Below are 56,704 nucleotides of genomic sequence, written 5' to 3'. Positions count from 1 at the left end.
CGGCCGGTGTGCCCTGCGCCAGCGGCGTGCCCTGATTCACCACGTAGATACGGTCGGAAATGCCCATCACCAGTTTCATGTCGTGCTCAATCAGCAGGACCGAGACATTGTGCTGGTTGCGCAGTTCGGCAATCAGTTGGTTCAGCTCTTCGGTTTCGCGCGGATTCAGACCGGCAGCGGGTTCGTCGAGCATCAGGATTTCCGGGCGCGTCACCATGCAGCGGACGATTTCCAGACGGCGTTGCTGTCCATACGCCAGATTACCGGCCTGACGGTTCGCCAGTTCGAGTAAACCCACGCGTTCAAGCCAGTCGGCGGCGCGATCCAGCGCTTCGGCTTCTGCACGACGGAATCCCGGCGTTTTGAACAGACCGGCCAGAACGCCACTTTTCAGATGCTGATGTTGCGCGACCAGCAGGTTTTCAATCACCGTCATTTCGCGGAACAGACGGACGTGCTGGAACGTACGTACCACGCCCATGCGGGCAATTTTCTGCCCCGGCAGGCCTTCAAGATGCTGATCGCGCAGTTTGATGGTGCCGCCGCTCGGTTTGTAGAAACCGGTCAGGCAGTTGAATACCGTGGTTTTACCGGCACCGTTCGGGCCGATAAGGGAAACAATTTCGCCCTGATTGAGGTTCAGCGCCACATTGTTGACCGCCAGCAGGCCGCCAAAACGCATCATCAAACCTTCAACGGCTAACAGAGGTTGCGTGCTCATGCCTGTTCCCCTGATCGGCGATTTCTTTCTTCGACAGTTTCATTTTCAGCTGCGGACGTTTCATCGGCAACAAGCCCTGCGGACGCCAGATCATCATCAGGACCATTAAGGCACCGAGAAGTAACATGCTGTATTCGTTCAGATCACGCATCAGTTCGCGGGAAACCACCAGCAAGATGGCCGCCAGAATAACCGCAAACTGCGAGCCCATTCCGCCGAGCACCACGATAGCCAGCACGAAAGCGGATTCCGCAAAGGTGAAGGATTCCGGGCTGACGAAGCCCTGACGCGCAGCGAACAGCGTACCGGCAAAACCGGCAAACGCGGCGCTGATGGTGAACGCGGTCAGTTTGATGCGGGTCGGGTTCAGCCCCAGCGAACGGCAGGCGATTTCATCTTCACGCAGCGCTTCCCACGCGCGGCCCAGCGGCATACGCAGCAGGCGGTTGATGATGAAGAGCGTCACCAGCACCAGCAACAGCGCCACCATGTACAGGAAAATAATCCTGTCGCTCGGGTCGTAGGTCACATGGAAGAAGTTGCTGAAGGTATCCCAGCCGCCGTCGCGCGGCGTGCGGCTGAATTCCAGCCCGAACAATGTCGGTTTGGGGATCTGGCTGATGCCGTTCGGCCCGCCGGTCAGTTCGGTGTTGTTGAGCAACAGGATACGGACGATTTCTCCAAAGCCGAGCGTCACAATCGCCAGATAGTCGCCCCGCAACCGCAGAACCGGGAACCCGAGCAGGAAACCAAACGCCGCCGAAACCAGCCCGGCGATCGGTAAGGCTTCCCAGAAACCGATGCCGTAATAGTGGTTGAGCAATGCATAGGTGTAAGCGCCGATGGCGTAAAAACCGCCGTAACCCAGCACTAACAGGCCGGACAAGCCGACCACCACGTTCAGGCCGAGGCCGAGCATGATGTAGATGAGCGTCAGCGTGGCGATATCCACCGTGCCGCGCGAGACGATAAACGGCCACGCGATGGCGGCAATAATCAGCACCAGTGCCAGCAGCTTTTGTTTCGGCGTCGAGCCATCAAAACTGGGCAATACCCAGCCCGGCCCGGAAACTTTTTTCAGGCCGCTGCTTACAAGCGGACGGAACAGCTGAAACACGAAAACAATCGCGCAGCCAACCGCAATCCACATCCAGCGAACTTCGCCTGCGCCGTTCACCACCAGTTTGGTGCCGTCCAGGCTCAGTTGCAGCCCCATAATGAAAGCGGCCAGCACCAGCAGAACGAAAGCGGAAACCAGCGCATTTAACAGATTCAGGCGCTTCATACTTTTTCCACCTCCGGACGGCCCAGAATACCGGTCGGCAGTACCAGCAACACCACAATCAGCAGCGCGAAGGACACCACATCTTTGTATTCCGTGCTCAGATACGCCGACGTCAGCGCTTCGGCCACGCCCAGAATAAGGCCGCCGATCATCGCACCCGGAATGCTGCCGATGCCGCCCAGAACCGCGGCGGTGAAGGCTTTCATCCCGGCCATAAAGCCGATGTACGGGTTAATCACGCCATAAAATTGCCCCAGCAGAACGCCCGCCACCGCCGCCATTAATGCGCCAATCACGAAAGTCAGGGAGATCACGCGGTCAGTGCTGATCCCCAGCAGGCTGGCCATTTTGAGATCTTCGGCGCAGGCACGGCACGCGCGCCCCATGCGGGAATAACGGATGAACAGCGTGAGCGCCAGCATCGCGATAAAGGTCACGATCCAGATAATCAGCTGCATAGTGCTGATGGTCGCCGCAAAGCCGTTTGCTTCGCCGAGTTTCCACTGGCCGGTGACCAGACTTGGTAACGCCAGATCGCGTGAGCCTTGCGTAAGGCTGACGTAGTTTTGAAGGAAAATAGACATCCCGATGGCGGAAATCAGTGCAATAAGACGCTTGGAGTTACGCACCGGCTTATACGCCACGCGTTCAATACTCCAGCCGTAGGCACTGGAAATCACAATCGCCGCGATAAATCCGGCACCGATCAGCAACCAGCTGGCATCGATACCCATCATCATCAGGGCGGCAATCACGATAAAGGAAACATAACTGCCGATCATATACACCTCGCCGTGGGCGAAGTTGATCATGCCGATAATGCCGTAAACCATGGTGTAACCAATGGCGATCAGCGCATAAGTGCTGCCCAACGTCACGCCGTTGAACATCTGCTGAATGAAATAGAGAAACTGCTCTGACATACCCTATCCTTATTAATCAAGGGTTTGATGACTTGTGCTACTCCTCCCCCTGCGAAGGGGAGGCCGGGAGGGGGTTGTGCAAACGATTGAGTTGCCATTAATACCCCCCCCAACCCTCCCCTTCGCAGGGGAGGGAGCGGAGGACCACTTTGTTGCGGTTTTATTTGATAGGGGTAGACGTACCGTCTTTATGCCACTCGAAAATACCGAATTCGAATCCTTTCAGGTCGCCCTTCTCATCCCAGCTCAGCGGGCCCATTACGGTGTCCACAGAAGCTGATTTCAGGTTTTTAGCAATGTCTGCCGGTTCCATGCTACCGCTGCGTTCCATACCGGTGGTCAGCGCCTGCAATGCGGCGTAAGTCGTCCAGACGAACGGACCGGTTGGATCCAGTTTCTTCGCTTTCAGGGAATCTACGATTGGCTGGTTAGCCGGAACCTGGTCATAACGTTTTGGCAAGGTCACGAACATGCCTTCGGACGCATCACCGGCAATGTTAGAGAGTGAGGAGTTGCCCACGCCTTCCGGCCCCATGAATTTCGCATTCAGACCCGCCTGTTTGGACTGACGCAGGATCTGGCCCATTTCCGGGTAATAACCACCGAAATAGACGAAGTCCACGTTGTCTTTCTTCAGTCGTGCAACCAGCGTTGAGAAGTCTTTGTCGCCTGCGGTGATACCTTCAAACAGTACGACGTTGCCGCCGCCTTTTTTCAGCGCGCCCTGTACGGAACGGGCCAGGCCTTCGCCGTATTGTTGTTTGTCATGCACAACGGCAATACGTTTTGGTTTGATGGTGTTGAGGATGTAATTTGCGGCGGTCGGGCCCTGATCGGAATCCAGGCCGGTGGTACGCATCACCATTTTGTAACCGCGGGTGGTCAGGTCTGCGTTGGTCGCCGCGGGCGTGATCATCAGAACGCCTTCGTCTTCGTAGATGTCAGAAGCCGGCTGTGTTGAGGATGAACACAGGTGGCCGATCACGTAACGGATACCGTCGTTGATCACTTTGTTGGCGACGGCAACCGCTTGTTTCGGGTCACACGCATCGTCATATTCAACGCCAACCAGTTTGTCGCCCTTCACGCCGCCTTTGGCGTTGATGTCTGCGATCGCTTGTTTTGCCCCTGTAAACTCCATATCACCGTACTGGGCGACCGGACCTGACATAGCACCCACGATGGCGACTTTGATATCTTTTGCAAATGCAGCCTGACTCATTGCCAATGCAATACACCCTGCCAGCCAGATCTTACCCTTAGTTGCTTTCATCGATTACCCCGTTGATGTGTGTTGTGGTTTGCTCTTTGCCTGCCTGTTCAAAACATCATCACTTAAGAAATTTAGTATAAGTAATAATGAGTTACCGGCTTATTTCGCCTTATTTTCTAATAAGACTTTATAATTCATATCATTAAACAGGAATTTTCTTCTGCAAATCAAATAGCACAGTCAGAAATATGAGGTGTAAACAGAATTTTATCTGGGCATAAAGTCGGTACATTTTCAAACAATCAGTGGTTAACGCTGGCATTATTGATTAAAGCCAACATTTATCGCTTATACAGGGATCGCCAAAAAAGTTTTCGACTTGATACTGTACAAAAAAAGTTACGCCCGATTTTCAGACGGATCCGCTACACTAAACGCCTCTATTTTCTGACCGTCCACATCATGAAATTAACCATCCAAAAACTCACTTCTCTCAGCACACAGGATCTCATCGATCTGGCAAAAGTCTGGCCTGAGCAAACGGAAAGTGACTGGCAAGGTAGCCTGAGTGAACACCACGCGCTGTTCGCCGCTGTATTTAACGAGCGCATTCTTGGCGCGGTGAAAGTCCGGCTGTCCGGTGACCACGGTGGGCTCAGCGATCTGCGGGTTCGCGAAGTGACGCGCCGTCGCGGCGTCGGGCTGTATCTGATGGAAGATTTGCAGGCGCAACTGCCGCAGGTCAAAAGCTGGGGAATGCCGTCCGATGGCGAAGCCGTGACCGCTGCCTTTATGCAGGCTTGCGGTTTTTCCCTGACCGGGGATCTCTGGCAGAAGCCGTAATCCACGCTGAATTTCAGGCATAAAAAAAGCGACCCGAAGGTCGCTTTTTTGTTTCAGAAAACTGTGGTATCAGGCTTCAATCGCCAGGCGCAGTTTCTTCATCGCGTTCTTTTCAAGCTGACGAACACGTTCTGCTGAAACACCGTATTTATCGGCCAGTTCCTGCAGAGTCGATTTGTTGTCGTCATCTAACCAGCGGGCACGGATGATATCCTGGCTGCGTTCGTCCAGACCTTCCATTGCATAGGAAAGCTTGTCGGTTGCATCCTGATCCCAGTTATCTTCTTCGATGGTTTCTGCAAAGTCAGAGCTTTTATCTTGCAGATACAACATCGGTGCCATCGCCGCGCCGTCGCGTGGTTCGTCGTCCGGTGTCGGGTCGAACGTCATGTCCTGTGCGGCCATGCGTGATTCCATTTCCAGCACATCTTTGCTGGTCACACCCAGTTCACGGGCTACGTGCTCGACTTCGTCGTGGCTGAACCAGCCCAGACGCTGTTTGTTTTTACGCAGGTTAAAGAACAGCTTACGCTGTGCTTTCGTCGTCGCGACTTTCACGATGCGCCAGTTACGCAGCACGTATTCGTGAATTTCCGCTTTAATCCAATGCACTGCAAAGGACACCAGACGTACACCGACTTCCGGATTGAAACGGCGAACCGCTTTCATCAGGCCGATGTTACCTTCCTGGATAAGGTCTGCCTGTGGCAAACCGTAGCCTGAATAGTTACGGGCAATATGAGCAACAAAGCGCAGGTGAGACAGGATCAGCTCTTTCGCTGCGTCCAGGTCACCGTCGTAATGCAGCCGCTCAGCCAGTGCCCGTTCTTCCTCTGCGGTAAGCATAGGATAAGTATTGGCTGCCCGAACATAGGCTTCCAGGCTACCTTGGGGAACTAATGCTAAAGTGCGCATTTCGTTAGTCATTCAAAAGCCTCTCATGTATGACGTTGTGCAGGTTTTATACCACGTTGCTGCGGGATGATACCGCTACGCTGTGTGCCATCTGGCGACCACAGAAGCAACGCCGAGCCCTTAATATTCGCTGCTCTTCGACCCCGAATTTTACAAAAAGTTCGCGGCCGGATTCAAGAGTCTGACGACTGTATGTGACAGACTGACTATTGGATAGTGAATTTGTGCCATTGCGGAGAAAGCAGGGAAATGATGTGGCGGAAAGGCCGAAAACAGCTTCCCCCTGAGACACAATGACTGAGCAGCAGGGGGATATTATAGCAAACTATCGCTACTGTGGTGTAAATCGCCGTAAATGTTGCACGGTCGCCAGCCACGCAGCAATCCAGCCAATCATCGCTGAAACGATCAGCAGCAACAGCGCTTCATCCCAGCCCAGACCGTGCAGGTCAAAGGTGGTGCCGAAGACTTGCGCGACTTGTGTCACCACGCTCTCAAGGCGCAGCACCAGCACTTCCGACAGAATCAGCGACATCAATGCCCCGGTGAAACCCAGCATCGCGCCACCGTTGAGGAACGGCCGCAAAATGAAGCCATCGGTCGCACCAATCAGCTTCATGACGTTGATGGTATCGCGACGGCTGAAGATGCTCAGTCGCACACTGTTACCAATTACCAGGAAGACGGCGATCACCATCAGCACGCCAATCATCGCGGCAATTTGCCCCACCAGGCCGGTCAGCGCCGCAAGACGAGCAAACCAGCTGTCGTCCATGCGCACTTCATCCACACCATGAACCGCCGCCACGCGATCGCGCAGGGTGTTCAGCGTGGCGGAGTCCTGGAAATTCATTTTCGGCGTGATGATAGCCACGGCAGGCAGCGGATTCTGTTCGAGCATATCCATTGCACCGCCAAAGCCTGACCAGTTGCGGAATTCGCCCATCGCTTCCTGACGGGAGAGATAATTGACTTTATCCACGCCCGCTTCGGTTTTGAGGGTTTTCACCACATTCTCAGCCGCGTCGTCATCCAGCGCCTTGTCGAGATACACCGTCAGCTGTGGCGTCGGATACCACTGCTCAGCCGCCGTACTGACGTTTTTCCACACCAGATAACACACGCTTGGCAGCGTCAGGGAAATTGCGATCACCATGACCGTCAGCAAAGTTGCCAGCGGCTGGCGAAGCATGTCTGCCAGCGCGTTCATCCACGCGTAACGCCACTGTTCGCGCCAGCCACCCTGCAACGCTTTGCTTTTGGCCGCGCGGGCGCTTTTTGCGGTTTTCGCCGGATTTGGACTGTTTGCCATCAGTATACGCCTCCCGACATGCGTCCCTGACTCAGCGTCAGCGTGCGGTAATTACGGCGGGCAATCAGGCCCACGTCATGCGTTGCCATCAGAACGGTGACGCCAACCCGGTTGAATTCTTCGAATAAACGCAAAATGCCTTCCGACAATTCGCCGTCGAGGTTACCGGTCGGTTCATCCGCCAGCAGCACCGCAGGCTTGTTCACGACGGCGCGGGCAATGCCCACGCGCTGTTGTTCACCACCGGATAACTGGATCGGCAGGTTTTTGGCTTTATCCAGCAACCCGACTTTATCCAGCGCCGCCGAAACACGACGGCGAATATCTTCCGTACTGGCACCGGCGATAATCAGCGGCATCGCCACGTTGTCATACACCGTGCGATCCATCAGCAGATGGTGATCCTGAAAAATCATGCCAATCTGACGGCGCAAAAACGGCACTTCGCTGGATTTCAGGCGGCTGATGTCGTGACCGCCAAACAAAATCTGCCCGGCGCTCGGGCGCTCAATGCCGCAAATCAGCTTCAGCAGGGTACTTTTACCCGCGCCAGAGTGTCCGGTCAGAAATGCCATTTCCGCTTGCTGGATGTGAAAATTGACGCCCTGGAGCGCCTGTCGTCCGCCCAGATAAGCTTTACTGACCTGTTCAAAGCGAATCATCCGTATTAATCCTCTCGGGCAAAAAGTGCCTCAATAAAATCGTCTGCCTTAAACGGCCTTAAATCTTCGATACCTTCGCCGACACCGATATAACGGATCGGGATACTGAACTGATCGGCGATGGCAAATATCACGCCGCCCTTGGCGGTGCCGTCCAGTTTAGTCAACGTAATGCCGGTTAGCCCGACCGCTTCGTTAAACAATTTGGCCTGACTGACCGCATTCTGGCCGGTACTGGCATCGAGCGTCAGCATAACCTCATGCGGTGCGTCTTCGTCGAGTTTCTTCATCACACGGACGATTTTCTTCAGCTCTTCCATCAGGTGCGCTTTGTTCTGCAAACGGCCGGCGGTATCGGCGATCAACACGTCGATGTTGCGGGCCTTCGCCGCCTGAATGGCATCGAAAATCACGGAAGCTGAATCCGCACCGGTATGCTGTGCAATCACCGGGATCTTGTTGCGCTGACCCCAGACTTGTAACTGTTCAACGGCTGCCGCACGGAACGTATCGCCCGCCGCCAGCATCACAGATTTGCCCTGCGCTTCAAACTGACGCGCCATTTTACCGATGGTGGTCGTTTTACCGACGCCATTCACACCCACCATCAGAATGACATACGGGGTTTTTCCGCTGACATCCAGTGGCTGATCCACTTTCGACAGTATTTCGGACATTTCTTCCTTCAGCTTGCCGTAGAGCGCATCGGCGTCTTTCAGTTGCTTGCGGGAAGCATGTTCGGTCAGCGAAGTGATGATTTTACGCGTGGTTTCAACGCCAACGTCGGCGATCAGCAGCTGTTCTTCCAGCTCTTCAAACAGTTCGTCGTCGATTTTTTTACCGCGGAACAACCCGACAAAACCGGAGCCGAGATTCTGTTTGGTTTTAACCAGACTGCGTTTCAGGCGGGCAAAGAAACCTTCTTTGGTAGGACGTTCCTGCTCAGTTTCACCGGCAGGCAGCACAACGATAGGATCGAGCGCAACGGGCAGCGGCTCGTCTTCAACCGGTTCTTCTTCGACAGTTTCTTCTTCAGCAACGTCATCTTCTACCACAACCAGGTTGTCGTCGATGGCGTCGACAGAGTCTTCGCGGGCGTCTTCTGCAATCTCCGCCGCCGACTCAACGAATTCATCTTCAACAATTTGTTCTTCCACGACCACCGGTGCTTCAGCGACGGGTTCTTCAATGACCGGTTCGACGATTATTGCTTCTGCAATAACAGGCTCTTCAGCCACTGGCTGCGCAGCCACCTGTCCGGTGATGTGAACAATTTCTTCGGCCAGTTCAGCCGCTGCCTGTTCGCGAGGTTCTTCAGCAACCGGCGGCTCTACGCGTGCTTCTTCTTTCTGCTGCTCTTCTTCCTGACGGCCGCGACCAAACCAGGAGAAGAAACCGCGTTTTTTATCTTTTGCCATTTTACAACTTCACTCCTCGCCGCTAATGATTGGCGAACGGATTATTAATAGGGTTATGGTCGGGCAGTCTATCACTTTCCCCTTCCGGCAACACGCCCGCGTATTGAATTCCGCTGGTTTTTCAATCGCCCATGTTAAACATTTGCCCATTGCCCGCACACCGGTAGAATAGTCCTCCAAACGATATGCAACGAAGCCCGACGGCTTTGGATTACACAAGCGAACTATGGCAAAGAAACCCAACACTCCAGCCGCAGGCCAGATCCGAATTATTGGCGGTCTCTGGCGCGGACGCAAACTTCCGGTTCCACACAGTCCGGGACTGCGCCCGACCACCGATCGCGTGCGCGAAACGCTGTTTAACTGGCTCGCGCCGGTTTTGCAGGGCGCACATTGTCTGGACTGTTTTGCAGGCAGCGGCGCACTCGGGCTGGAAGCGTTATCGCGCTATGCCGCCAGCGCTACCCTGCTGGAGTTTGAGCGCCCGGTTGCGCAACAGTTAGAGAAAAACCTGGCGCTGCTAAACGCCAAAGGGGCGCAAGTCTTTAACGTCAATACATTGAACTGGCTGGCAAAAGCCGGGAATGCCTTTGACGTGGTTTTCCTCGATCCGCCTTTCCGTAAAGGTATTCTGCAGGACACGCTGAATCTGCTGGAGCAAAATAACTGGCTGGCCGGTGAAGCGTGGATTTATGTCGAAACAGAAGCCGAACACGATACGCTGGACGTGCCCGCCAGCTGGCGTTTGCACCGTGAGAAAGTCGCCGGACAAGTTGCTTATCGCCTTTATCATCGCGATGTGACGCCTGAAACCGGCTCACCAGAACAGGAGCAGTAAGATGTTGATCAATATTGGTCGGTTGTTGATGTTGTGTATTTGGGCGTTTCTGGCATTCAACCTGATTCACCCTTTCCCGAAACCGATCAAATACTTTTTAGACGTGGCGATTGTGTTCATGTTCTTCATGCACGGCTTGCAGGTGATGTTGCTGAAAGCCACGCAGGGCAAGGAAAAGGACACCATTGGCGCCTGGCTGCAAACCCGTATTTTCCTGTTCGGCGTGTTTGAATTGTTAGCCTGGCAGAAAAAACAGCCTCCGCTACCGACCAAAAAGTAATGTCCTGATGTTCATAACGCAGATAAGGATAAACAATGAGTTGGCCATTTCTCGCAGTATTTTTCTCAGGCTGGTTGTTCGTTGACGCCAGCTATCGCGGCCCGCGCTGGCAGCGCTGGGTATTCAAACCCGTCACCTTATTATTGCTGCTTTTACTCGCCTGGCAGGCACCGACGCTTAATGTGTACAGTTATCTGATCCTGCTCGGTCTGGCCGCGACGCTGGTCGCCGACGGTCTCCTGCTGTTGCCGGAAGAGCGGTTTATGTATGCCATCGGGGCGTTTTTCCTTTCGCATCTGCTGTACACGCTCAGCTTTGCCAGCCAGATGACGATTACGTTCTTCTGGCCTTTGCCGCTGGCGCTGCTGATTATCGGCGCGGTATTGCTTGCGGTGATCTGGACACGGCTGGCGGAGCTCCGCTGGGCAGTGACCACTTACATCGCGATGACGCTGCTGATGGTCTGGCTGGCGGGTGAACAGTATTTCGCACGCAGCACCGACATGGCGTTCTCGCTGTTTTGCGGCGCGGCGCTGCTGTTGCTGGGGAATATTTTCTGGCTCACCAGCCGCTATCGCTTCACCTTTCGCGCCTCCGACGCACTGGTCGCCGCGTGTTATTTCGGCGGGCACTTCCTGATTGTCCGTTCGCTGTATTTGTAATCCTCCCTTACGGCAGGTCTGTTTCAGATCTGCCGTTGAGAAAACTCTTGACCTTAGAGTTAAGTCCAACGTTTACACTGTCTGCAATTCCACTCGGTTTTAAACCGGAGACAGTATGAAACCACTTCAAGAAAAAAACGGATGCAGCTGCGGCTGTCAGGCCAAACGCGGCGCGACGCTGCGTATCAATAAAATCAGCGCACCGGTTCAGTCCGGCACACACCCTTCCAGTTGCTGTGATAACCGTGCGACGCTGGCAGTTTCAGCCAGCGCGACCACGGACAGTTGCACCACCGACAGTTGTTGCGCACCAAAATCAGGTGAGCACTCACACACTTCCGGCGACGACAATACAGAAGGCTCGCCGGGGGAAGATGCCCCCGAAGCCGCGCATTCCGCTGACGTGCAGTACAGCTGGAAAGTGGCCGGAATGGACTGCCCCGCCTGTGCCCGTAAAATTGAAAATGCCGTCTCCGGCCTCGACGGCGTCAGCCGCGCCAGAGTTTTATTTGCGACAGAAAAACTGGTCATTGATGCGGGTTATGACATTTCTCAAAATGTTCAGCAGGCCGTCATCGCCGCCGGTTTTACCCTGCAATCTCTCGATAAAAAAACCGCTGCGTCCGAACCTGAAGCGTCCCGTCTGAAAGAAATCCTGCCCCTGATCGCCCTGTCGGTGCTGATGCTGCTGAGCTGGGCGCTCAATCACGTCAGTCCGCAGGCGGGTGAAATCGCGTTTATCGCCACCACGCTGGTCGGGCTGTGGCCGGTGCTGCGTCAGGCCATCCGCCAGACGCGTTCGGGTTCGCCTTTTGCCATTGAAACGCTGATGAGCATTGCGGCGCTCGGTGCGCTGTTCATTGGCGCGACCGCCGAAGCCGCGATGGTGTTGCTGCTGTTTATGGTGGGCGAGCGTCTGGAGTCCTTTGCCGCCAGCCGCGCACGCAGTGGCGTGAAATCGCTGATGGCGCTGATCCCGGATACCGCCGTTCGCGTGGTGAATGACAAAACAGAAACGGTTCCCGTTAGCAGCCTGCGACCAGGCGATATCATTGAAATTGCGGCGGGCGCGCGCCTGCCCGCAGACGCCATTTTGCAAGGCCATGCCAGTTTCGATGAAAGCGCATTAACCGGCGAATCCGTGCCCGTGGAACATCAGCCCGGCGAAAAAGTCCCGGCAGGCAGCCTGTGCGTTGACCGTCTGACGCGTCTCGAAGTGGCCTCAGCACCCGGCAACAGCGCGATTGACCGCATCCTGCAACTGATCGAAGAAGCCGATGAGCGTCGCGCGCCGATCGAGCGTTTCCTTGATACCTTCAGCCGTTATTACACGCCGGTCATCATGCTGCTGTCGCTGCTGGTTATTATCATTCCGCCGCTGGCAATGGGGCTGTCGTGGGAGATCTGGATTTACCGTGGCCTGACGCTGCTGCTGATTGGTTGCCCGTGCGCACTGGTGATTTCGACGCCGGCGGCGATTACCTCCGGTCTGGCAGCGGCAACGCGTCAGGGCGCATTAATCAAAGGTGGTGCAGCGCTGGAACAGTTAGCGCTGATCGAAACCGTCGCGCTGGATAAAACCGGCACGCTGACCGAAGGCAAACCGGAAGTCACGGACGTTTTCGCGCTCAATGATACCAGCGAAAAAGAACTGTTAAGTCTGGCCTCAGCCGTCGAAGACGGGTCGCATCACCCGCTGGCGCAGGCGATTCTGGCTCGCGCAAAAGAAAGCAACCCGCTGCCGATGACGGCGCAGAACCGCCGCGCGCTGGCCGGTTCCGGCGTGGAAGGCGTGGTGTCGGGCAGCAAGGTTCAGGTTCTCGCGCCATTGCGTGTGGCGGAACCGCTACTGACACAAGAGACTCGCGCGCAAATCACGGGCTGGGAATCCACCGGCAAAACAGTTGTTGTGGTTTTAAAAGATGAAACAGCGATCGGGCTCATCGCGATGCAGGATCGTCTGCGCGACGATGCGGTGGATGCGTTGCAGAAACTCAAAGCGCTGGGCGTGTCTGCAGTGATGCTGACCGGTGACAACCCGCGTGCGGCGAAAACCATCGCGGATCGTCTGGGGATTGAGTTCCGCGCGGGTTTGTTGCCTGCGGATAAAGTCTCGGCGGTCACCGCGCTGAATGCGGTTAAACCGGTCGCGATGGTCGGCGACGGCATTAACGATGCACCGGCGATGAAAGCCGCCACAATCGGGATTGCAATGGGAAGTGGCACCGACGTGGCGCTGGAAACCGCCGACGCGGCGCTGACGCACAACCGCCTGAGCGGGCTGGCGCAGATGATCAGTTTGTCACGCGCAACGCGGGCGAATATTCGTCAGAACATCACGATTGCTCTGGGGCTGAAGGCGATATTTCTGGTGACCACCATTATGGGGCTGACCGGTTTGTGGCTGGCGGTGCTGGCCGATTCCGGCGCAACGGCGTTAGTGACCGCCAATGCCTTGCGGCTGTTGCGCAAGAAATCACACTGACCGTCAGGGCTGAGCAATCAGCCCTGTTTTTCCACCAGACCTTTGCACAGCAAATAGCGGTACGGCAGGTTTTCCGTATCAGACGCTAAAAGCCGGTGTTCCATAAAACGGCAGAAACCGGGAATATCGCGGGTCGTTGCCGGATCATCGGCGATGATCAGCAGCGTTTCGCCGTCTTTCATGGTACGCACTGCTTTGCGAACCATCATGACAGGTTCCGGACAACGCAAACCCAGCGCATCAAGCTGATGGTCGGGATTGATAAAGGGGTCGGTCATTTCGTGTCTCAACATCTTCATACGTGAATGCGCGACAGTTTAACCCGCTGGTTTTCTGGTGCAACCAACAAGGCGCATTGCGCTAAAATTAACCATCGAATCTGTTGCGCAAACGGTGCGCAAACAGGTACTATGCGCGCCGCACGTGATAACTCAGTCAGTGCATAAGTAAAAATACGTTTGGGTTCCCTCACCCCAATTTCTTTATAAAAAAAGGTCACATCTATGTACTCTTTTACTGCTCAACAGCGGTTTTCCGCGTTGATATGGCTTTCGCTATTCCACATCGCCATCATTACGTCCAGCAACTATCTGGTTCAGCTGCCTGTCTCCATTTTTGGTTTCCATACCACCTGGGGCGCGTTCACTTTCCCGTTTATTTTCCTGGCCACCGATCTCACGGTTCGAATCTTTGGCGCACCGCTGGCGCGCCGGATTATCCTTTCCGTCATGATCCCGGCGCTGGCCATCTCTTACGTGATTTCCGCGCTGTTCTTTGAAGCACAGTGGCAGGGCGTTGAAGCGCTCAGTAGCCTGAATATCATGGTCGCCCGCATCGCGACCGCCAGTTTTATGGCTTACGTGCTGGGACAAATCCTCGACGTTCACGTCTTCAACCGCCTGCGCCAAAATCGCCGCTGGTGGATTGCGCCGGTCGCCTCGATGTTCCTGGGCAATATCAGCGATACGCTGTCCTTCTTCTTTATCGCTTTCTACAAAAGCACCGATGCCTTTATGGCGGCGAATTGGGTAGAAATCGCGCTGGTAGATTACACTTTCAAGGTGCTGATCTGTCTGGTGTTCTTCCTGCCGATGTACGGCATGCTGCTCAACATGTTGCTCAAACGACTGTCGGCTCAGGGAAATCGCAGTGCTTCTTCGGTCAGCGCGCACTAAGAGTGACGACAGCATCTCAGATGACACAAATCGCGCCATAATCTGACTTGCATTTGTGGCCTGAATAGTTTGCCATAACGGCTGTTAAGTCAACATGTAAGCCTGATAGACAGGCCACTTAAGGAAGCCCGATGCGTAATATCGCGAAAATGATGGGAATGGCAGTACTGATCGCCGGTCTGGCTGCGTGTGATGGTAAATCAACGGACGCGCCAGCCGCAGGTAAAGGCGCACCGTCCGCTGCCGCAGCGGCGACCACGCCAGTCAGCCTGCTGGAGGGCAAAGTTACCTTCTCCCTGCCGCAGGGAATGAGCGACCAGAGCGGTAAGCTGGGCACTCAGGCAAACAATATGCACGTCTACGCAGACAGCACCGGCCAGAAAGCGGTGATTGTGATTCTGGGTGATAACACCGCTGAATCGCTGGACGTTCTGGCGGCTCGTTTACAGGATCAGCAAAAAGCGCGCGATACCAATCTGCAAGTCGTCACCAATAAATCCATTCAGGTGAACGGCCAGACATTGCAGCAGTACGACAGCGTGATCACCTCTGCCGGTCAGAAAGCGTATTCTTCTATCGTGCTGGGCAAAGTCGACAACCACCTGCTGACGCTGCAAATCACGCTGCCAGCCGATAATCAGCAACAGGCGCAGACCGATGCCGAAGCGATTATTAATACGCTGAAAATTCAGTAAACGCTGAGTTCCGCACAAATAAAACGGGCAAGGTTTTCACCCTGCCCGTTTTTTTATGCGTATTTTCTGGCCGGCGGTCAGATATCTTCAGATAAATACATTTTGCGCAGGTAATGCGGCACGGCGTCATCGGCGTTGGAACCGATGATTTCCGCATCGGGCATAGCGGCTTTCAGACGCGGCAGAGAGCCGGTCATCAGGCAGCCTTTTCCGGCCATGCTCAGCATTTCCAAATCATTCAGACCGTCGCCAAACGCTATGCAATCTTTCAGCGTATACCCCATCAGCTTGGACACGTATTCCAGTGCATGACCTTTCGATACACCGCCCGCCATCACTTCCAGACACACCGGCAGTGAGAAACTGACGTTCACACGGTCGCCCCAACGCGCGTTGATGGCTTCTTCGAGTGGCAGCAGTTTTTCGTGATCTTCGCAGGTGAAATAGACTTTGCAGATGCCGTCAGTTTCCAGCAAACCCGGTTCATACAGTTTGTATTTGAAAACGGATTCACGGAAAAAATCATCCTGATCGGCTCGGTCACGGTTCATGTACCAGTCGTCGTTACGGTACACGTTGGTCAGAATATCCGGATTGTTGTGCATGATGCCAAACAGGTCTCTGGCAATATCTTCATCCAGGTTGTGAGCGAAAATCAGCTCGCCGTCGGTGTTATGCACACGCGCACCGTTCGAGGTGATCATGTATGCACTGATTTCCAGATTGTCGCGCATCTGTGCGACATCGATATGGTGACGTCCGGTCGCGAACACGAAATTCACATCACGCTGGGTCAGCAATTTCAGCGTCTCTTTCGCGAACGGGCTCAGGGTATGGTCAGGTGATAGCAGTGTGCCATCTAAATCGGAAGCAACAACAGGATACATAGCGTTAGGTTCTAACCTCTGATGGAGTTGTGCGCGGCGAACCGCGAGTTAATGCTGTCGCGCAAAAAAGCGCATGATGGCGTCCAGCGCCTGTGCCCGCAGGTCGTCCCGCTCGAACAGGATCTCATGGCGCGCGCCTTCGATGACCCGCGGTTTTTCCCCTTCGCAAGGGTGCCCCGCAGCGGCCATGGCCTGACAAAATGCGAGGTGCGACCGGTTGTCTACCACACGGTCTTCGCTCGCCTGCAATAAAAGAACAGGAGTCGTGATTTTTTTGGCTTCCTGGAGGATATGCATACCCGCTTCAATGCCTTCACGCATCCAGTGATAGGTTGGCCCGCCGACCTGGAGCTCCGGGTAATCCGCGTAAAAACGCAGATTGCGGCGATATCGCTCACGGCTGTGCGTCAACTGATTCACCACAAACGGCAGCGGACGCCAGTGGCCGGTGCCCAGCGCATAACCGTCACGGCGAACCGGGCGATTTTCCGCCCAGTTGAGGATCCGGCGGGAAAGCCAGCCCGGCATCATCAAATAAATACCGGTCATTGGCGCTAATAACGCCGCCGCATCAAAGCGCTCAGGGTACTTCGCCATAAACAACGCCAGAATGGCGCCGCCCATGGAATGGGCCAGCGCAAACTTTTTCACGTACTGACGGGGCGCCACTTCAAGCTGATAAAATGTTTCGAAATCGTCGACATAGTCGTCGAAATGCTGAACATGCCCGCAGTGCGGGTCTTCAAGCATCCGTCCCGAACGCCCCTGACCACGGTGATCGATGATCATGACATCGTAACCGCAGTGAAATAAGTCGTAAGCCACTTCGGGGTATTTTACGTAACTTTCAATACGTCCCGGTGACACCACGATGACTTTATCGTGGGAGGGCGAGCAGAAGCGGACGTAGCGGATCGGGACATCATCCACGCCGTTAAACTCACCTTCTTCACGTTGCCGCCAGAAATCGAGCAGAGGCCCGGTCGCAAAGGCGGAGAACTCTTTCTCACGTGTTAACCACTTCGCAATATCTACAGGCATTCAATAATCCAAAGTCGCATGGCAGGGGGAAGAAAGTGTTATTTGTGAGATATAGCGCAATTATAGACAATGGCGTATTGTGCCATAAAACAACACAACACGTATTCAGGGAGTCTCACAATGACCTTGGACTGGTGGTTAACCTACCTGCTCACCACCTCTATTTTAAGTTTATCTCCGGGCTCCGGGGCCATTAACACCATGAGTACCGGCATCAGCCACGGTTACCGGGGGCGGTGGCGTCGATTGCCGGTTTACAGCTGGGTCTGACTATCCACATCGTGCTGGTCGGTATCGGGTTGGGCGCACTGATTTCGCAATCGCTGATGGCTTTTGAAATTCTGAAATGGCTGGGCGCCGCGTACTTAATCTGGCTGGGCATCTGTCAGTGGCGTTCTGCCGGAGCCATTGACCTGAATGCGCTGGCCAGCAGCATGCCCCGCCGCCGTTTGTTCAAACGCGCCATTCTGGTGAATCTGACCAATCCCAAAAGCATTGTGTTTCTGGCCGCGCTATTCCCGCAGTTTATCATTCCGCATCAGCCGCAGGCTGCACAATACGTGGTATTGGGCGTCACCACCGTGGTCGTCGATATCATTGTGATGATCGGTTACGCCACGCTGGCCACGAGAATCGCCGGTTGGGTAAAAGCACCGAAACAAATGCAACTGCTGAACCGCATTTTTGGTTCGCTGTTTATGCTGGTTGGCGTATTGCTGGCGAGTGCGCGAAAAGTGTAAGTCGGAGAGCGGGAGGCGTTCTGTTATCCCGCTAATAATCCCCTCATTCATTTAACTTATTATGAACTGGCAGTTCATCACGTTGAATTAAATAAAGTTATAACCTCAAAAACCTCATTTCTGTATTTATACCTAAAAATCCTTGTTGCTACACATTCCTGATACGCGTTAAACAAATTCCTTAATAAAAACCACCAAGATATTAAGGATAAAGATCATGCACATAATATTTACCTGACACTGACAGGGAAAAAACAAGGCTTAATCTCAGCGGGATGTTCAACATTTGACTCTATAGGAAATGCATATCAAAGCAGTCACCGGGATCAGATATTAGTTTATGAACTGAGTCATACCATTACCCGCGATCAGAACGTAGTCCATCACCCGGTGACGTTCAAAAAACCTATCGATAAGTCGTCCCCGTTATTAGGATTCGGCATTTCTAATAACGAAGAGTTTGACGCTGTTTTCGAAAAATACAGAACCGACACCTCTGGCGCTCAGGTTCTTTTTTATCGGGTCAAGTTAATTAAAGCGACCCTTTCAGAGTTAAGCGTTGTTTGCCCGCACTCGTTGGATCACAATGATGCTCAACCTATCGAAACCGTGTCCTTAAATTACCAAAGCATTACCTGGGAACACGTCAAAGCGGGTACCAGTGCTTACAGTTTCTGGGAAGAGAGGATCTACTGATGGATGATATATTCAGAAAGAGATCCGAGAGGGAAAGTGATTATTATGTAGTGATGGGAAATCTGGCTGGCAGAGCAGCTATTGAGGCGGGTTCGACAGCAGCGAGATTTATTAAATATAACAGCGTTAAGATGAAATTTGCAAATGAGTTAGAAATATTCGTCGAGAATCAGTTAAAAATCATCAATGGCAATTACCATGTTGATAAGAAAAAACTGGCCTTGGATTATTTAAAAAAGGAAAAAGATAACCTAAACCATCAGGAGTTTTTACTTAAATATAAAAAAGTAATTATTGGTATATCATTTGCCATTGAATTCGTGAAAGACTCGGTCAAAGCGCCCGCCTATTATATCGTTAAGGCAGTAGGGATCTATGCAGGGGTAGCCCAAATTCAGGCGGGTAGCGCATTAGTAGGAGGGAGTTATCTCACTGGTCCTGGAGCAATTGTAGGGAATATCGCAGGCGTAGCATTAATAGTACATGGCTTTGGAGCGATTGAGGAGAATCTAATATCAATAAAACGAGGTAACCCAAATTACAAAGGTCATGTAAGAAGAGGCTATGAACAAGCCGCGATTACGGCTGGCCTCACCAGTGAACAAGGAGATATTCTCTATGGAGGCGTAGATCTTGTTCTTTCAGGGTATGGGTTATTCAGAAATATCCTTAAGCCTGATTCATACCGCCTGTTTAGATGGGTCAATACTGATACGGTCATAGGGTTTAAAGATATGAATGGTCCTGTATTGACGATGGAAATGCTCATTGATGGGCTAACAATAAGCGCAGCATACGATACATTTGAGAGTCAAAAAAACTAGAAGATTATTTTTTTCCTTAAACGATACGCCTTAAGTGAAATTTTAACGGGAGAAAAACCTTCAATAATCACGCAAACAATAGTATGAGCAATTCCTAAAGCAATTATCTCATCTGGGTCTATAGTCATACAGTTCAATGCAACTATTGACCCAGTGATACAAAGCAATATGAAATGCATTTTTATGACTTTAGGAAATGAATAAGATAGCTCTATAAGAATATCCAGTAAGGATGTGCCTTCCTTTACCGACTGCGCATGGATTCTTTTTATTTCTCTATCTTTGAATCCATTCTCTCTCATCAACTCAAATAAATCATTATTATCCATGAAAGCCTCATACCACATCTGTTTTTAATATATATCAATTAAACAGAGTATAGTAGACAACAATATATCAATTAAGGAAAGCGGAACATATTAAGAAAAGACGGAAGCTATTACGCTTCCGTTTTATTAGAAAGGATAAAACTCAGCGATTTACGATCAGCGCAATGCCGAAACCTGCGAAAACAACTCCCGCCACGCCGTCGATCCATTTCGCTAAACGCTGGTAGCCACGGCGCATTTTTGGCAGCGCAAAAACCACCGCCACTAATGAGAACCACGCCAGGGTTTCCACCACGATCAGCAGGAAGATGCCCAGACGCTCGCCGCTGCTGACGCTGTCACCGACAAACATGGAGAACACGCTGCCGAAATAGACGACCGCTTTCGGGTTGGAAAGATTGGTCAGCAGACCGCGCATAAAAGTGCGGCCACGGGCGGGCAGAACCACCGGCGCTTCATCGCTATTCTGCTTTTTAGCCCGTGCGGATTTTAGCAATTGCCAGCCCATCCAGCACAAATACAGGCCACCGCCGACGGTGATAATCTGATGCAGCCACGCCATTTTTTGCAGAATTAAGTGTAAGCCCATCAGCGCTACCGCCGCCCAGACCGCAACACCCAGCGTAATACCAATGACACCCATCATCGCTTCTTTGCGCGAACGGCTGGCCGCCGTTTGTGAGACAAAAAAGAAGTCCGGACCAGGACTGGCCAGTGCGATCATATGCACCATCGCAACCATCAGAAATAGCGTCAGCATGATTAACTCTCTGTGTTGTGTGTAGGGAACTGAAATCTGTTACGCGTCGCCGTTATCGATATGATCGCGGATCATCGTCATAAATGGCCGGCCGAATTTCTCCAGCTTACGCTGACCGACGCCGGTGATGTCCAGCAAATCACTCGGACTTATCGGCAGATGCTCGGCCATTTCCAGCAGCGTGGTGTCATTGAAGACCACGTACGGCGGGACGTTATTTTCATCCGCCAGTGACTTACGCAGTTTGCGCAATTTGGCAAACAGCTTGTGATCGTAATTTCCGCCATAGGTTTTCTGGCGCGACGTGCTTTTAATTTTCAACGTCTGAATACGCGGCACTGCCAATTGTAACGGAATTTCCCCACGCAGAACCGGACGGGCGGACTCGGTCAGCTGTAACGCCGAATGCATGGCGATATTTTGCATAATCAGCCCGAGGTGGATCAGCTGGCGTACCACGCTGGTCCAGTGTTCATTGCTGTGTTCTTTGCCGATGCCGTAAACCGTCAGTTTTTCGTGGCCGTATTCACGGATACGCTGGTTGTTCGAGCCGCGCAGCACTTCGACCACGTAACCCAAACCAAAGCGTTGCCCGACGCGCGCCACCACCGACAGCGCTTTTTGCGCGTCCAGCAGGCCGTCGTAGCGTTTTGGCGGATCGAGGCAGACGTCGCAGTTACCGCAGGCGTTCTGTTTGCCCTCACCAAAATAGTTAAGCAGCACCAGACGGCGGCAGGTTTGCGCCTCGGCAAAGGCGTTCATCGCGTTCAGCTTATGGCGTTCCACATCCTGTTGCGCACCGGCTGGCTTTTCTTCCAGACAGCGACGCAGCCACGCCATATCGGCCGGATCGTACAACAGCACCGCTTCGGCGGGCAGACCATCACGCCCGGCGCGACCCGTTTCCTGATAATAAGACTCAATGGTGCGCGGAATATCAAAGTGAACCACGAAGCGTACGTTGGGCTTATTGATGCCCATGCCGAATGCCACGGTGGCGACGACGATTTGCAAATCATCGCGCTGAAAACCTTCCTGCACACGGGCGCGGGTGTCGTTATCCAGACCGGCATGATACGCGCCAACACTCAGCCCGCGGCTTTGCAGACGCGCGGCAGTGTCTTCCACTTTGGCGCGGCTGTTACAGTAAATAATGCCGCTTTTACCACGCTGATCCTGCACAAAACGGATCAGCTGATCGAGCGGTTTAAACTTTTCCACCAGTGTGTAACGGATGTTCGGGCGATCGAAACTGCTGACCTGAATCAGCGGATCGTTCAGCTCAAGCAGGCGGACAATATCATTACGCGTGGCTTCATCGGCGGTCGCGGTCAGCGCGATCACCGGTAATTGCGGGTAGCGCAGCTTAAGCTGGCCGAGCGCGCGATATTCCGGACGGAAATCGTGGCCCCATTGGGAAATACAGTGGGCTTCATCGACGGCCAGCATCGCCGGATTCCACTGTTGCAACTGTTCGAGGAAATCGCCGAGCATCAGGCGTTCCGGCGCGATATACAGCATTTTGATGCGACCTGTTCGGCAACCGGCCATCACTTCCTGCTGTTGTTCGCGGGTTTGCGTCGAGTTAAGGCATCCCGCTTCAACGCCCGCCGCCATCAGCTGATCAACCTGATCTTTCATCAGCGAGATGAGCGGAGAAACGACCAGCGTCAGGCCGTCCATCACCAGCGCAGGAATTTGGTAGCACAGCGATTTACCGCCGCCGGTCGGCATCACGACCAGACAATCCCGGCCAGAAATGGCGGTATTGATGATAGTTTGCTGACCTGGTCTGAATTGCTGATAGCCGAAGGTATCGCGTAATACCTGATGAGCCAGCTCTTCTTTGTTTATCACTGCCGCCGTAGACACTCAATTCCCCAACTGTTCAAACCACCCGGCTAAGCCCTAAAGCCGCCGGGGCTGTACTGCACCGACATAATATACCCTAAATAATTCAGGTTGCCGCCAACCGACCGCAACCTGAAGTATGACGGATATTACATCATGTCGTTAAGCATGATACCGACACCGACGCGAGTTTGCTTGTGGTTGTAGTCGATTAACGATTCGCCGTAGCCACTGAACACCTGTGTGTAGAAGCGAACATGTTTGCTGATTGGATAGCTCCAGCCGGTTGTCGCGCCGCCGTAGCCGGTGTTCCAGTTGTAGCGGCTTTCGACGCTGAACACACTGTCACCGAGGGCATAACCGACTTTCAGACGGTAATAACCCATGTACTTGCTGATGTCCGGGTTATCGTCATCTTTGTCGCTTTCAGGAATGCGATACCAGGGTTTGATATCGACCTGCCAGTTGCCGTTTTGCGCCATAAAGCGGGCATAGACACGGTTCCAGCTGCGCGATGTCGGGTCAGAACGCCCGTTAGAATCGTGATTCACACCGTATTCGGCTTCGCGTAAAGTCCAGCCGAGGAAATCGTAATCCGTCGCCCAGGCCAGGAACAGTTGCGGTTCATAGTTGGTTTCGCGGAACGGTGATGATTCGGCACGGTTGGATAACTGCCAGAAAGATTTCTGCGTATAAGACGCGCCGAGCACCGAGTTGTCACCGGCAATCCCGCGCCACAGCGGGAACGCCAGACTGAGCTGGAACTCAACTTCGTCGTGTTTGGCATTCTTCGCCCAGTCATAAGACTTTATGGCTTCTTTGTTGATATTGCTGGTATCGGTATACAGCAAATAGTTTGATTCGTAAGGATAAAGCGTGAACGGATTGTCGTGATCCTGCAACATACTGGCGATGATACTGCCACGAACGGCAGGCTGATCATGTACTTCCTGAATGGTGGCTTCTGCCGCATAACCCAACGCTGGTAACGCCAGTGTGGCGGCACCGACAGCCCAAATTTTACGCATTTTCCTTACCCTCGCCCTATAAAGTTTAAAATTCGTTATTGTTTATTGGCCCATAGCCTGGCCGGTTTCCTGCTGACTTAAGTCCGGAAATCCAAAGCGGAACATTTTACACACAAATACATTTCTACATGATCACTGAATACATTTATCAGTCGTACTCTGGAAATCGCGTTCCACCGCACCTAAAATCAACATTCCGTTAACTTTTTCGGCGAACATACGCGTCTTACATATTCGTCAGGAACCACTCCATGCCTGCTTCATCCCTCAGCCACGAGGCTGCCCTGCAACTGATCGGCAATATCTTTGTTTATGACATGCCGTTTAACCGCGAACTTGGGCTCGAACTTAAACGTCTCGACTGTGATTACGCTGAGCTGAAATTCTCCAGTCAAACCAAACTGGTCGGTAACGCCGCGCAAAAAATCTTACACGGTGGTGTGATCGCCGCCGTTCTGGATGTCGCCGCCGGGCTGGTGTGTGTAACCAGTTCTTTGATCCGCCGCGATAAACCCGATCATCCTTTGCTGGAAGCGGAGATGCGCCAGCGTTTATCAAAAATGGGCACCATTGATTTGCGCGTGGATTATCTTCGTCCGGGACGTGGCGAGTTTTTCATCGCCTCCAGCAGCCTGATCCGCGCAGGGAACAAAGTCTCGGTAGCACGTGTTGATTTGCACAGCGATACCGGTGTTCATATTGCGACAACCACCGCAACCTATATGGTCGGCTGATACGTCGAAAAATAAATCCGGCGGCCTAAATCAGTTACACTCGCAATCCTTCTCTTTCTTATTTTTTCAGGTACCCACATGGACGCACACCGTACCCGGCAGGGCGTTATTTTTGCCTTTATCGCCTATTTAATCTGGGGGATCGCTCCGGCGTACTTCAAGCTGATCAAAGAAGTGCCCGCCGGTGAAATTCTTACCCATCGGATAATCTGGTCGTTCTTCTTTATGTTAGTGCTTCTGTCCGTCAGCCGCAGCTGGGGCGATGTCCGGCGGGTGCTCGCACAACCCAGGAAAGTCGGCATATTACTCATCACCGCGCTGTTTATCGGTGGGAATTGGCTGATTTTTATCTGGGCAATCAATAATAATCATATTCTCGAAGCCAGCCTTGGGTACTTTATCAGCCCGCTGGTGAATGTGGTGCTCGGCATGCTGTTTTTACGCGAAAGGTTCAGGAGTTTGCAGTGGCTGGCCGTGGTTCTGGCGTTCGCCGGTGTGCTGATTCAGGTCTGGATGTTTGGCTCGGTGCCGGTTATCGGGCTCGGGCTGGCGCTGACTTTCGCGTTTTATGGCCTGCTGCGTAAGAAAGTCGGCGTAGACTCCCAAACCGGTATGCTCATCGAAACCCTGTGGCTGCTGCCGTTTGCGGGCATTTATCTGTTCTTTATTGCCCACAGCCCGACCAGCAATCTGGCGGCAAATCCGTGGTCGCTGGATTTACTGCTGATGGCCGCCGGGATTATTACGACGATCCCGCTGCTGTTCTTCACCGCCGCCGCCGCGCGCCTGAAGCTTTCAACGTTGGGCTTTTTCCAGTATCTCGGCCCGACGCTGATGTTCCTGCTGGCGGTGGTGTTCTACGGTGAAACGGTTCGTCCTTCGCAACTGATTACGTTCGGCTTTATCTGGGTCGGGCTGCTGTGCTTTATCGGCGACGCGCTTTACACGCAGGGCCGCCTGCGTCGCTCCGTCTCGATAAATACGTAACAGAGGCAAAAGCCCCTTTCCGGCGATGTCGAAGAGGGGCTTTTTTAGGGTTTCAATAAAGACACTTACAGCCAGTTTTTGCGTTTGAAATACAAATAAGGCGCCAGCCCGGCGAGGATCATTAATGCAATCGCCCCCGGATAACCGAATGACCACTTAAGCTCCGGCATGAATTCGAAGTTCATCCCGTAGCTTGATGCCACCAGCGTTGGCGGCAGGAAGACGACTGAAACCACCGAGAAAATCTTGATGATCCGGTTCTGTTCGATGTTGATAAAGCCCATCGCCGCCTGCATCAGGAAGTTCACTTTCTGGAACAGGGATTCGTTGTGCGGCAACAGGGATTCGATATCGCGCAACACTTCACGCGCCTGTTCCAGCTGGCCCGCAGGCAGACGCGCTTTACGTACCAGGAAATTCAATGCGCGCTGGGTATCCATCAGACACAACCGGACTTTCCAGCCGATATCCTCCAGTTCTGCCAGCGTGGAAAGTGCGGCGTCGTATTCGTCGCCCTGCTGCCCTTCCATGATAACGCGGCTGAGTTTTTCCAGATCGCTGTAGATATTTTCAATCTCATCCGCCAGCTGTTCGATTTTGGTTTCGAACAAATCCAGCAGCAGTTCATACGCGTTGCCGTCGACCAGTTTTTGGTTTCTGGCGCGCATGCGGTAGAGACGAAACGCCGGTAATTCGCGCTCACGCAAGGTATAGAGACGCCCCTCGCGCACGGTAAACGCGACGGTGCTGTTGCCCGCATGGTCTTCAGCATCTTCGTAATAGAAAAAGGAGTGAATGTGCAAACCATCTTCATCTTCGAAGAAACGTGCAGAAGCCTCGATATCGTCCAGTTCAGGCCGCGTGGCCAGGCTTTGCCCTAATTCACATTGAACGCGTTCGCGCTCCTGCTCGTCAGGCTCAACCAAATCGACCCACAATGAGGTTTTGAGATCGTCTGACTCGTCCAGCTCTAAACGGGATAAGCGGCTGTTTTCTAATTTAAAAGCACTCAGCATGTGCCCGTTCTCCCAAGAATGACAGAAAGTGGACAACGCGTTGAAGCACAGAAAATCACGAGGTGAGAGATGTCACCGGCGCAATTCAGACCAAATTCAGATCTGACTCACAGCGACAGAACGGGGGTCGCTGACAACCACTAAGGCCATCAGCATAGAGGAGGGCCTTAGAAGTGGTACCTAATGAACAGGTTATTGAGCCAGTATCTACTGGGTGTGTCCAAGGCGCAGTTCCTCATCGATAATAGTGCGCGCATGTTACGCTGGGAATAAAAAGACTGTCAACCGCCAGTAAATCTAATCTGGCAACATTTATGCATAAATTTCAGGCGTTGTTAGCAACCTTTTCTGACTTATGCGCAGCTGTTTTTTTGGCTACACTCAGAGACCAGATTTCCTCACACTTTTCAGATGACCCCAATGATTAAGCAGATTAACCAAGACACGCTGTGCGACCTGATTACTCAGGCGGCTCACTCACCGAGATTGCGTCAGAACCTGAACATGCACCCGGCACCGGAAGACGAGGTGCAGCGTCTGGCGATCGCAATGGAACCCGGCACTTACGTACGCATTCACCGCCACCCGCACACCTGGGAAATGCTGACCGCACTGCGCGGACGCTTTCTGGTACTGATTTATGATGCCAGCGGAAAAGTGACCGACCGTCTGTGGCTCGGCGCAGAAACGCGTCTGCTGGAAATCCCGGCCAATACCTGGCACAGCGTATTATCGCTCGATGAAGGCGGCGTAATCTTTGAAGTGAAACACGGTGCGTACCAGCCGGTGCTGGAAGAGGATTATCTGCCGGGCACACCACCGGAAGGCGACGAACGCGTAAAAGCGACGCTGGAATGGTATGCGAAAGCGGAAGAAGGCGATATTTTTGCCCTTTAGTTTTTAAAGTACCACCGGGCAAGCGTCAGTGGCGCAGGGATTTTGAGTGCGGACAGCGCACAGCAACCGGAGCGTACTCAAGTACGTGAGGATTGCGAGCACTGCCCAATCTCAAAAGCACCAGTAAGCTAGCTTGCGGCTTCGAGGCGAGCGTAGGCCGCAACCAGCCACTTGATCCCTTCTCCCGGGAACGCGACCTGCAGGCGGCTGTGTTCGCCGCTGCCTTCCATATTAACGATGGTGCCTTCACCGAATTTAGGGTGATTAACACGCTGACCGAGTTTGAAACCGGTGTCGCTGACGTTAGTCGGCGTGCCCATGCTGCGGTTGCTCATCGGGCGTGAAACGTTGGCGCGGAGCCGCACTTCTTCGACACAATCTTCCGGCAGTTCCCCGACAAAGCGTGAAGGCCGGTGCGACACTTCTTTGCCGTACAGACGACGGGTTTCCGCGTAAGTCAGCGTCAGTTTTTGCATCGCGCGGGTGACGCCCACGTACGCCAGACGGCGCTCTTCTTCCAGTCGCCCGCCCTCTTCAAGCGACATCTGGCTCGGGAACATGCCCTCTTCCATGCCGACGATAAAGACCTGCGGGAACTCCAGCCCTTTGGCTGAGTGCAGCGTCATCAGCTGCACTGCATCCTGATTCGCATCAGCCTGTCCTTCGCCCGCTTCCAGCGCCGCGTGGGACAAGAATGCCTGCAACGGCATCAGATCTTCGTCTTCATCCTGATAGCTGAACTGGCGCGTTGCCGTCACCAGCTCCTCTAAGTTTTCGATGCGTGCCTGACCTTTTTCGCCTTTTTCCTGCTCATACATGATGAACAGGCCGGAATCTTTGATCACGCGGTCGGTCTGTACGTGTAACGGCATATCGGCGGTTTCATGCGCCAGCGCATCCACCAGTTCGGTGAAGCGTTGCAGCGAAGAAGCCGCGCGGCCCGCGAGCACTTTGTCCTGCAACAGTGCGCGCGTCGCCTGCCACATGGTCATCTGTCGGTCGCGCGCGGTCTGGCGAACCACGTCCAGCGTCCGGTCGCCGATGCCACGCGTTGGCGTATTCACCACGCGTTCAAACGCGGCATCATCATTGCGGTTGGACATCAGACGCAGATACGCCAGCGCATCTTTGATTTCCTGACGGTCGAAGAACCGCTGGCCACCGTAAATCCGGTACGGCATCGCCATCTGCAATAACGCTTCTTCCAGCACGCGCGACTGGGCGTTGCTGCGGTACAAAATGGCGCAATCTTTCAGCACGTTGCCGTTGTCCTGCCAGGTTTTAATCCGGCTGACCACAAAGCGCGATTCATCAAGTTCATTGAACGCGCAATAAAGCGAAATCGGCTCGCCCGCGCCGTCTTCGGTCCACAGGTTTTTCCCCATACGACCGTTGTTATTCTCAATCAGTGAGTTAGCGGCTTTCAGAATGGTGCTGGTGGAGCGGTAGTTTTGTTCCAGACGGATAGTTTCCGCATTCGGGAAATCTTTCAGGAAACGCTGGATGTTTTCGACCTGCGCGCCGCGCCAGCCGTAGATCGACTGGTCATCGTCGCCGACGATCATCACGTTATTGTTGTCGCCCGCCAGCAGACGGATCCACGCATACTGAATGCTGTTGGTGTCCTGGAATTCGTCCACCATCAGGTTGGTGAAACGTTCGCGATAGTGCTGAAGGATGTGCGGCTTGTTCAGCCACAATTCATGGGCGCGCAACAGCAGCTCGGCGAAATCCACCAGCCCGGCGCGGTCACAGGCTTCCTGATAGGCCTGATAAATACGTAACCAGGTCGCTTCAATGGGATTGTTATAGGTTTCAATGTGCTGCGGACGTAAACCTTCGTCTTTTTTGCCGTTGATGTACCACATCGCCTGACGCGGCGGCCATTGTTTCTCGTCGATGTTCAGCGCTTTAATCAGGCGCTTAATCAGACGCATCTGGTCGTCGCTGTCTAAAATCTGGAAATCTTGTGGCAGATTGGCGTCGAGATGGTGCGCACGCAACAAACGGTGCGCCAGCCCGTGGAAAGTCCCGATCCACATGCCGCCCTGGCTGGTGCCGATCAGCTGATCAATACGGTGACGCATTTCTGCTGCGGCTTTGTTGGTAAACGTCACCGCCATGATGGAATACGGCGAGCAATTTTCTACCGCCAGAAGCCACGCGATGCGGTGCACCAGCACGCGGGTTTTGCCACTGCCTGCTCCGGCCAGCACCAACAGATTGCTGCGCGGCGCGGCCACGGCTTCACGTTGTTTTTCATTCAGGCTGTCGAGCAGGTCAGAAACGTCCATAGGCACCGTTTGTCAGGATGAGAAAACATTCACGGGGTCAGTACCGACGTGAACGCTTTTCTACTGTGAATTTATACAGAGTAATTTAAGAAGGGATTATAGCAATGCTGTCAGCGATGCCAACTGCGAAATCTCAATATGCGGTAACAGACGGGCATCCTGAATGTGCATCAGGTCGCCTTCGCGCAGATTAATCCAGCATGACTGCATGCCGCAACGCACGGAACCGGCGACATCTGTGGTCAGATCATCACCCACGTGGAGAATTTGCTCCAGCGGTAAATCCAGTTTCATCGCCGCCTTTTTATACATGTCGGCATAAGGTTTCGCACGACCATGATCGCCCGCGCGCAATGTGAACTGGAAATACTGCGCCAGACCGCAGGCGTGCGGATCGGCGTTACCGTTAGTGATCGCCACCAGAGGCCAGCGTTCTGCCAGCGCCGCCAGCGCATCGTGGTTTTCCTGCGGAACATAAATACGGCTGCGCCACAAAGCGAAGGTTTCCATGGCGGATTTCGTGCCCTGTTTTGCATCGCTTTCACTCAGACCCACGCGGGTCATGGCCAGATGCACTGCCTGACGACGCCATTCCGTCACATCGTGATAAATCTCAGCATCTTCTGCCAGCAATTCATTACGCATCAGCCGGATGGTGTCCGGCGCCATGTCCGCCAGCGCAGGGTGGAAACCCTGAATAAATTTCAGCGTTTCAGAATCGGTGCGGCGGATGACGTCATAATTGTCATACAGCGTGTCGTCTAAATCGAAAGTGATCGCTTCAATGCGTTTCAGCGGACGATAGAACTTCATCAGGATTTTCCTCGTTTTGCGCGGGGATGCGCGGCGTCGTAAACCGTCGCCAGATGTTGAAAGTCGAGGTGGGTATAGATTTGCGTGGTGGACAGGTTGGCGTGGCCCAGTAATTCCTGCACTGCGCGCAAATCACCGCTGGATTCCAGCACGTGCGTCGCAAAAGAGTGACGCAGTTTATGCGGGTGAATATGGCTGTTCACGCCCTGTTTCACGCCCCACTCGGCAAAGCGTTTTTGTACGTTGCGGGCAGAAATCCGGTTGCCCTGGCTCGACAGAAACATCGCGTCGTCCTTCGGGCCAAACAGCGCACGCCTTTCCAGCCAGTGTTCCAGCCAGGTGACAGCCGTTCGCCCGATGGGCACTTTGCGCTCTTTGCTGCCTTTCCCCAGAACACGCACTTCGCCTGAGGCCATATCAATATGCTTGCAGTCGATGCCCACAAGTTCGGATAAACGCAGCCCGCCGCCGTACATCACTTCCAGCATCGCGCGGTCACGCACGGAAAGCGGATCGTCGAGATTGATTTCCAGCAGTTTGTTCACTTCATCGACGTCGAGATTTTTCGGCAAATGTTTAGGAGAACGCGGGGTGGAAATCCCTTTGGCGGGATTAGCGCTTAACACGCCCTGACGCACCAGCCAGTCAAGAAAACTGCGCAGCGACGACATGCGTAACGCCAGACTGGATGGGCCCAAACCGGCGCGTTTACTGCGGGCCAGCAACATGCGTACTTTTGGCGCGTCGAGTTGCTGCCAGTGAGCAATACCAATCTCGCCTGCGATCACGATCAGGGCGTCTAACTGGCGGCTGTAATTGGTGGTCGTTAACGGACTGAGTTGACGCTCGACGTGCAAATAACGCAGAAACGCCTCGACTGCGGGATACAGAGGCGATTCAGACGGGCTCATACCCGTTCAATCCAGCGTTCCAGCAGGCCGGGTAACATTTTGGCCAACTGGTCGAGTAATACGGTGCCCATTCCCCGCTGATAGTGCTGCGGGTCGCGGCTGCTGAAAATCAGCACGCCCAGTTCGCCTTGCGCGCCCATCAGCGATAAGGCAACCGAGCCGACGGCTTTGGCCTGGGGCAACAGTAATAAGAGTTCCGGACCGTTCAGGCCACCGAGATAATGCGGGGTTTCACCCAGACGCTGAATGCGCATGGATTCAAAGGCACTGCGGCTGACCGCAAGATGGGTGAAATCAGACGGTGCGCCGATACGCCAGCCTTCGCTGAACAGGCGGACGTTCGCGCCAGCCAGACCCAGACTACGCGCCCAGCGTTGCAGGCGATTTAGCATATCCTGCAAACTGCTGGCGGCGGCCAGCGTGGCCTGAAGTTCGATCATGCGTCCGAACAACGATTCGTTGATCGACGCCTGCTCCATCAGCAACGTAATTTCTTCTTCAAGCTGAGCAATCTGATGACGCTGACGTCCGAGCTGCCACTCCACCAGCGAAGTGCTGCCTTTAACCGGGTGCGGAACATGCATCTGTTCAACGCTGCGGGCATTGCGGATAAAGAAATCCGGGTTTTGCAGCAGATATTGCATGACGCTGTCGTCGTCGAGTGCAATCAGCGGTTCAATCTGGTCATCAAGATTGTTCATAGATGAATAAATCCGTCGTAAACATGAGTGGCAGGTCCGGTCATATACAGCGGATGACCCGGCCCTTTCCAGCGAATATCGAGGCTGCCTCCCGGCAGTTCCACCTGAACTTCTTCTGCAAGTAAACCTTGCTGAATACCTACAGCAACCGCGGCACAGGCGCCGCTTCCGCACGCCTGTGTTTCGCCCGCTCCGCGTTCGTATACGCGCAGTTTGACGCTTTCCGGGCTGACAATCTGCATGAATCCGACGTTCACGCGCTCAGGAAAACGCTCGTGGCTTTCCAGCACGGGGCCGAGGATTTCGACTTCTGCCGTCAGAACATCCTCGACCTGCAATACGCAGTGCGGGTTTCCCATCGACACGACGCCGCAAAATACTGTGCGCTCTTCCGCACGCAGAATATAGGTCTTTTCCGGTTTTGCTGCACGGAAAGGAACCTGCTGGGGCTCAAAGACCGGCTCGCCCATATTGACCTGAACTTCTTCATCTTCCGTGACGGTCAACGTCATGCGGCCAGTCTGCGTACTGACGCGGATATCGCGTTTGTTCGTCAGGCCCTTAATGCGGACAAAGCGCGCAAAACAGCGCGCACCGTTGCCACATTGCGCCACTTCGCTGCCATCCGCGTTGAAAATACGATAATGGAAGTCTAATTCGGGATCGTAAGGGGGCTCTACCACCAGCAGTTGGTCAAAACCCACACCACGATGGCGATCGGACAAACGACGGATCAGCTCAGGAGAGAAATAGACATTTTGAGTGACGGCGTCAACAACCATAAAATCGTTGCCCAGGCCGTGCATTTTGGAGAACTGCATAACTGACTCCGTTTACCGCTGGTCAAATCCAGTCGCGATGATCCCTTCATGATACGAACCGGCAGACACCAGCCGGTACGCCGACACAACGTGTCGATTAATCTCTTGAGTTCGTCGTGAGATCTTCGGGTGATACACCTTTCTGCTGCGAAGAACCATCGTTAGCAGTACCCGGTACATTGCTGGTTTTTTGCTTTGAGGCTTTTTCCGGTGGTGGGAAATACAACGGCCCTTTCAGTCCGCAACCGGAGAGAGCAAATAATATCGTCGCGGCCAGAGACCAGCGTAAAACGTTTTTCATTTTATGAATGCCTGTAATTCATGCGACCAAGCTCTCTATCATCGCAGGTGGATCATGAAAAGCAACAGGAATCGATAAAACCCGCAGGCACATTTTTAGGATTGAAAGAGAAAGAAAGCCGGATAATCTGCCGCGTGTCCAGTCAGTAGAAGGGCACAGTTTCTAATGCAGCTGAAATTGCTGTTTCAGGCGGGACGGTTCCACATCGGTTTCCGGTATGACGGCGCAGACAGCAGATAACGCGTTACTGCGAAATGGAATCACCTGAATACGGTCATCCAGCGTCACAATCTGATAGAACTGCGGCAGGTTGAAATTGATGAAGCTCGAGCCGTAGGTGAAGCGGTCATGTGATGATGAATAGAACCGGCTGACATCACGCACCAGATCTTCTTTACTGCCTTCACAGTGGTGATACACCTCGACGCGGTTCGACTCATCAAGAATATAGATGTTAAAACCGATATCGTCGGCACTGTCTTCGAAGAAGAACTGAATAATCCCTTCGCTCGCATAGCCGTCAATAACTGCGGGCAGATGTGCCTGATCGGTCTGCAATTTTACCGACAAACCGTGCAGTTTATTATTGGAAATGGCTCCGTAAAACTCGATGGCATTTTCCAGTTTCTGAACGGAAACGCTCAGACGCTCGAAGAATAATCCCCATGTCTGGCCGGAAACACGCACCGCTTTGAAACGGCCAGGCTCCAGACGTTTGCTCGACAGGCGCAGTTCAATACATTCAGATACCAGTTGCTGAATACGCGTGCGGATAAGCCCGCGCAAATGCTGGCTATAACAGAACACTTCCACCGATTCCGGCGGCGCAGCATCCTGATGCATTTTGCCCAGAATAGTTTTCAGCGCCTCCAGAACCGCCTGCGCGCCGCTAAAATGTAACGTACGCACTTCATTCCACGAGTTGCGATAAAGCAAATCGATGCTGCCTACCATGCATTCCTGATTCTGCCCGAAGCTGAAGACGTCCAGCTTACGGAAATCAAAATGCACAACCTGGTTGCGGAAGGCGGCGGTCGGATCGTGTTCAAGATTGACGATAATGGCCAGATGACGTATTTCGCAGGGACTGTACAACGCTTTTGGCGTCGGTGCCGGTAAACGCAGCGGGAAGCTGTGGGACACATCCGCCACCAGTTCACGCAGTTTGGCGATATCACACAAGCCGCCACTTTTAATGTGCAGACGCGTGGCAGACGTCAGCAGGCCGTTGAAATAGGCCCACGCCACCAACTTGTTCAGGTAACGGTTATATTCCAGCGGCTGATGGCTGACGATGGACTCCATCGATGGCGACTGGTTATACAAATACCAGCCGGTGCGGTTCGCACGGCCAATCGGCACATGAATAAAGGTTAAATCGTTTTCTGACAGATCAGGTGAAATTTGCGGATTCACCAGCGTGACTTTACCCGGCAGCGCTTCGAATGCGGCGTACAACTTACGGGTCAGCACGCCGATATCCTGCGGGCTGGCGCTGACGCTTAAATTGTTGCGGCGGGCAAAACGAATCAGGTTGCGATAGCTTTGCATCATGGCATCGAGCAGTTCGTTATGCGCTTCGCGCACGCGCTCGATTTTCCAGTTCGCCCGGTTGTCGAGGATCGCCAGACGCTCTTCGTCCCAGCCCCATTCCGCCACCAGTTGGCTGAGAATTTCACGACGCCAGCCCACCGACGCACGGGCGCGGGACAGTTTTTCGCAAACTTTTAAGTAGAAACAGCGGCGGACTAAATCAAGGCGGGTGAAATCTTCAATCTGGGTGAGATAACGGGTCACGCGATCGAGCATCATACAATAGGAATCGAGCCCGAAGCAGACGATCTCTCCCTGATGCAGGCGTTGTTTGATATCCATCGCCAGCAATTGTGTTTTCGGGTATTCCCACGAATAGGTTTCCAGCAGCAGCGTTTTCAGCACCGCTTTGTACGGCGAATCGATGCTTTTATACAGTTGCCAGAGGCTCGCGCCGAAATACTCTTCTGCGGACAGCGTACTGAGGCCGCCGAGATCGAGCCATTCGTTAGGTGTCAGCGCACCCTGTGAATACAACGAGAGGACATATTCGTCGTAATGCGCTTCTTCTTCGCCGGGCACCATATTCCAGAGAATACGTTTACCGGCCAGGCGCACGGCCGTCCGGTAGAATTCGTCGAGCAATAAAATGTGCTGCGTTGAACCGCAGTCCTCACCGCCCAGACTGCCGCTTTCGTTGTGGCGGAAGCGGTTTTCATCAATCAGGAAGAAGCTGACTTCCACGCCCAGCGACGCGGCCCATTTTTCTAACAGGCTGCATTTTTGCTGTAAGCGGTTGCGTTCTTCATTATCAAGCCATGACTGGTGGCACACCCAGATATCAAGATCTGAGCTTTGGCTCTGACCAATAGATGAAGTGCTGCCCATCGAATACACGCCGGTAATCGGCAATTCGCCTTTCGCCAGAGGTTCGAGCGTGCTTCCCCATTTGTCTTCGAGGTCATTGAGATAGGTGTTTTGGGATTCATCAGGCGTGAAAATGCAGATACCGTGCGGAACCTTACCTTCAAGGTATCCCGGTATCAGAGGGTGATGTTGATGTAGAAAGACAGGAAGCAACTGATAGACCTGCTGAAACGCAGGACCCATTGCTGCCAGTGCGCGATCGACGCGTAACTGGTTGATCGCATCCAATCTTTGCTTCAATGTCTCGATGTAGAGGTACAAGACGTTTCGCCTGATTATACAGTGTCTGGAAATAACCCCGTTCCAAATCCGTCATTTATCGTGATGCTTATGCTTTGAACAACCGCGATTGTGCAAATAGTTGACGAATAATTGCTGGAAACGTGATCAATTTAACACCTTGGTGATTGACCGTAAAGAAAGTAACGCACCACAATTACTCTTCCGCTTCTCAGAATTTTACCGCCTGTTCCGTAATGGAACAAATGACCTTCATCATCGTTAGCCTTCTTTTGCGAATGGCTTCTTACGCTGACAGCTTTCTATTGTCAGTGGTAGGATGGTTGAAGAGACAGTTAAACGGTAACAAAAATGTTAGACAAAATCATTCGAATTGCCACCCGCCAGAGCCCTCTGGCTTTGTGGCAGGCACAATATGTTCAAACCTGCCTGATGGCCTGTCACCCCGGTTTACAGGTGGAACTGGTCCCGATGGTGACGAAGGGAGACATCATTTTAGATACCCCTCTGGCCAAAGTGGGCGGCAAAGGTTTGTTCGTTAAAGAGCTTGAACTGGCCATGATGGATGGACGCGCAGATATTGCCGTGCATTCCATGAAAGATGTGCCGGTTGAATTCCCTGAAGGGCTCGGGTTGGTCACTATTTGTGAACGCGAAGACCCCAGGGATGCTTTCGTCTCCAATCATTACGTCAGTCTGGCGGAATTACCGCACGGCAGCATCGTCGGAACCTCCAGCCTGCGCCGTCAGTGCCAGTTGCGTCAGAAACGCCCTGACCTGCAAATCCGCGATTTGCGCGGTAACGTCGGTACGCGTTTATCCAAACTCGATAATGGCGAATACGATGCCATTATTCTGGCCGTTGCCGGGCTGAAACGCCTTGGTCTGGAGAACAGAATCAGTGCCGCCCTGACGCCGGAAGAATGTCTGCCCGCCGTCGGACAAGGCGCGGTAGGTATCGAATGTCGTCTTGATGACTCATACACCCGCGCTTTACTCGCACCGCTGGCCCACCGTGAAACCACGCTGCGCGTACAGGCCGAACGCGCCATGAATATGCGCCTCGAAGGCGGATGTCAGGTGCCTATCGGCAGTTACGCCGAGCTGGAAGGCAATCAACTGTGGCTCCGTGCGCTGGTTGGCGCACCGGACGGCAGCCAGATGGTGTGCGGCGAACGCCGTGGCCCTGCTGAAAATGGCGAAAGCATGGGTATTGAGCTGGCCGAAGAACTGCTGGCGAACGGTGCCCGCGAAATTCTGCATGAGGTCTATCAGGGAAATCCCCCTAAATGACTATTCTGGTCACCCGCCCCTCTCCGGGAGGAGAAGCACTGGTTAGCCGGTTGCGCACTTTAGGCCGGGTGGCCTTCCATTCCCCGCTGATTGAATTTGCACCAGGGAACCAGCTCGCAATATTGCCGAACCTGCTATCCTCATTAAATCAGCAGGATCTGGTGTTTGTTCTCTCGCAACATGCCGTGAATTACGCCGATCGCGCATTACATCAGGCTGCAGTTCGCTGGCCGGGCAACCTCAACTATTTCGCGATTGGCCGAACCACCGGCCTGCTGTTTCACCGGGTCAGCAGTTTACCTGTTCAGTATCCACAGGACGGTGAAACCAGCGAAATGCTGCTCAATCTTCCGGCGCTACGCCGCCTTGAAGGCAAAAAAGCGCTGATTTTACGCGGCAACGGCGGGCGTGAATTACTGGCTGAAACGCTGGCTGAACGGGGCGTCGACGTGACGTACTGCGAATGTTATCAGCGCAGCCCGATTCATTACGATGCCAGCGAGCAAAGCGCCCAATGGCAACGCGCCGGGATTGACACGTTGGTGGTCACCAGCGGAGAAATGCTGCAACAGCTGTACCAGTTAGTTCCTGATTACTACCGACATTCATGGTTACTGCGCTGTAATCTGGTGGTGGTCAGTGAACGTTTGGCAACCCTTGCCCGCCAGCTTGGCTGGAGCAACATTCGGGTTGCCGATAATGCAGATAATGATGCGCTGATCCGCGCATTACAACTACCTGACTAAGGGATGTGCCAAAATGACGGAACAAAAAAATCCTTCCGCCCCGGATGATGAAGTGATGATCTCCAGCGCGGTTGAGAGCCCCCAGCCAGACGCCTCCGGCCGCGATAAGGAGCTGAAAGTGTTGCGTAAAAAGCAGCGTACCGCGCCGGTGTTAGGCGCTATCGCGATTGTTTTAGTGATTGCGCTCGGCGCAGGTCTTTATTACCACGGCCATCAGCAATCGCTGGCTCAGGCGGCTTCTAACGAAGCGCTTTCTGAACAACTCGATGCCCTGCAAAAAACCCAGCAACAGGATAAACAGCAAATTGCTGCCCTGCTTGCTCAGCAGGACAAAACCCGACAGGACGCCGATCGTCAGCAGGCGTCATTCGGTCGTCAGCTGAACGAATTGCAGGACAAAGTCGCCAGCATTTCCGGCAGTGATGCGAAAACCTGGTTGCTGGCGCAGGCCGACTATCTGGTAAAACTGGCGGGCCGTAAACTCTGGAGCGATCAGGATGTCACGACCGCCGCCGCGCTGCTGAAAAGTGCTGATGCTAGCCTGGCAGACATGAACGATCCCAGCCTGATTGATGTGCGTCGCGCCCTGAACGAAGACGTCGGCAGTTTGTCCGCCGTGGCTCAGGTTGATTTCGACGGCATCATTCTTAAGCTGAATCAGCTGTCTAATCAGGTAGATAACCTGCGTCTGGCAGACAATGACACCGACGATTCGCCAATGGACAGCGACGGCTCCAGTGTGTCCGGTTCACTGGCCGAATGGCGTCAGAATCTGACCAAAAGCTGGCACAACTTTATGGATGACTTCATTACCATCCGCCGCCGTGATACCAGCGCTGAGCCGCTGCTGGCACCGAATCAGGATGTGTATCTGCGGGAAAATATCCGCTCGCGCCTGCTGATTGCCGCGCAAGCCGTTCCGCGCCATCAGGATGAAGTCTACAAACAGTCGCTGGAAAGCGTATCGACCTGGGTTCGCGCCTACTTTGATACGTCAGATCCGTCGACCAAAGCTTTCCTTGAGGAACTGGACAGCCTCAGCCAGCAATCCGTTTCGATGGATGTGCCGGATGAGCTGAAAAGCCAGCCGATGCTGGAAAAACTGATGCAGACCCGCGTGCGTAACCTGCTTCAGCAGCCCGCCGCCGCAACACAGGGGGAATAACGCATGTTACGAGTTTTCGTGCTGTTCCTGATTGTGTTTGCCGGGATCATCGTCGGCCCGATACTGGCCGGCCATCAGGGTTACGTCCTGATTCAGACGGACAATTACAACATTGAAACCAGCGTCACCGGTCTGGTCATCATGCTGATCGTCCTGATTCTGCTGCTGTTTTTCATCGAGTGGGTACTTCGCCGCGTTCTGCGTACCGGTGCTCGTACGCGCGGCTGGTTTGCGGGGCGTAAAAGCTCCAAAGCACGCAAGCAAACCAAAGCCGCGATGCTGAAACTGGCAGAAGGCGATCATCGTCAGATGGAAAAATTGCTGGCGCGCAATGCCGATCACGCCGATCAGCCGGTGGTGAATTACCTGCTTGCCGCAGAAGCCGCGCAACAGCGTGGTGATGATATTCGCACAAATCAGTATCTCGAGCGGGCGGCAGAAATTGCCGATACCGACCAGATGCCGGTGGATATCACCCGTGTCCGCATTCAGCTGGCGCAGGGCCAAATTCATGCCGCGCGCCACGGCGTTGACCGGCTGATCGGGCAGTCGCCGCGTCACCCGGAAATTTTACGTCTGGCGGAACAGGCTTATCTGCGCACCGGCGCTTACGGTTCGCTGCTGGAAATTCTACCTTCTATGGCGAAAGCGGAAATTCATACCGACGACGAGATTCGCGTTCTTCAGGAACAGGCGTATATCGGCATGATGAACCAGCTGATGGCGGAAGAAGGCAGCGACGGTCTCAAGCGCTGGTGGAAAGATCAGAGCCGTAAAACCCGTCATGAAGTGGCATTACAGGTCGCGATGGCGAAACACCTGATTGAATGCAACGATCAGGATCTGGCGCAGGAAGTGATTCTCGACGGACTGAAACGCCAGTATGACGACCGTCTTGTCGCGCTGATGCCTAAGCTGCGTTCCGGTAATCCGGAGCAACTTGAAAAAACGCTGTATCTGTTGATCAAACAAAACGGTGCGTCGCCGCTGCTGAGCAGTACGCTTGGGCAGTTGCTGATGAAACATGGCGAATGGCTGAAAGCGAGCGAGGCCTTCCGTGAAGCGCTGAAACAGCGTCCTGATGCTTATGATTACGCGTGGCTGGCGGATGCGCTGGATAAATTGCATAAACCGGCTGAAGCCGCGGAAATGCGCCGTGAAGGATTGATGCTGACGCTCAATAACGATCAGCAGCTTTAATCAGAACCGGACTTCATATTATGCAAAAGGCTCCTTCGGGAGCCTTTTTTACGCCTGGTGCAAATCGCAGATAAAAAAACACCTGCAATATAAGCAGGTGTATAAAAACAATCAGGTACAGGACAACAGATGAGTGCCTCACTCAACGTTTTGCCTTCTGGTTGATAGCGCATCAGCGTTATCGGTCAGGATGACAATAGGCACTATAAATTGGCTCTGCATCATTCCCAGGTTTATGAAGCCGGAGCAAACATAATGGGTGGAATGAGCATCTACGCCGGGAATATTGCAGGAGCCGTGCCAGTATGGCAATAGCGGATGTGAAATTTTTAAAATCGTTGAAAAGTAAGCGTTTTATTTTTCAACATTGCCAGTACAAAAAGGTTCTACGCCCAATAGCATTCCACAACCACCTTTATTTGTCTCCACTGAACGACAACTCAAACCCTGTCCAGATGACTTTATATTTATCAATAAGATAAATGTCTCCAGACTGAGACAGGTAACAGGGGCAATGTCGTGAAACGGCTACAACGGGAAGGAAAGGGATTTGAGAAACTACAGACGAAAAAAAACCTGCTTTAAAAAGCAGGTTTCTTAAATGTGGTCGGCGAGAGAGGATTACGCGCATCTTCGATGCTTGCCCTGCGGGCCGTTGCTAAAGCAACGTGGTCTCGCTTCGCTCGGCTCAAACCTCCTGCGGAGGTTCTCATCCTCTTATACAACAGACGAAAAAAAACCTGCTTTTAAAAAGCAGGTTTCTTAAATGTGGTCGGCGAGAGAGGATTCGAACCTCCGACCCACTGGTCCCAAACCAGTTGCGCTACCAAGCTGCGCTACTCGCCGATGTCGTGCATCTTACTACTTTATGATACTAACTGCATCATTTAAATGAATTTTGTGTGTGGTGCGAAGGGAGGGACTCGAACCCTCACATCCGAAGGACACTAACACCTGAAGCTAGCGCGTCTACCAATTCCGCCACCATCGCATGTCACAATCACAAATTCATTTTAGAGTGGGGTGGCTAATGGGGCTCGAACCCACGACAACTGGAATCACAATCCAGGGCTCTACCAACTGAGCTATAGCCACCATATCTCTAACTAACGTGAAATGCTTAACTCAACAATTCACCGCAACTCTAGCGCAAACTAATGGTGCGCCCGACAGGATTCGAACCTGAGACCTCTGCCTCCGGAGGGCAGCGCTCTATCCAGCTGAGCTACGGGCGCTTAGCGCCGTTGCGGGTGGGGATACTACGGTTTTAACGCCAAGCTGTCTAGTGCTTTTTATCAGAAATATTGCGTTTGATTACGCTTTATCCAATCCGCATTAAAAGTAAGCGCCTTCCCTTCCCCACCCATGACTTACGACGTTATTTTGCTTTTTCCGGCGTAAGTGCAGCACGCTTATGCATGCCCAGGCCGAAGTATATCAGTGACACCGCCGCGATGAAAATACCGCCAACCAGCAGAGAAACCCGCGTATCCGGGTTAATTGCCATCCCCACCAGTACGCACGCGAGGAAAATCAGCGTCAGATAGTTGGTGTAAGGGAAAAGCACGGATTTGAACGGATGACTTTTCAGTTTCTCTTTATGCGCGTCGCGGAAACGCAGCTGGCTAATCAGCACGACAAACCACGGCACCATGCCCGGCAGTACGCTGGCGCTGTAGACATACACGAACACTTTCTCCGGATTCGGGATCACGTAGTTAAGGCATGAACCCACCAGCAGGCATAAAATCGTAATCGCGATGCCATAAACCGGGACGCCGCTTTTTGAAACCCGGCTCAGGAACGAAGGCAGCTGGCGGTTCTTTGACAAGGCGTAAAGCATACGTCCGCAACTGTACATTCCGCTGTTACAGCCCGACAGCGCCGCCGTCAGTACCACAAAGTTGATGATGCCGGCCGCTGAGGCAATACCAATTTTCGCGAAGGTTAAAACGAACGGGCTGCCGTGCGTGCCCATTTCGTTCCACGGGAAAATCGTGATGATGACGAAAATCGCGCCCACGTAAAAAATCAGGATACGCCACAGGATATTATTGATGGCACGTTTGAGCGTCACCTGCGGGTTCTTCGCTTCACCGGCGGTGATCCCCACCAGCTCAACGCCCTGATACGACGCCACGACAATACACAGCGCGAAGAGGAACCCTTTCCAGCCACCGGCAAAGAAGCCGCCGTGCGCCGTCAGGTTAGCAAACCCCACCGGCTCGCCGTGATTACCAAATCCAAAGAAAATCACCGCCAGCCCGACCACAATCATCACAATAATGGTGGTGATTTTGATCAGCGCAAACCAGAACTCCATTTCGCCATAAAGCTTAACGGCGGCCAGGTTCGCTGACGCCACAATCGCCACGGCAATCAGCGCCGGGATCCACTGAGGGAGATCGGGGAACCAGTATTGCGCGTAAACGCCGATGGCGGTGATTTCAGAAATCCCCACCGCTATCCACATAAACCAGTAACTCCACGCCGTGAGATATCCGTAGTACGGCCCGAGATATTTGTGCGCGTAAACCGCAAACGAACCGGCAACCGGTTCAAGGTGCAGCATTTCACCCATTGAACGCATGATAAAGAAGACGAAAACGCCCGCCAGAATATACGCGAGCAGTACCGACGGGCCCGCCCATTTGAGAGTACTCGCCGCGCCCATGAACAGCCCGACACCGATGGTGCCGCCCAGTGCAATCAGCTCGATATGCCTCGCTTCAAGCCCCCGGTGTAGCCCGCCTTTTTCTTCTTGATTCGCCATAGATCCTCAATTTCTCTGTATTTGTGTTTGCCTTTCGGAATGACCGAATTGTTATTTTTATTGTGGTGTTCGCCGCAGAAGGCGGAAAAACGGCGTTATGGTTTCGTATTTTCTGACGAGTTGCAAACCACAATTGAGAAAGATAAGCATTGATAGACAAGACAGACTGCAAACGAAAGCAAGAGGAAGGCAAAAATGAGAGGTCGCTCGCCGCCCTGAGAGATTGGGCGGCGAAGGTTTTTTGAGGCAGTCAGGATTTACAGACGGTTGGTGTAGTAATAGCGGACGAATTTGAGCAGCTTGAGCTGACGACGTAAACGGCTTGGCTGCAAAATCAGGCGGTACAGCCATTCCAGCCCCAGGTTCTGCCAGAGTTTGGGCGCGCGTTTAACGTGGCCGGTGAAAACGTCATAGGTTCCGCCGATCCCCATATACAGCGCATCAGGGTGCACGAGGCGGCAATCCCGCATCAGGATTTCCTGTTTCGGCGAGCCCATTGCCACTGTCACTATCGCCGCGCCGCTGGCTTTTACCCGTCCGAATAACGCATCTCGCTGTTCCGGCGTGAAATAACCGTTCTTGCTGCCGACAATATTGACGTTCCACTGCGCGCGGAGCTTCTCTTCGGTCTGCTGAAGAATTTCAGGTTTGCCGCCAATCAGAAACACCGGCGTCCCTTCAGCACCGGCGCGCTGCATCAGCCCTTCCCACAGATCCGCACCGGCGATGCGCGATATCTTCGCTTCGGGATATTTGCGGCGAATCGCGCGCACAATGCTGATGCCGTCCGGGTATTTATATTCCGCTACGTTAATCAGCGCGCTCATTTCCGGGTTGCTTTCAACGGTCAGCACTTTCTCGGCATTCATCGCCACCATCGAACCGGTTTTCACCTGATTATCGGCAAACAGATAATCAATAAAATGCGCCATATCGCGGAAGCCCCAGAGACGGATCCCGCGAATATCGTATTGTGGAACGTTATTCTCAGAGTTCATTCAAATTCCTGCCAGAGTCAGGCTCCATGAGGTTTTTTCTGCGCGGCATTTTGGCACGGATAAGCCCGGCGGCATCAAACATCCAGTACAGGAGTTTGGCGACGACCAGACACGCGCCGAACACCAGACAGAAAAACACCACCCGCGAGAAGAAGGAATCCACGCCTTCACGGGCCAGCACAATCATATTAAACACCGCACCAAAGCAGAAACTTTGCAAAATAGCGGCCTTATAAGGGTTCGCATCCGCTTTCCCTTTTTCGTACAACCAGTCAAACCATTTCATGATCATGCCAACGGCGACAGCGCCTAGCGGGATAAACCACACGCCGCCCATCACTACCAGAGAACCAATCAGGGTGGGGGAAATCGCCAGACCGGAGTGATTATTGAGCACTTCCCAAGTGAAGTAGTTGGCAGAATTGAGCACTATGCCCGGACGGTCATGCCACAGCCAGGTCGGAATGAAAACGTAGAAATCACGCACAATCGGCGCAAGCCCCTGGAAGCTGATTTTGTCGTAGTTCTGCAACAGCAGCCCCAGATTCTCCCACGGAGAAAATGTGTCGCGCGTCAGATACAGGAAAGTATAAATCGCTTCCGGGCCGCTGACGTTCAGGCCATACCGTTTAAGCGCCAGCCAGAACATGCCGACAATACCCAGCACGCCCGCCACCGCCAACATCCACAGACTTATCCAGCCACGCACAATGCCGATAAACAAAAACAGCGCAAAAGCGATGATGATATTGGCGCGGGTTCCGCCGACGATAACGTAGGTCAGGAAACCAAAAGCCGCGGTGCTGGCGAGGAAAAACAGCCAGCGGCGGACGTCCGGTTTGATAAAAAATACCACCAGCATCGCCGGAATAAAGAAGTAAAAGAAGCGTTTAAGCGCCACGCCGGAGACATCGCTGGAGAAGATCTGGCTGTAGGATTTCAGCTTAAACAGCAAAAAACCGTTGTGCATGAAGAAGATGGAAACGGTGACGACTGCAATCAGCGCCAGCAGCATCCAGGTCAGATGGGTTTCGACCCGGTTCATGGTAAACAGCGGTCGTGAAGGACCGTCGCGTTTAGCCTTCAGCCGCGTTTTGTAGCAAACGTAATAAATGCCATAGAAACAGGTCGCGGCCAGCATTGCCTGCAACAGGTTTTCCACCGGCACCACTTTGACGTCAAACTGAAAAACCAGCAGGCAGGTCAGCGGAAAACCAAAGTAGAACGTCAGCAGATACAGTAACGAAAATAAGACGTTAAAGTTGAAACGCACGCGCCGGAATTCTTTGTACGTCAGCGTGAGAATAAACAACAGCGACAGCACGTAAACGACAGTCAGGCCACCTAACTGTGCCAGCGTCATGATGTTTCTCCCGCCGCGAGCAGCAATGCCTGCTGCCAGCCCGAAATATAGTTCGGGTTGAAGAAGGCGATATTTTTGCGATCGGCATTCAGCAACTGACGCCGCGCTTCAGCGACCACTTTTTCATCCAGCGTATCGCCGTAGAAAAGCACAGGCAGATGCTGCTCGGCCAGATCCTGCCAGAAGGGATTCTGGCGGCTGACGACAAACGGCACGCCGAACTGAATCAGAAGGCATTGCGTCCCGATCCCCTGCTGCCGGTCGAAAATAAAATAGCCCAGCGAGCAGCGGCGCAACACATTGAGGTAATCATCGAAAGCCATTGCGCCGGTCATCAGGTCAACATTTTCGGGCGCAAACAGCGTTAATGCTTCCGCGCGAACCTGTTCAATATAGGCCTGATTATCCGCCGGATATCCCATCGGGATAATTACGCGGATATCGCCACCAAACTGCTGATGCAGTGAACGCAGGGCTTCAATGTGGCGGTTACTGCGATCACCGGAATTACCGACCAGCACCGTCATCGGCCCATCAGGTTCGGGCAGGTCAGCGGGTTGCGTCAGCGCCGGATCCATACGTGTCGGGAAGTACAGCAAAGACGACGGCGTTCGGGGATAGCGCTGATGGAAATGGATCAGATCGCCGCGTGTGGCAAAGATATGCCCGATACGCCCTTGCGCCATACGGCGCATAAAATAAAACAGGCGGAATTTCAGCCCTCCGGCAGATTCATACAAATCCGCCCCCCAGATATGCCAGCTGGCCTGTTGGGCTTTGATTTTGCCGGTAAGCAGCGCCAGCCAGAGCGCAGGATTAAATTGCCCGTGGAAGAAAAAGTGGTGCGTCCGGTCCTGCGCGCGGGAAATCACCGCCGCCGCCAGCGTTTTTTTGTCCGGATAAACACGGATGTCCAGACGCGTAAATTCAGCAAATGCCGAAGCATCCGCCGCCGCCACCATAAAATGACAAATCCGCTTTTCAGGCGTGCATTCGGCCAGCACGTCGTTGAAAAAGCGCAGTACGGTAACATTATGGTGAGGGATGTCAGATCCCAAAACGTGAATCAGCGTTGTCATGCTCGTCTACGATAGATAACAAATACAGTGCAGCACGCGGCAAAATAGACGATATACGTCGCCATATACGCCTGCGCAGCGCCCAGAGAACCGTGAATCGGGATCAGCCAGTGTGAAAAACCGGTCAGCAGCGCGAACTGACTGATTTCGGTCAGCACATAAAAGCGCAAAGACGCACGGGCGATCACCAGGTACCCAAAAACATACGAGCCGACTTTCAGTACATCGCCCACCAGTTGCCAGGCGAACAAATCGCGCATCGCGATGAATTGTTTTGAAAACAACAGCCAGATAGCAAAATCGCGCAGTAACCAGACCGTGAAACTGACTGCGGCCACGGCGGGGATGACAAATTTCAGCGACTTCACGATTTCGCGGGAAATATCCCGTTTATCGGTCAGCCGGGATAATGTGGGCAACAAATACACGCTGAATGAGGCGGTGATAAATTGCAGGTAAGCATCCGAAATACTGCTGACGCCCTGCCAGATCCCCACATCATTCCAGCTGTAATGTTCAGCCAGCAGATTTCGCATCATCACATACGCCACCGGGATCGTAACGGATGTGATCAGCGCCATCAGCGTAAATTTACCGAGATGGCTGGCAATAAAGCGATCCCAGCCCGGTTTTAAGTATTCCAGCGGAAAGGATTTGCGCTTCCACAACATGCCAGCCGCGGGCAGGATAACCAGCGCAGGCACCAGCGCCAGACCGGCCAGCGCGCCTTCGTAACCGCCCAGTTTGAAGCAAGCCAGATAAGCGACTAAACCAATCAGGCTTCCGCCAATCACCGCCAGCGCGTTGCCCATCGCATCGCGGTACCCTTTCAGGATTGCCTGAAAATAGTTGGCGTAGGCGATGCCCATCTGGATAAAGGCCACGGCGCGAACCACAGCCTGATAGCGTTCATGCCCGAACAGGCCGGTACTTATTGGTGCCGCGAGCAGCAGAAATATCGCCGCCAGCAGGGTGGAGAAACCTAAAATCAGCGATGACGATGTCCCGAGCACGGCTTTAAGCCGTTCAGGATTATCATGGTGTTCGGCAACATATTTGGTGACGCCGTTGAATATCCCGGCACCGGACAATACGCCCAACACCGTGACCATCTGACGGAAATTCCCCGCCTGCCCCACGCCTTCCGGCCCGAACGCCACGGCCAGCAATTTGACCACCAGCAATCCGGCGCCAATTTTAATCAGCGTGGAACCGGCGGTCCAGACTGACGCTTTTGCCAGCGACATATCAGGCGAAGTACTGCAGCATGGCCGCAATCACAGTGCGCTGTGTGTCGTCGGTCATGTTGTAGAACAACGGCAGGCGCACCAGACGCTCACTTTCCTGCGTGGTAAAGCGGTCAGTGCCAGAGAAACGCCCGAAGTTTTCGCCAGCCGGACAGCCATGCAGCGGAATGTAATGGAATACGGTGAGAATATCCGCCGCTTTCATATGTCGGATGAACGCATCGCGGTCTTCGATATCGTTCAGGCGAACATAAAACATGTGGGCGTTTTGGATGCAATCCTGCGGAATAGCCGGAAGCTGAACACGCCCCGCATCAGCCAGATCCTGCAAGGCTTCGTAATATTCATTCCAGATACACAGACGGCGCTGATTAATCTTGTCAGCAGCATCCAGGTTTCCCCACAGATACGCGGCCTGCAAATCAGACATCAGATAGCTGGATCCGATGTCGCGCCAGGTATATTTATCCACCTGACCGCGGAAGAACTGGCTGCGGTTGGTGCCTTTTTCGCGAATGATTTCAGCACGGTCAATCAGCGCCGGATCGTTGATCAGCGTCGCACCACCTTCGCCGCCTGCGGTGTAGTTTTTCGTTTCGTGGAAACTGAAACAGCCAATATGGCCGATAGTCCCCAGCGCTTTGCCTTTGTAAGTCGACATCACACCCTGCGCGGCATCTTCCACCACGAACAGGTGATGCTTTTCGGCCAGCGCCATGATGGTATCCATTTCACAGGCCACGCCCGCGTAATGAACCGGCACAATCACTTTAGTTTTATCCGTAATCGCCGCTTCAATCAGGGTTTCATCGATATTCATGGTGTCCGGGCGGACATCCACGAAGACGATTTTCGCGCCGCGCAGGACAAACGCATTGGCGGTCGAGACGAACGTAAAACTCGGCATAATCACTTCATCGCCCGGCTGGATATCAAGCAGCAATGCGGCCATTTCCAGCGACGCCGTGCAGGACGGCGTCAGCAACACTTTCGGGCAGTTAAAACGCTGTTCGAACCATTTCTGGCAGCGCAGCGTGAATCCGCCATCACCGCAAAGTTTGCCGCTGCTCATCGCCTCGCGCATGAAATCAATTTCAGTGCCGGCAATTGGCGGCGCATTAAAAGGGATCATCGTTTCACCTGTACAGCCAGTACGCCGTGCGCGTGACTTTGCCACCGCTGGCGAGATAAAGGTTTAAAGCTGCAAGGTTGCCGGTTTGTGTCGCGACGTGCAGCCGCGAAACGCCCTGACCGGCACACCATTGTTTCGCAGCCGCCATTAATTTTTTGCCCGCTCCCCGCCCCTGACACTCAGGTCTGACGGCCAGCAGGCCAATTCGTGCCTCGCCACCGGCTAACCGACGCAGCGTCACAAATCCGCTGCCGTTGCCGTGTTCGTCATCGGCCCACAGGCAAAGATGGTCGAACGTACCGAGAACTGCTTTTTCCGCCCACATCGCGTAAAAACGCGCGCTGTCTTGCGGCTGATACCAAGGTGTTCTAAAGCGGCTCAGTCTAAACGCCTGACGGGCGATATTCACCACGTCGGCAATGTCTTCCGGCACCGCCAGACGCCCGGCGGGCAGCGCGATGTCTTGCGGACTCACCGCGACACACACATCCGTTTCACCTTCGGCCAGACGAAAACCGAGCGCGGACATCGCATCCAGCATTTCGGTCTGGTCAGCGTCGACTTTCGCCTGCACCAGCGCATATTGCGCGAGCGCCTCAGGCGTCACGATTGTTTTCGCCGACGCATCCAGGCTTAGTTTCGCACTACGCAACTGGAAGAAATCGCTCTCCCAGTCGAGCGGCTCAATATTGCCGTGGACGTGCAGGCTCACCGCCACACACCTTTGGTGTCTACGATCCACGACTGGCGGATCGTGCTGGCCGGGATCGCCTTGAACGAGGTGTGATCGACCAGCATCACCAGAAGATCGGCTTCGTTCAGGGCATCATCCAGAGAATGCAGAGTGACCTTTTGGGCCAGCGACGCCGGAAGCTGATGAACATTCGGTTCAACGGCCCAGGTCTCGCCGGCATGCCAGTCGGCAATCAGATGGGTGACTTCAACGGCCGGGCTTTCGCGCAGGTCGTCGATATTGGGTTTAAACGCCAGACCAAAGCAGGCGATTTTAATTTCTGAAGCACGCTTGCCGGTGGTGGTCAGGCAGTCTGCCAGCGCCGCTTTCACGCGATCAACCACCCAGTGTGGTTTGCTGTCATTGACTTCACGCGCCGTGCGGATGATCCGCGCCAGCTCCGGGTTCTGCGCCACAATAAACCACGGGTCGACGGCGATACAATGACCGCCAACGCCCGGCCCGGGCTGTAAAATATTCACCCGAGGATGACGGTTTGCCAGGCTGATCAGCTCCCAGACATTAATACCCTGCGCATCGCAAATCAGCGACAACTCATTCGCAAAAGCAATATTGACGTCGCGGAAGCTGTTTTCGGTCAGCTTGCACATTTCCGCCGTGCGCGAATTCGTGACCACGCATTCCCCTTTCAGGAAAATGTTGTACAAATCACTGGCGCGCTGTGAGCACACGGACGTCATGCCGCCAATCACGCGGTCATTTTTGATCAGCTCAACCATCACCTGGCCAGGCAGAACGCGTTCAGGGCAGTAAGCAATATTGATATCCGCCTGTTCACCCGCCTGTTGCGGAAAACTCAGATCCGGGCGGGTTTCGGCCAGCCATGTCGCCATCTGTTCTGTCGCGCCCACCGGAGAGGTGGATTCCAGAATGATCAGATCACCCTTTTTTAGCACCGGCGATAATGAGCGCGCGGCGGATTCCACGAATTTCATGTCCGGCAGATGATCGCCCATAAAAGGCGTCGGCACGGCAATCAGGAAAGCATCAGCAGGTTCAGGCCGGGTGACTGCGCGCAGGAAACCGCCTTCTACGGCCTGTTTCACCAGCGTGTCGAGATCGGGTTCAACGATATGAATGGCGCCGCGGTTAATCGTATCTACCGCGTGCTGATTGATATCCACACCCACCACGTTTTTCTGGCGTGAGGCGAAGGCGGCAGCCGTCGGCAAGCCGATGTAACCCAGTCCGATTACAGAAATAGTATTGAAATTCATGGTCATACCCGATGATTTTTTAATGCATCAAGAATATGGCGACACGCGTGTCCGTCGCCATAAGGATTGTGCGCCCGGCTCATACTGTTGTATTCGTTTTCATCGCTCAGCAGACGGTTCACTTCCTTAACAATTTTTGCAGGATCAGTGCCAACCAGACGTACCGTACCGGCATCGACGGCTTCCGGACGCTCTGTGGTTTCCCGCATCACCAGCACCGGTTTACCCAGCGAAGGCGCTTCTTCTTGTACACCGCCTGAATCCGTCAGGATCAGATAGGCCTTATCCATCAGATAAACGAAAGGCAGGTAATCCTGCGGGTCGATCAACACAATATTGTCGATGCCCGCCAGAATGCGGTTTACCGGCTCACTGACGTTAGGATTAAGGTGTACCGGATAAACAATCTGAACATCCGGATGCTGGCGGGCGATATCGGCCAGCGCCGAGCAAATCCGCTCAAAACCGCCACCAAAACTTTCACGGCGGTGACCCGTCACGAGGATCAGTTTTTTATTGGCATCGAGGAACGGGTAAGTATTGGCCAGTTGCTGCGCCAGAGACGCATCGCTGTTAAAGCGATCGCGGACCCACAGCAGCGCATCAATTACCGTATTGCCGGTGACGAAAATGCGACTTTCGGGAATATTTTCCCGCGTCAGATTCGAACGGGCATTTTCCGTCGGGGCAAAATGCCAGCGCGCCAGATGACCGGTCAGCAGTCGATTGCCTTCTTCCGGCCACGGCGAAGAAAGGTCGCCCGTGCGCAGGCCAGCTTCCACATGGCCGACCGAAATCTGATGGTAAAAAGCCGCCAGACTCGCGGACAGCGTCGTAGTGGTATCGCCATGAACCAGCACAACGTCCGGTTTAAATTCATCAAGCACTGGCTTCAGGCCGGTCAGAATACGGCTGGTGATTTCCGTCAGACCCTGCCCCGGTTTCATAATATTGAGGTCATAATCGGGCGTAATCTCAAACAGACGCAGTACCTGATCGAGCATTTCACGGTGCTGCGCCGTGACACAAACTTTAGATTCAAAAGCCGCATCCTGCGACAAAGCAAGCACCAGCGGCGCCATTTTAATGGCCTCCGGACGGGTGCCAAAAATCGTCAACACTTTCACAATGTGTTTCTCTTATTTTTACGACGCGTCAGGGCAACTCCTGCCCCGATTAAACCACCGACAATCCCCCACATAATCATCAGTAACACACGGCGGGGACTGTCACGTTTTACAGGTTCTTCAGGTGTTCTGAGATAACGGTAAGTCTGGAATTTAGCGGTGAGGGTTGGGCCAACGTTCAGCGTTGAAAGCATGGCGCGGTTCTGGTCGTAATCCAGATCATAACCCGGCCCGGAGGCCTGCAATAATTCCAGACGCGCTTTCAACATAGGCACCCCCAGCAGAAACATGTCGGAATCCGGCAGTTCTTCGGCTGGCGTATCCGTGACGCTTTTAGTGATATTTTGCTGTTGGGCAATTTTCAGCGCCTGCCCGGTGTTATTCACCGTGCGTTTGAAAATGCTCTGCGCCACCTCTTCCTGCCGTTTGACCTGCGCTTTCATCGACTGTGTTCGGGCAGCCCACGCGCCCTGCAACTCATCGTACAAATGTTGCGCCGCGCGCTGGCTGGCGAAATCAACATACTGGCGCAACAGTTTATTGGCATCAGCGGCATCTTCTGCCGTCAGTTTCACAATGTCATTCGGGACTTTGGTTGCATCACGCGGCGTAAACTGAATATCGTTAATCAGGTCATCAAGCAAAACGGCATCCGCACGCGCATCATTTTCCTGACGTTGCTTGTAATAAGGACTTTGCAGCCAGAAATCACGACGGGTGTCGTAGGCGGCCAGTTGCATCACAAATTCATTATAGGATTCATCAGAGATCGGCGGACGACCGGTATCCAACGGCGGCGCGGTGCGCATATCCAGATTACGCAGGAACTGCGCCTGTGAGAAATAGGACGATAAATTGTTTACTGTTGGGCGATCGGTAATGGCTGTCGAACTCCACTCCTGCTTCATCAGATAAGAGGAGCCCAGAGCCACTAACGCGAACAATACGGCCAGACCTGCAATCCAAAATTTACCTTTCCATAAGGTGCAGCACAAACCACGAATATCGAGCTCGTTTTCGATGTCACGATCATTCTGGTTTCTTATCATTTCTGGTTTATCCACAGCCAGTTTGCCCTTGCGTAAAAGAGGAATTATTGAGGAGATGAACGGCGCAAACGTCTTTTAACACGTTTGATAAACCGGGCCACACGCCAGGCGTGCTTTATGCAAACGCCATACAACAGGAAAGCAACGAAGAATAAAGCCAGCATGGCCCATTCAGGCACGAAGGACAGATGTTCGCCTATCACGCCAACCGCAGCCAAAAGTGCGGCTGCCACGGTAATTAACATAAAGGCCTGACGGGAAGTAAAACCGGCACGCATGATCAAATGATGAATGTGCTGACGATCGGCAGAAAACGGGCTCATGCCTTTGCGCAGACGGCGGTACATGATGGCAACCATGTCCATCAGAGGGATCGCGATAAGCCAGAGCGCGGTTACCGGGTTCATCGGATGCGTTTCGCCCTGCGTGCTTTGCAGCAGGATCCAAATCACCGTAAAGCCAATCAGCGTACTGCCCGCATCGCCCATGAACACTTTATAACGAGGGCCGAAAACGCCCAGGTTAAGCAGGATATAAGGCAAGATAGCGGCAATCATGGCAAAGCACCAAAGCGCCAGTTCCATGTGCCCGCTGCCATACATAATGATGCCTAAAGAACCGAAACTGACGCAGGATAATCCGCCCAGCAACCCGTCGATGCCATCCACCATGTTAAAGGCGTTGATCGCAGCCCACACGGCAAACAGGGTCACCAGATAACCAAACGGCCCGAGCGCCATTTCCCATGGGCCGATCAGATGCCCGAGATTGCGCAGCGTAAGATTTGTAAAGCTCATCATGGCGACAGCGACCACGGCCTGCACCATTGCACGAATTTTTACACTGATATCGTAGCGGTCATCCAGCGCACCGACCAGCACGAGCAGGCCCGCACAGGCGAGATAAAGGTTGCCATGAGGAATGACATAGCTGGTGATAAGAAAGGCGAAACAAACCCCTGCATACACAGAAATACCGCCGACCAGCGGGATCAACCCCTGATGGCGTTTGCGGAAATTGGGTTTGTCTACGAGTCCGATTTTATTCGCTGCCTTCCGGGCAACAAACAGAAACAGAAATGAAAATACAAAAACAATGGCAAGCTCAGTACTCATAGTGAGTAAGTTCACAGTTAAGAGGTCTCTTCTGCAAAAATAAGGTGCGCGGAATCCAGAAAATCATAAACCTCGCAGCCTTAAATCAAATCCTATGGTGACAGTTATGGTTTTGTCTCAGGCAAGACCTTATCTGTTGCCATTTCTTGGGCAGTAAACCGATAAAATAAAGAAAGGGCACTGGAAAAACCATCAGCTATTATCCGAATAGTCTGACAATTTCACCAAAGTAGCATTATGGTAGCTACCAAAAGCAAAAAACGCCACGGCTTAGCGTGGCGTTAGTTTGCGTTTTACACCAAATTACGAACGTTTCATCATATCGAAGAAGTCGTCATTGGTTTTCGTCATGGCAAGTTTGTTGATGAGGAATTCCATTGCATCAATCTCACCCATCGGGTGAATGATTTTACGCAGGATCCACATCTTCTGCAGTTCTTCCGACGTGGTCAGCAGCTCTTCTTTACGGGTACCAGAGCGGTTGTAGTCGATTGCAGGGAAGACACGTTTCTCAGCAATTTTACGCGCCAGATGCAATTCCATGTTGCCGGTACCTTTAAATTCTTCATAGATAACTTCATCCATTTTAGAACCGGTATCGACCAGCGCGGTCGCGATGATAGTCAGGCTGCCGCCCTCTTCCACGTTACGTGCTGCACCGAAGAAACGTTTCGGACGGTGTAAGGCGTTGGCATCCACACCACCGGTCAGCACTTTACCTGATGACGGAACCACGGTGTTGTATGCACGCGCCAGACGGGTAATGGAGTCCAGCAGGATGATAACGTCTTTCTTGTGCTCAACCAGGCGTTTCGCTTTTTCGATGACCATTTCAGCCACCTGAACGTGGCGGGATGCCGGCTCATCAAAGGTAGAAGCTATAACTTCACCTTTAACCAGACGCTGCATCTCGGTCACTTCTTCCGGACGTTCGTCAATCAGCAGAACCATCAGCACACAATCAGGATGGTTGTACGCAATGCTGGTGGCGATGTTCTGCAGCAGCATGGTTTTACCCGCTTTCGGCGGAGCAACAATCAGACCACGCTGACCACGGCCAATCGGAGAGGCCAGATCCAGTACACGCGCGGTTAAATCTTCAGTTGAACCATTACCACGTTCCATACGCAGACGTGAATTTGCATGCAGAGGGGTTAAGTTTTCGAACAGGATTTTGTTGCGGGCGTTTTCGGGTTTGTCGTAGTTAACTTCGTTAACTTTCAACAGGGCAAAATAACGTTCACCTTCTTTCGGTGGGCGGATTTTACCGGAAATAGTGTCGCCAGTGCGAAGGTTGAAGCGGCGAATTTGGCTTGGAGATACGTAGATGTCGTCGGGGCCTGCGAGGTAGGAACTGTCTCCGGAGCGGAGGAAACCAAATCCATCCTGCAATATCTCCAGTACGCCATCACCGAAGATGTCTTCTCCGCTTTTCGCATGCTGCTTCAATATTGAAAAGATTATGTCTTGCTTGCGCATGCGGGCCTGGTTTTCCAGCCCCATATTTTCGCCGAGTGCAATCAGATCAGAGACCGGCGTATTCTTTAATTCGGTAAGATTCATAATGGTGGGTTCTTAAACTCGGGGTATGTCTCGAACATCTGTCGTGAATGGGTATGGCAGGGTCATCCGTGCCTGTTTGTTGTATGACACTTCAAATCACAGCTTTGAAATCCAGCCGCAGGCAGACGCTCGCGGGCGATATTCTAGAGGGGCAAACTGATATTGAAGGTGTCTTAAAGCCGATTTTGTTAAAACCGTTAGATGGTCAAGCACAGTGCCAGTTCAATTTAATTATTATTCAAAGAAACTTATAGGCAGATGTTTTTGACACAACAGAGTAAAACGTAAGAATTAAACTACAGGTAAGCTCTATTTGCAGTAAGCGTAAACTTAGCACGCTTCTTGACAGGCGTCTAGCGGACAATGTGAAAAACACGGCAGCCCGCTAAACACCTGGCTTGGGTCATCCCGACCGACTACAGATTAGCTGTTAAGAACTCTTTCAGCTGACCTTTCGAGAGTGCGCCAACTTTAGTTGCTGCGACTTCGCCGCCTTTAAATAACAGCAGGGTAGGAATACCACGGATGCCGTATTTAGGTGCAGTACCTGGGTTTTCGTCGATGTTCAGCTTCGCGATAGTCAGCTTGCCTTCGAACTCAGTGGCAATTTCATCCAGAATCGGAGCGATCATTTTACAAGGACCACACCATTCTGCCCAGAAATCGACCAGCACCAGCCCTTCGGCTTTCAATACGTCGTTGTCGAAACTGTCATCGGTCAGGTGAATAATTTTATCGCTCATGTTTACTCCAAAGGATTATCTTTACCTTGTTGATGTAGCATTAACCAACAGTAGGTTGACTTTATTTCACCGGATACGCTTTCGTAAAGCAATAGTTAGCTGATATTCTACCACACTATGAGCAAAACACACTTGACCGAACAGAAGTTTTCCGACTTCGCCCTGCACCCGCTAGCAGTTGAAGCCCTTGAAAAGAAAGGGTTCCATTACTGTACGCCTATTCAGGCATTGGCATTGCCGATCACGCTCGCTGGGCGTGATGTTGCAGGTCAGGCGCAAACCGGTACCGGCAAGACGCTGGCTTTTTTGGCGTCTACTTTCCATTATCTGCTTTCTCACCCTGCTGCGGAAGGTCGTCAGACTAACCAGCCGCGTGCCTTGA

The 56,704-nt window shown here is 53.2% G+C and carries 53 protein-coding genes, 4 tRNA genes, 1 other RNA gene and 1 pseudogene (2 of these 59 only partly in view); 18 read left to right on the top strand and 41 right to left on the bottom strand.

Annotation, left to right across the window (positions count from 1 at the left end; translation table 11 throughout):
- The 4 genes from livG to ACM5QY_RS05550 all read right to left on the bottom strand — a co-directional run.
- Positions 1–721: the 5' portion of a high-affinity branched-chain amino acid ABC transporter ATP-binding protein LivG gene (gene livG, locus ACM5QY_RS05565; protein WP_165061854.1), read on the bottom strand. It extends 50 nt beyond the left edge of the window; only the first 721 of its 771 coding nucleotides appear in the window; its start codon is at positions 719–721; the stop codon falls past the left edge of the window.
- Complete coding sequence (locus ACM5QY_RS05560) at positions 693–2,006, bottom strand: high-affinity branched-chain amino acid ABC transporter permease LivM (RefSeq protein ID WP_416119601.1); 1,314 nt, start codon at positions 2,004–2,006, stop codon at positions 693–695. The genes livG and ACM5QY_RS05560 overlap by 29 nt, the downstream gene beginning before the upstream one ends.
- Complete coding sequence (livH, locus tag ACM5QY_RS05555) at positions 2,003–2,929, bottom strand: high-affinity branched-chain amino acid ABC transporter permease LivH (protein ID WP_101079414.1); 927 nt, start codon at positions 2,927–2,929, stop codon at positions 2,003–2,005. Before livH ends, ACM5QY_RS05560 begins: the two co-directional genes overlap by 4 nt.
- 160 nt (positions 2,930–3,089) lie before the next feature.
- Positions 3,090–4,202 carry a branched-chain amino acid ABC transporter substrate-binding protein gene (locus tag ACM5QY_RS05550; protein ID WP_416119599.1) on the bottom strand — a complete coding sequence of 371 codons (1,113 nt, stop codon included), beginning with the start codon at positions 4,200–4,202 and terminating at the stop codon, positions 3,090–3,092.
- A 402-nt stretch (positions 4,203–4,604) separates the two neighbouring features.
- Here ACM5QY_RS05550 and panM point away from each other — a divergent pair, with 402 nt between their 5' ends.
- Complete coding sequence (panM, locus tag ACM5QY_RS05545) at positions 4,605–4,985, top strand: aspartate 1-decarboxylase autocleavage activator PanM (protein ID WP_416119597.1); 381 nt, start codon at positions 4,605–4,607, stop codon at positions 4,983–4,985.
- Between the two features lie 69 nt (positions 4,986–5,054).
- Here the strand turns inward: panM and rpoH are convergent, their stop codons facing one another.
- The 4 genes from rpoH to ftsY all read right to left on the bottom strand — a co-directional run bounded on the left by rpoH (position 5,055) and on the right by ftsY (position 9,292).
- Entirely contained in the window at positions 5,055–5,912 is an 858-nt protein-coding gene (rpoH, locus tag ACM5QY_RS05540) for an RNA polymerase sigma factor RpoH (RefSeq protein ID WP_101079417.1), read from the bottom strand.
- Positions 5,913–6,231: 319 nt separating this feature from the next.
- A complete protein-coding gene (gene ftsX, locus ACM5QY_RS05535; protein WP_416119595.1) occupies positions 6,232–7,212 on the bottom strand; it encodes a permease-like cell division protein FtsX in 981 nt (326 codons plus the stop codon).
- Positions 7,212–7,874 carry a cell division ATP-binding protein FtsE gene (gene ftsE / locus ACM5QY_RS05530; protein WP_112165570.1) on the bottom strand — a complete coding sequence of 221 codons (663 nt, stop codon included), beginning with the start codon at positions 7,872–7,874 and terminating at the stop codon, positions 7,212–7,214. Before ftsE ends, ftsX begins: the two co-directional genes overlap by 1 nt.
- 5 nt (positions 7,875–7,879) lie before the next feature.
- A complete protein-coding gene (gene ftsY, locus ACM5QY_RS05525) occupies positions 7,880–9,292 on the bottom strand; it encodes a signal recognition particle-docking protein FtsY (protein ID WP_416119594.1) in 1,413 nt (470 codons plus the stop codon).
- A 226-nt stretch (positions 9,293–9,518) separates the two neighbouring features.
- Here ftsY and rsmD point away from each other — a divergent pair, with 226 nt between their 5' ends.
- The 4 genes from rsmD (at position 9,519) to ACM5QY_RS05505 (ending at position 13,557) form a co-directional block, all read left to right on the top strand.
- A complete protein-coding gene (gene rsmD / locus ACM5QY_RS05520) occupies positions 9,519–10,130 on the top strand; it encodes a 16S rRNA (guanine(966)-N(2))-methyltransferase (RefSeq protein ID WP_416119592.1) in 612 nt (203 codons plus the stop codon).
- A gap of 1 nt (position 10,131) precedes the next feature.
- Complete coding sequence (locus ACM5QY_RS05515) at positions 10,132–10,410, top strand: DUF1145 family protein (RefSeq protein WP_416119590.1); 279 nt, start codon at positions 10,132–10,134, stop codon at positions 10,408–10,410.
- 35 nt (positions 10,411–10,445) lie between these two features.
- On the top strand, positions 10,446–11,072 hold the full coding sequence (locus tag ACM5QY_RS05510) for a lysoplasmalogenase (RefSeq protein ID WP_416119588.1): 627 nt from the start codon (positions 10,446–10,448) through the stop codon (positions 11,070–11,072).
- Between the two features lie 115 nt (positions 11,073–11,187).
- Entirely contained in the window at positions 11,188–13,557 is a 2,370-nt protein-coding gene (locus ACM5QY_RS05505; RefSeq protein WP_416119587.1) for a zinc/cadmium/mercury/lead-transporting ATPase, read from the top strand.
- A gap of 17 nt (positions 13,558–13,574) precedes the next feature.
- Here the strand turns inward: ACM5QY_RS05505 and tusA are convergent, their stop codons facing one another.
- On the bottom strand, positions 13,575–13,835 hold the full coding sequence (tusA, locus tag ACM5QY_RS05500) for a sulfurtransferase TusA (RefSeq protein ID WP_104924837.1): 261 nt from the start codon (positions 13,833–13,835) through the stop codon (positions 13,575–13,577).
- Between the two features lie 225 nt (positions 13,836–14,060).
- On the opposite strand from tusA, the gene ACM5QY_RS05495 reads away from it, so the two are divergent.
- Together ACM5QY_RS05495 and ACM5QY_RS05490 are read left to right on the top strand one after the other, a co-directional pair.
- Positions 14,061–14,732: a 7-cyano-7-deazaguanine/7-aminomethyl-7-deazaguanine transporter gene (locus ACM5QY_RS05495; RefSeq protein ID WP_416119585.1), complete on the top strand. Its 672-nt coding sequence runs from the start codon at positions 14,061–14,063 to the stop codon at positions 14,730–14,732.
- Between the two features lie 131 nt (positions 14,733–14,863).
- A complete protein-coding gene (locus ACM5QY_RS05490) occupies positions 14,864–15,427 on the top strand; it encodes a DcrB family lipoprotein (protein ID WP_416119583.1) in 564 nt (187 codons plus the stop codon).
- A gap of 77 nt (positions 15,428–15,504) precedes the next feature.
- Here ACM5QY_RS05490 and yigL read toward each other — a convergent pair whose 3' ends face one another.
- Complete coding sequence (yigL, locus tag ACM5QY_RS05485; protein WP_416119581.1) at positions 15,505–16,314, bottom strand: sugar/pyridoxal phosphate phosphatase YigL; 810 nt, start codon at positions 16,312–16,314, stop codon at positions 15,505–15,507.
- 48 nt (positions 16,315–16,362) lie between these two features.
- Positions 16,363–17,355 (bottom strand): lysophospholipase L2, encoded by a 993-nt coding sequence (gene pldB, locus ACM5QY_RS05480; RefSeq protein WP_416119579.1) that lies wholly within the window; start codon positions 17,353–17,355, stop codon positions 16,363–16,365.
- Positions 17,356–17,475: 120 nt separating this feature from the next.
- On the opposite strand from pldB, the pseudogene rhtB reads away from it, so the two are divergent.
- The 3 genes and pseudogenes from rhtB to ACM5QY_RS05465 all read left to right on the top strand — a co-directional run bounded on the left by rhtB (position 17,476) and on the right by ACM5QY_RS05465 (position 19,615).
- A pseudogene (gene rhtB / locus ACM5QY_RS05475) lies at positions 17,476–18,095 on the top strand (homoserine/homoserine lactone efflux protein).
- A 201-nt stretch (positions 18,096–18,296) separates the two neighbouring features.
- Positions 18,297–18,791: an Hcp family type VI secretion system effector gene (locus tag ACM5QY_RS05470; protein ID WP_416122822.1), complete on the top strand. Its 495-nt coding sequence runs from the start codon at positions 18,297–18,299 to the stop codon at positions 18,789–18,791.
- Positions 18,791–19,615, top strand: coding sequence for a DUF4225 domain-containing protein (locus ACM5QY_RS05465; RefSeq protein ID WP_416119578.1), 825 nt, complete (start codon positions 18,791–18,793; stop codon positions 19,613–19,615). Before ACM5QY_RS05470 ends, ACM5QY_RS05465 begins: the two co-directional genes overlap by 1 nt.
- Here ACM5QY_RS05465 and ACM5QY_RS05460 read toward each other — a convergent pair.
- The 4 genes from ACM5QY_RS05460 to pldA form a co-directional block, all read right to left on the bottom strand.
- Positions 19,612–19,944, bottom strand: a complete 333-nt coding sequence (locus tag ACM5QY_RS05460; RefSeq protein ID WP_416119577.1) for a hypothetical protein — start codon at positions 19,942–19,944, stop codon at positions 19,612–19,614. The two genes, ACM5QY_RS05465 and ACM5QY_RS05460, sit on opposite strands and share 4 nt — an antisense overlap.
- A 142-nt stretch (positions 19,945–20,086) precedes the next feature.
- Complete coding sequence (rhtC, locus tag ACM5QY_RS05455; RefSeq protein WP_416119576.1) at positions 20,087–20,704, bottom strand: threonine export protein RhtC; 618 nt, start codon at positions 20,702–20,704, stop codon at positions 20,087–20,089.
- 39 nt (positions 20,705–20,743) lie between these two features.
- The gene (gene recQ, locus ACM5QY_RS05450; RefSeq protein ID WP_416119575.1) at positions 20,744–22,576 is read right to left on the bottom strand and encodes an ATP-dependent DNA helicase RecQ; all 1,833 of its coding nucleotides are present in this window, start codon (positions 22,574–22,576) and stop codon (positions 20,744–20,746) included.
- 128 nt (positions 22,577–22,704) lie between these two features.
- The gene (gene pldA, locus ACM5QY_RS05445; protein ID WP_416119574.1) at positions 22,705–23,583 is read right to left on the bottom strand and encodes a phospholipase A; all 879 of its coding nucleotides are present in this window, start codon (positions 23,581–23,583) and stop codon (positions 22,705–22,707) included.
- Between the two features lie 251 nt (positions 23,584–23,834).
- Here pldA and ACM5QY_RS05440 point away from each other — a divergent pair, with 251 nt between their 5' ends.
- On the top strand, positions 23,835–24,317 hold the full coding sequence (locus tag ACM5QY_RS05440) for a thioesterase family protein (protein WP_416119573.1): 483 nt from the start codon (positions 23,835–23,837) through the stop codon (positions 24,315–24,317).
- A 78-nt stretch (positions 24,318–24,395) separates the two neighbouring features.
- Positions 24,396–25,304, top strand: a complete 909-nt coding sequence (gene rarD / locus ACM5QY_RS05435) for an EamA family transporter RarD (RefSeq protein ID WP_416119572.1) — start codon at positions 24,396–24,398, stop codon at positions 25,302–25,304.
- 65 nt (positions 25,305–25,369) lie between these two features.
- On the opposite strand, the gene corA is transcribed toward rarD, so the two are convergent.
- Positions 25,370–26,320 carry a magnesium/cobalt transporter CorA gene (gene corA, locus ACM5QY_RS05430; RefSeq protein ID WP_416119571.1) on the bottom strand — a complete coding sequence of 317 codons (951 nt, stop codon included), beginning with the start codon at positions 26,318–26,320 and terminating at the stop codon, positions 25,370–25,372.
- 420 nt (positions 26,321–26,740) lie between these two features.
- Between corA and ACM5QY_RS05425 the strand changes: the two genes are divergently transcribed.
- On the top strand, positions 26,741–27,217 hold the full coding sequence (locus ACM5QY_RS05425) for a WbuC family cupin fold metalloprotein (RefSeq protein WP_416119569.1): 477 nt from the start codon (positions 26,741–26,743) through the stop codon (positions 27,215–27,217).
- Positions 27,218–27,345: 128 nt separating this feature from the next.
- Here ACM5QY_RS05425 and uvrD read toward each other — a convergent pair whose 3' ends face one another.
- The 7 genes from uvrD to ACM5QY_RS05390 all read right to left on the bottom strand — a co-directional run bounded on the left by uvrD (position 27,346) and on the right by ACM5QY_RS05390 (position 35,779).
- Positions 27,346–29,511, bottom strand: a complete 2,166-nt coding sequence (uvrD, locus tag ACM5QY_RS05420; protein WP_416119568.1) for a DNA helicase II — start codon at positions 29,509–29,511, stop codon at positions 27,346–27,348.
- 96 nt (positions 29,512–29,607) lie between these two features.
- Positions 29,608–30,324, bottom strand: a complete 717-nt coding sequence (gene yigB, locus ACM5QY_RS05415; protein WP_416119567.1) for a 5-amino-6-(5-phospho-D-ribitylamino)uracil phosphatase YigB — start codon at positions 30,322–30,324, stop codon at positions 29,608–29,610.
- On the bottom strand, positions 30,324–31,235 hold the full coding sequence (gene xerC, locus ACM5QY_RS05410; RefSeq protein ID WP_416119566.1) for a tyrosine recombinase XerC: 912 nt from the start codon (positions 31,233–31,235) through the stop codon (positions 30,324–30,326). The genes yigB and xerC overlap by 1 nt, the downstream gene beginning before the upstream one ends.
- Complete coding sequence (locus tag ACM5QY_RS05405; RefSeq protein ID WP_416119565.1) at positions 31,232–31,936, bottom strand: DUF484 domain-containing protein; 705 nt, start codon at positions 31,934–31,936, stop codon at positions 31,232–31,234. The genes xerC and ACM5QY_RS05405 overlap by 4 nt, the downstream gene beginning before the upstream one ends.
- Positions 31,933–32,757, bottom strand: a complete 825-nt coding sequence (dapF, locus tag ACM5QY_RS05400) for a diaminopimelate epimerase (protein WP_195816071.1) — start codon at positions 32,755–32,757, stop codon at positions 31,933–31,935. The genes ACM5QY_RS05405 and dapF overlap by 4 nt, the downstream gene beginning before the upstream one ends.
- Before the next feature lie 97 nt (positions 32,758–32,854).
- Positions 32,855–33,058, bottom strand: coding sequence for an LPS translocon maturation chaperone LptM (gene lptM / locus ACM5QY_RS05395; RefSeq protein ID WP_416119563.1), 204 nt, complete (start codon positions 33,056–33,058; stop codon positions 32,855–32,857).
- Positions 33,059–33,220: 162 nt separating this feature from the next.
- Positions 33,221–35,779, bottom strand: coding sequence for a class I adenylate cyclase (locus ACM5QY_RS05390; RefSeq protein ID WP_416119562.1), 2,559 nt, complete (start codon positions 35,777–35,779; stop codon positions 33,221–33,223).
- Positions 35,780–36,109: 330 nt separating this feature from the next.
- On the opposite strand from ACM5QY_RS05390, the gene hemC reads away from it, so the two are divergent.
- From hemC to hemY, 4 genes are read left to right on the top strand one after another with little or no spacing between them, the layout of a single operon-like run.
- Positions 36,110–37,051 (top strand): hydroxymethylbilane synthase, encoded by a 942-nt coding sequence (gene hemC, locus ACM5QY_RS05385; protein ID WP_416119560.1) that lies wholly within the window; start codon positions 36,110–36,112, stop codon positions 37,049–37,051.
- Positions 37,048–37,797: a uroporphyrinogen-III synthase gene (gene hemD, locus ACM5QY_RS05380; RefSeq protein ID WP_416119559.1), complete on the top strand. Its 750-nt coding sequence runs from the start codon at positions 37,048–37,050 to the stop codon at positions 37,795–37,797. The genes hemC and hemD overlap by 4 nt, the downstream gene beginning before the upstream one ends.
- A 13-nt stretch (positions 37,798–37,810) precedes the next feature.
- On the top strand, positions 37,811–38,962 hold the full coding sequence (gene hemX, locus ACM5QY_RS05375; RefSeq protein WP_416119557.1) for a uroporphyrinogen-III C-methyltransferase: 1,152 nt from the start codon (positions 37,811–37,813) through the stop codon (positions 38,960–38,962).
- A 3-nt stretch (positions 38,963–38,965) separates the two neighbouring features.
- Positions 38,966–40,162, top strand: a complete 1,197-nt coding sequence (gene hemY / locus ACM5QY_RS05370; protein WP_416119555.1) for a protoheme IX biogenesis protein HemY — start codon at positions 38,966–38,968, stop codon at positions 40,160–40,162.
- 604 nt (positions 40,163–40,766) lie between these two features.
- Here hemY and ACM5QY_RS05365 read toward each other — a convergent pair.
- The 18 genes from ACM5QY_RS05365 to trxA form a co-directional block, all read right to left on the bottom strand.
- Positions 40,767–40,896, bottom strand: a non-coding RNA gene (locus ACM5QY_RS05365) — RtT sRNA.
- Between the two features lie 35 nt (positions 40,897–40,931).
- A tRNA-Pro gene (locus ACM5QY_RS05360) sits at positions 40,932–41,008 on the bottom strand.
- 59 nt (positions 41,009–41,067) lie between these two features.
- Positions 41,068–41,153 (bottom strand) — tRNA-Leu (locus tag ACM5QY_RS05355).
- 28 nt (positions 41,154–41,181) lie between these two features.
- A tRNA-His gene (locus tag ACM5QY_RS05350) sits at positions 41,182–41,257 on the bottom strand.
- Between the two features lie 63 nt (positions 41,258–41,320).
- Positions 41,321–41,397 (bottom strand) — tRNA-Arg (locus ACM5QY_RS05345).
- A gap of 143 nt (positions 41,398–41,540) precedes the next feature.
- Positions 41,541–42,935, bottom strand: a complete 1,395-nt coding sequence (gene thrP, locus ACM5QY_RS05340; RefSeq protein WP_416119554.1) for a bifunctional threonine/serine APC transporter ThrP — start codon at positions 42,933–42,935, stop codon at positions 41,541–41,543.
- 257 nt (positions 42,936–43,192) lie between these two features.
- The gene (wecG, locus tag ACM5QY_RS05335; RefSeq protein ID WP_416119552.1) at positions 43,193–43,933 is read right to left on the bottom strand and encodes a lipopolysaccharide N-acetylmannosaminouronosyltransferase; all 741 of its coding nucleotides are present in this window, start codon (positions 43,931–43,933) and stop codon (positions 43,193–43,195) included.
- On the bottom strand, positions 43,923–45,296 hold the full coding sequence (wzyE, locus tag ACM5QY_RS05330; protein WP_416119551.1) for an ECA oligosaccharide polymerase: 1,374 nt from the start codon (positions 45,294–45,296) through the stop codon (positions 43,923–43,925). The genes wecG and wzyE overlap by 11 nt, the downstream gene beginning before the upstream one ends.
- On the bottom strand, positions 45,293–46,375 hold the full coding sequence (locus ACM5QY_RS05325; protein WP_416119549.1) for a TDP-N-acetylfucosamine:lipid II N-acetylfucosaminyltransferase: 1,083 nt from the start codon (positions 46,373–46,375) through the stop codon (positions 45,293–45,295). The genes wzyE and ACM5QY_RS05325 overlap by 4 nt, the downstream gene beginning before the upstream one ends.
- Positions 46,372–47,622 (bottom strand): lipid III flippase WzxE, encoded by a 1,251-nt coding sequence (gene wzxE, locus ACM5QY_RS05320; RefSeq protein WP_416119548.1) that lies wholly within the window; start codon positions 47,620–47,622, stop codon positions 46,372–46,374. The genes ACM5QY_RS05325 and wzxE overlap by 4 nt, the downstream gene beginning before the upstream one ends.
- 1 nt (position 47,623) lies before the next feature.
- Positions 47,624–48,754, bottom strand: a complete 1,131-nt coding sequence (rffA, locus tag ACM5QY_RS05315; protein ID WP_416119547.1) for a dTDP-4-amino-4,6-dideoxygalactose transaminase — start codon at positions 48,752–48,754, stop codon at positions 47,624–47,626.
- Positions 48,755–48,758: 4 nt separating this feature from the next.
- Positions 48,759–49,460, bottom strand: a complete 702-nt coding sequence (gene rffC, locus ACM5QY_RS05310; protein WP_416122821.1) for a dTDP-4-amino-4,6-dideoxy-D-galactose acyltransferase — start codon at positions 49,458–49,460, stop codon at positions 48,759–48,761.
- A gap of 2 nt (positions 49,461–49,462) precedes the next feature.
- Positions 49,463–50,725 (bottom strand): UDP-N-acetyl-D-mannosamine dehydrogenase, encoded by a 1,263-nt coding sequence (gene wecC / locus ACM5QY_RS05305; protein WP_416119546.1) that lies wholly within the window; start codon positions 50,723–50,725, stop codon positions 49,463–49,465.
- A gap of 2 nt (positions 50,726–50,727) precedes the next feature.
- Positions 50,728–51,852 (bottom strand): non-hydrolyzing UDP-N-acetylglucosamine 2-epimerase, encoded by a 1,125-nt coding sequence (wecB, locus tag ACM5QY_RS05300; RefSeq protein WP_416119544.1) that lies wholly within the window; start codon positions 51,850–51,852, stop codon positions 50,728–50,730.
- Positions 51,849–52,901 (bottom strand): ECA polysaccharide chain length modulation protein, encoded by a 1,053-nt coding sequence (gene wzzE / locus ACM5QY_RS05295; RefSeq protein ID WP_416119543.1) that lies wholly within the window; start codon positions 52,899–52,901, stop codon positions 51,849–51,851. The genes wecB and wzzE overlap by 4 nt, the downstream gene beginning before the upstream one ends.
- Before the next feature lie 44 nt (positions 52,902–52,945).
- Positions 52,946–54,031, bottom strand: a complete 1,086-nt coding sequence (wecA, locus tag ACM5QY_RS05290; RefSeq protein ID WP_416119541.1) for a UDP-N-acetylglucosamine--undecaprenyl-phosphate N-acetylglucosaminephosphotransferase — start codon at positions 54,029–54,031, stop codon at positions 52,946–52,948.
- Positions 54,032–54,319: 288 nt separating this feature from the next.
- Positions 54,320–55,579, bottom strand: a complete 1,260-nt coding sequence (gene rho / locus ACM5QY_RS05285) for a transcription termination factor Rho (RefSeq protein ID WP_104924033.1) — start codon at positions 55,577–55,579, stop codon at positions 54,320–54,322.
- 416 nt (positions 55,580–55,995) lie between these two features.
- Entirely contained in the window at positions 55,996–56,322 is a 327-nt protein-coding gene (gene trxA / locus ACM5QY_RS05280; RefSeq protein ID WP_013577537.1) for a thioredoxin TrxA, read from the bottom strand.
- A 117-nt stretch (positions 56,323–56,439) separates the two neighbouring features.
- On the opposite strand from trxA, the gene rhlB reads away from it, so the two are divergent.
- On the top strand, positions 56,440–56,704 hold the 5' end (the start) of the coding sequence (gene rhlB, locus ACM5QY_RS05275) for an ATP-dependent RNA helicase RhlB (protein WP_416119539.1). It continues 1,031 nt past the right edge of the window; 265 of the gene's 1,296 nt are visible here — the first part of the coding sequence; it begins with the start codon at positions 56,440–56,442; its stop codon lies beyond the right edge, outside the window.

The organism is Rahnella sp. PCH160, from assembly GCF_047784855.1.
GTDB lineage: Bacteria > Pseudomonadota > Gammaproteobacteria > Enterobacterales > Enterobacteriaceae > Rahnella.
The sequence above is the reverse complement of the archived record's forward strand: the minus strand, read 5'-3'. Positions and strand labels throughout refer to the sequence as shown.

What these genes read in the sequence shown, in the direction of transcription:
- yigB (WP_416119567.1), bottom strand. Translation starts at nt 30,324, where the DNA reads ATGAAGTTCTATCGTCCGCTGAAACGCATTGAAGCGATCACTTTCGAT.
- ACM5QY_RS05490 (WP_416119583.1), top strand. Translation starts at nt 14,864, where the DNA reads ATGCGTAATATCGCGAAAATGATGGGAATGGCAGTACTGATCGCCGGT.
- trxA (WP_013577537.1), bottom strand. Translation starts at nt 56,322, where the DNA reads ATGAGCGATAAAATTATTCACCTGACCGATGACAGTTTCGACAACGAC.
- pldA (WP_416119574.1), bottom strand. Translation starts at nt 23,583, where the DNA reads ATGCGTAAAATTTGGGCTGTCGGTGCCGCCACACTGGCGTTACCAGCG.
- wzzE (WP_416119543.1), bottom strand. Translation starts at nt 52,901, where the DNA reads ATGATAAGAAACCAGAATGATCGTGACATCGAAAACGAGCTCGATATT.
- ACM5QY_RS05325 (WP_416119549.1), bottom strand. Translation starts at nt 46,375, where the DNA reads ATGACAACGCTGATTCACGTTTTGGGATCTGACATCCCTCACCATAAT.
- pldB (WP_416119579.1), bottom strand. Translation starts at nt 17,355, where the DNA reads ATGCCTGTAGATATTGCGAAGTGGTTAACACGTGAGAAAGAGTTCTCC.
- ACM5QY_RS05510 (WP_416119588.1), top strand. Translation starts at nt 10,446, where the DNA reads ATGAGTTGGCCATTTCTCGCAGTATTTTTCTCAGGCTGGTTGTTCGTT.
- wecG (WP_416119552.1), bottom strand. Translation starts at nt 43,933, where the DNA reads ATGAACTCTGAGAATAACGTTCCACAATACGATATTCGCGGGATCCGT.
- ACM5QY_RS05495 (WP_416119585.1), top strand. Translation starts at nt 14,061, where the DNA reads ATGTACTCTTTTACTGCTCAACAGCGGTTTTCCGCGTTGATATGGCTT.
- rpoH (WP_101079417.1), bottom strand. Translation starts at nt 5,912, where the DNA reads ATGACTAACGAAATGCGCACTTTAGCATTAGTTCCCCAAGGTAGCCTG.
- ftsE (WP_112165570.1), bottom strand. Translation starts at nt 7,874, where the DNA reads ATGATTCGCTTTGAACAGGTCAGTAAAGCTTATCTGGGCGGACGACAG.
- wzyE (WP_416119551.1), bottom strand. Translation starts at nt 45,296, where the DNA reads ATGACGCTGGCACAGTTAGGTGGCCTGACTGTCGTTTACGTGCTGTCG.
- ACM5QY_RS05460 (WP_416119577.1), bottom strand. Translation starts at nt 19,944, where the DNA reads ATGGATAATAATGATTTATTTGAGTTGATGAGAGAGAATGGATTCAAA.
- ACM5QY_RS05465 (WP_416119578.1), top strand. Translation starts at nt 18,791, where the DNA reads ATGGATGATATATTCAGAAAGAGATCCGAGAGGGAAAGTGATTATTAT.
- xerC (WP_416119566.1), bottom strand. Translation starts at nt 31,235, where the DNA reads ATGAGCCCGTCTGAATCGCCTCTGTATCCCGCAGTCGAGGCGTTTCTG.
- rarD (WP_416119572.1), top strand. Translation starts at nt 24,396, where the DNA reads ATGGACGCACACCGTACCCGGCAGGGCGTTATTTTTGCCTTTATCGCC.
- livH (WP_101079414.1), bottom strand. Translation starts at nt 2,929, where the DNA reads ATGTCAGAGCAGTTTCTCTATTTCATTCAGCAGATGTTCAACGGCGTG.
- hemY (WP_416119555.1), top strand. Translation starts at nt 38,966, where the DNA reads ATGTTACGAGTTTTCGTGCTGTTCCTGATTGTGTTTGCCGGGATCATC.
- ACM5QY_RS05515 (WP_416119590.1), top strand. Translation starts at nt 10,132, where the DNA reads ATGTTGATCAATATTGGTCGGTTGTTGATGTTGTGTATTTGGGCGTTT.
- rffA (WP_416119547.1), bottom strand. Translation starts at nt 48,754, where the DNA reads ATGATCCCTTTTAATGCGCCGCCAATTGCCGGCACTGAAATTGATTTC.
- uvrD (WP_416119568.1), bottom strand. Translation starts at nt 29,511, where the DNA reads ATGGACGTTTCTGACCTGCTCGACAGCCTGAATGAAAAACAACGTGAA.
- rho (WP_104924033.1), bottom strand. Translation starts at nt 55,579, where the DNA reads ATGAATCTTACCGAATTAAAGAATACGCCGGTCTCTGATCTGATTGCA.
- dapF (WP_195816071.1), bottom strand. Translation starts at nt 32,757, where the DNA reads ATGCAGTTCTCCAAAATGCACGGCCTGGGCAACGATTTTATGGTTGTT.
- ACM5QY_RS05440 (WP_416119573.1), top strand. Translation starts at nt 23,835, where the DNA reads ATGCCTGCTTCATCCCTCAGCCACGAGGCTGCCCTGCAACTGATCGGC.
- ftsY (WP_416119594.1), bottom strand. Translation starts at nt 9,292, where the DNA reads ATGGCAAAAGATAAAAAACGCGGTTTCTTCTCCTGGTTTGGTCGCGGC.
- tusA (WP_104924837.1), bottom strand. Translation starts at nt 13,835, where the DNA reads ATGACCGACCCCTTTATCAATCCCGACCATCAGCTTGATGCGCTGGGT.
- rsmD (WP_416119592.1), top strand. Translation starts at nt 9,519, where the DNA reads ATGGCAAAGAAACCCAACACTCCAGCCGCAGGCCAGATCCGAATTATT.
- ftsX (WP_416119595.1), bottom strand. Translation starts at nt 7,212, where the DNA reads ATGGCAAACAGTCCAAATCCGGCGAAAACCGCAAAAAGCGCCCGCGCG.
- yigL (WP_416119581.1), bottom strand. Translation starts at nt 16,314, where the DNA reads ATGTATCCTGTTGTTGCTTCCGATTTAGATGGCACACTGCTATCACCT.
- hemX (WP_416119557.1), top strand. Translation starts at nt 37,811, where the DNA reads ATGACGGAACAAAAAAATCCTTCCGCCCCGGATGATGAAGTGATGATC.
- wzxE (WP_416119548.1), bottom strand. Translation starts at nt 47,622, where the DNA reads ATGTCGCTGGCAAAAGCGTCAGTCTGGACCGCCGGTTCCACGCTGATT.
- hemC (WP_416119560.1), top strand. Translation starts at nt 36,110, where the DNA reads ATGTTAGACAAAATCATTCGAATTGCCACCCGCCAGAGCCCTCTGGCT.
- wecC (WP_416119546.1), bottom strand. Translation starts at nt 50,725, where the DNA reads ATGAATTTCAATACTATTTCTGTAATCGGACTGGGTTACATCGGCTTG.
- lptM (WP_416119563.1), bottom strand. Translation starts at nt 33,058, where the DNA reads ATGAAAAACGTTTTACGCTGGTCTCTGGCCGCGACGATATTATTTGCT.
- ACM5QY_RS05560 (WP_416119601.1), bottom strand. Translation starts at nt 2,006, where the DNA reads ATGAAGCGCCTGAATCTGTTAAATGCGCTGGTTTCCGCTTTCGTTCTG.
- ACM5QY_RS05505 (WP_416119587.1), top strand. Translation starts at nt 11,188, where the DNA reads ATGAAACCACTTCAAGAAAAAAACGGATGCAGCTGCGGCTGTCAGGCC.
- thrP (WP_416119554.1), bottom strand. Translation starts at nt 42,935, where the DNA reads ATGGCGAATCAAGAAGAAAAAGGCGGGCTACACCGGGGGCTTGAAGCG.
- ACM5QY_RS05550 (WP_416119599.1), bottom strand. Translation starts at nt 4,202, where the DNA reads ATGAAAGCAACTAAGGGTAAGATCTGGCTGGCAGGGTGTATTGCATTG.
- hemD (WP_416119559.1), top strand. Translation starts at nt 37,048, where the DNA reads ATGACTATTCTGGTCACCCGCCCCTCTCCGGGAGGAGAAGCACTGGTT.
- corA (WP_416119571.1), bottom strand. Translation starts at nt 26,320, where the DNA reads ATGCTGAGTGCTTTTAAATTAGAAAACAGCCGCTTATCCCGTTTAGAG.
- ACM5QY_RS05405 (WP_416119565.1), bottom strand. Translation starts at nt 31,936, where the DNA reads ATGAACAATCTTGATGACCAGATTGAACCGCTGATTGCACTCGACGAC.
- ACM5QY_RS05425 (WP_416119569.1), top strand. Translation starts at nt 26,741, where the DNA reads ATGATTAAGCAGATTAACCAAGACACGCTGTGCGACCTGATTACTCAG.
- rhtC (WP_416119576.1), bottom strand. Translation starts at nt 20,704, where the DNA reads ATGCTGACGCTATTTCTGATGGTTGCGATGGTGCATATGATCGCACTG.
- panM (WP_416119597.1), top strand. Translation starts at nt 4,605, where the DNA reads ATGAAATTAACCATCCAAAAACTCACTTCTCTCAGCACACAGGATCTC.